We start from the raw sequence: 57671 nt of genomic DNA on the forward strand, positions 1-57671 counted from the left end.
GTAACTGTTTTTACAGCTTCTATGTTGAGGATAAACGACCGCTGAATACGAAAAAATAGTTGCTTATCAAGGATTTCTTCCATGGATTTGAGCGTAGCTTGTGTGGTATATGTTTTTTCGTAAACAACGATTTTTAGATAATCTCCCTGGGATTCAATATACAGGATTTCGTGTAATAATATTTTCACTAATCTTCCTTCTGATTTTATAAATATACGATCAGGTCTTGCTTCTTGTATCTTTGGAGTTTTACCGGCCAATACACTTTCTTTGGCTCTATTTACTGCTTTTAAAAAGCGATCGAATCGAACGGGCTTAACTAAGTAATCTGTTACCCCAGCATCAAAACTATCCAATGCGAAATCACGATGTGCGGTAATAAAAATAATAACAGGTGGATTGACCAAGGCATTTACCAACTCCATACCATTAATTTTCGGCATTTGGATATCGCTAAACATGATGTCAACAGCATTACTTTGTAAATACAGCAATGCTTCGACAGGATCTCCAAAAGAGCCGACAAGCGTAAGGAAGGGTATTTCTTTTACAAATGATTCTATAATTTCTCTACCAAGTGGTTCATCATCGGTGACGATACAGGTGAATTTATCCATGAGTTGCTAAATCTATTTTTAAGTTGACGATAAATTTATTTTGTAAATGCTCCATTTTGAGTTCGTGTTTATTGGGATATAACAATTGAAGTCTCTTTTGTAAATTAGATAGACCGATACCACCAAAGTTTTTTGTCGGGACAAAGTCTTCAACATCATTCTCAAGATGAAAGTAAAAATGATGATCCTTAACTTTTATCGTCAAATATATAAGCTGTTCTTTATTATTTTTGAGACCGTACTTAAAAGCATTTTCAATACATGTAAATGTTAAGAGAGGAGCGATGTATAAACCTAATAATGCACTTTCTTCAGGAAGATCAAATTGGATCTTTTTATCTACCGGGTATCGCATTTTTTCGAGTTCACCATAGTTTTTTATAAATTCCAATTCTTTCTGCAAGGATACTTTTTCCGTGTTAGACTCATAAAGTGTATAACTCATAATGTCCGAAAGACTTACAATCACCTCTGGCGTAGCGGGATCTTTCTTAATTGCAAGACCATAGAGATTATTTAAAGTATTGAATAGAAAATGTGGATTAAGCTGTGCTTTTAAAAAATTCTTTTCAATATTGATATTCTCAATTTCTAATGAAGCTTTTTCGTTTTGAATTTTTAAGGTTTTACTGTATAATTTTGAAATTTCAAATAGAATTTTGACAAAAAAGAAAGGCGATAGAATTGAAATGACAATGAATGCTTGTGAAATCATGCGTTTTACAGATACGGCTTGTATGAACGACTGATCGGCACTCATCTTAATAGCATTCTTTAGTTCTCCATTTTCTATTTCAAAGCCCAGCGCATGGTAGATTAGGGAGAAAAAATAGGTAGTAGCAATCCAGATAAATAACAATATCGGCAAACTAATGACTAGAAGTAAAATGATCTTATTCTTGCTACCGGATAAAATCTTGGGAAGTAACACATAAAAGAACAGATAGAAAACGAGCATATTAACGCTTGTCATCCTAATGGTTAGGATGGTAGCATTAAAAAAAGAGAGTTTATATGCAAGTATGTAGCTCAACAGCAATAAGATCGAAAAAGTGAACCACATGCAGACATGAAGTAAAATTCGACTGGTTTTGCTGTATAAACTATCAAAATCAAATTCAGCTATTTTACTTGTTAAATAACTAGATAAAATTCTCGTATCCTGCGACATGATGTTTGTTTAAATGATCAACCAAATATAGTTTTTTGAACGAGTTATAGGATTACTTTTCATATAAAAAGAGAATTGCTTATGGTGTTTACGATCGCTTATTAGCAGATTCATGATTCACCTATTGCCCTATTTCAGCATATGTTCCACTATAATATTCGTATCAGTGCATTCAATACATTGACCATATTGTGGCCTATTATGGGATAAATCAGATTACCTGTAAATTTCCTTAGCAAGCCAAGACTTAACGAAGATATCAGCGTGAGGTAGATGATGGTTATGATATCAAATTTGAGTTGATGATCTTCCGTTAACACAAGGCCATGTGCAACACTGAATAGCAGGGTCACGATAATAAATCCCCAGCCAAATGAGATGCCTTTGATATTCCATTGGGGAGTAAAAGCTTGATCAAGAAGCCAAAAGCAAATGCCTCTAAAAACTAATTCTTCGGTTAAGCCTGGCATTGTAGCCTGGAAAGCGAATGTCTCAAGATCAAAATGACCTCCTTTAGGGAATAAGATAAATTTGAAAATCAAATCAAAAAGTAAGAATCCAAGGAATATGGATATACCGAATTTCACCTGTTTCTTTGCATTACTTTTCAAGGTGAATCCGATCTGCTCACGATGGGTTTTGCTTACCGAGAAAATGATGGTCAGCGATAAGAATAAACTCAATATTTTACCGATCCATGAAAATTTAAGGCCGATCGAATCAAGGCTAAAATATTGTCTGCTAAAATGTTGGATATAACAATCCGCTAAAAAATAGACGATAAAAAGGATTAAAAATTTTGTATTTACTTTTTTCGTTTTGGCAAAAGCAATAGCCATTAACGGTAGCATCAAAGAGATCCAAATAAGCGGTGTGAATAGTGACATATCTTTTAATTTTTCTTAAAAATATGTGAATGCAGCATTCGATGAAATTTCTACCGATGAAAAGGTGGAATCAGCCGATGGAAGGTGTTTTTTGATCGATAAAGGAATTGCATACAACGCTGATCAATGGTTTAAAGCACGATCAAAAAAGTTAGTAATGGGTAAAATCACTTCATGTCGCATGAAGTGATTTTTAAAATAACCTAACTAGCTCTTCAAAAACTGAAAGTAAAATCCAAAGGGTATGCGTTTAAATGGATTGATCGATCCTTTAATTGCTGTCATTTTACTTGATGTAAGAAAGAATGGATAGGTGAAGTGATCATGTAAAGACTGTTTTTCAATCTTATACGATACGATTATCCAGGTAGGTGAGCTTAATGAATTTGCAATTCTGCTTTATACTCAAAAATTTCAATAATCTGTTGAGCCACATCCTGACCAAGGATATCTGTCACCATATATAAGGCTGCATCTATACCTGCTGTGATGCCTGCAGTAGTTAATAAGTCACCCTGATCAATATATCGAGGCCCTGTTACAACTTGACTGTCCGGATTTAGTTCTTGTAACAGATCTGTCATCATAAAATGACTGGTAATAGATTTTCCATCTAAAAGCTTAGTATTCGAAAGTAATAGCGCACCTGTACAAATACTGGCAATTACAGTATCACGTTGTGCCTGAGCTGTAATCCATGCTGTGAATCGGGATTCAAAATGCTCGTCTTTAAATAATTTGATAACTGTTTCAGGAAATGCTCCAGGTACGATAATCAGATCTGCTTGTGGACAATTATCAATTGTATATTTAGGAATAATTTGCATGGTATTGGATTCTGCAAATATAGGCGTAGTATCCAAGGCAACAGTATAACAATTAAAGCTGTTTGGTATTATTATATTTGCTTTTACAAATACATCTAAAGGTCCGTTTAGATCTAATACTTCTACTTGGTCAAAAACAAAAAATGCAATGTTTTTGATGGTTTTATCTTTGTTGATCTCCATTTTTGAAAAGGTATTTATGAATTAATGTTGAAATGTTTTTCGATACTGTATTGCACTAATTTTATAGTATTTATAAAACAGCTTGTTTAAGGAGCTGACCTGATCATAGCCGCATTGAACACTGATAATCGTTAAGGTGTCAGCAGTGTAAGCAAGTAGTTGTTTTGCTTTTTCTAAACGTATTTTTTCGATAAATTGTCCAGGCGGAAAAGAAGTTTCTTTTTTAAAAACCCGTGAAAAATTACGGGGACTCATGTTTACTGCGGATGCTAATTGTTCAAGATTTAATGTTTCTTCAATACGTGCATTAGCATAGTGATAAACTTTTTGAACAAGTTCACTCATATTTTCAACAGCAGGTAATTCTTCAGAAAAAAGTGATTGATCCGAGAGTCGATGTACTCCAAATACCAGATGTTTGGCCACCTGTATGGTTATGTCCCGCCCCACATCTTCTTCAACTAAATGTAATGCCAAGTTGATTCCAGAAGTGATCCCGCCAGAGCTATAGATATTGCCATCCTTTAAAAAAATAGATCGGGCGTCAACATGAATTTCAGGATACATACTTTTAAGCAGGCCTGCATATTTCCAGTGTGTGGTCACTGTTTTATTTTTCAGCAGACCGCTTTTGGCCATTAGAAATGTGCCGACGCAGATCGAAGCTAGGCGATTTACCTGCGGATATATTTGCTTGAGCCATGTATAGACCGTTTCATCAAGATTTTCAAATAAATTGGGGTGCGTGCCCGCAATGATCAAGGTATCTATAGGTGTTGTTATATTGAAAATACTTGCGTCGCATTGGAGCTTGATACCTGAATTTGATGTGACAGTTTCAGATTTTAATGCCGACAGGTAATGAAGCTGATAGGGTGCGCCATAACCTACTTTTTTTAAAATCTCATTGGCCGTATGAAAGACATCAGTAGGTCCTGCTACATCCAATAATTGTACATCTGGTAATATCAAAATGGCAATATTTTTCTTATCCATGTCTCAACGTAATTTGCATATTGATTAGGACAAAGGTACTCGATCGTAACAGGATCATCAATGACAATATGCTGTGTTATCATGCCATTTTTTTGATAATTTATTTAAAGCATCTGGATATACTTGAATGGTTACTTCATTATTTTGATCCGCTCAGGATGTAAATTTTTTAAAATAAAACCTGTTATCAGGTCAATTTTGATGAAAGGAGTATCTGCATGTTGAAGTCTGATGATAATAAAATAGCATGGTAGCATAAGTATGCACCATGCTATTTTATTCTTTCACTGATCTTCTCCACTTTATATATTTGTTGGAAAAGGATCTTCGAATAGGATGTTTTTATCAAACAGATAAAACTCATCTTCTTGGAGTAAGCATTTTTCCAGATCCAGCATTACTTTTTTTTCGTTTATGTCTTGTCCGATAAAGACAAGTTCATTTATCCTGTCGCCCCATTGTTTACTCCAGCGACTTTCAATATAGTCTTTGTTGGCCACATAACTTTCAAACTGTATGCGTTCAAAGTAAGACATGCTGCTCCACCACACGCCAGCTGTTTCTAGGCGTGAAGATCCGCCTGCCTGAGAAAAATTTAAAGCTTCATCCCGACGAGAAGCTAGCCAAAAAAGACCTTTGGCACGTATAATACCTGCGGGATAGTTATGGTTTAAGTAATGCCAAAACCGTTCAGGATGAAAAGGTCTTTGATTTCTGAATACGAACGAACTAATCCCGTATTCTTCAGTTTCAGGAACATGATGCTCCGACTCCAACTCCTTTTGCCATCCCGCCGAAGTCTGGGCTTCATCAAAATCAAACAGGTAGGTGTTTAATATTGCTTTTGGACTTACCTTTCCAAAAACAGAACTGATAATATTTGCTCCTGGATTTAATTTGTGTATCGCAGCCTTTAAAATACCAACTGTTCCAGCATCCACCAAATCTGTTTTATTCAGGATGATGACATTGGCAAATTCGATCTGATCGGTAAGCAGGTTGACAATGGTTCGGTCGTCCCCCTCCATATCCGTTAGATTTCGGTCCTGTAGCAGTTCATTTGTTCCAAAGTCCTTGAAAAAATTAAAGCAGTCCACGACGGTAACCATGGTGTCGATGTAGCTGAAACGAGACAAGTCTATACCATGTTCTTCATCAACATAGGAAAAAGTCTGCGCTACCGGAATAGGTTCACTGATACCCGTACTTTCAATCAATAAATAATCAAATCGTCCTTCATTCGCAAGTTTTTCAACCTCAACCATGAGATCTTCACGGAGCGTACAGCAAATGCAACCGTTGCTCATTTCTACTAATTTTTCTTCTGTACGCGATAGCGTGTTTTGATTTTCAACCAATCGTGCATCGACATTCACTTCGCTCATATCGTTGACGATAACTGCAACTTTTAAGCCCTCTTTGTTCTGCAAAATATGGTTAAGTAAGGTTGTTTTTCCAGCACCAAGGAAACCGCTTAATACGGTGACCGGAAGTTTCTTGCCGATGCTTACATCAGGATTTAATAAGGATGTTTCTGTCTGCATGTAGTTAATTCTTTAGCGTTTTAGATGAGCATTATGAGTAGAAGTATTCAATTGTATAGCCTTGTTAATTTTAACTTAAATCGAGCCTTCAACTATTTTTGTAAACCAGCCAATGATATTTTGATAATGTTGAAAACCATACAAGCGGATGAATTTTTTCGTTTCGGGTTTATCTAGATCATGATAAACAGCAAGTCTCCTGGTTGCAAATTCTTTGGTAAGACTGACCTTGCAATCATTTACCAAACAGGTTTTCCATTGTTCAAATGTTTGAGGTATCATATATAATCTGTTTTCTGAATTGTTATACAGAAACAAATGTAGGAAATAATTATATCAAATGCAATTAAGTTGCATTTGATATAATTATAAAAAGTGAAGAAATAAATCTGGTACAAACCCAATATTATTAAAAAAATGCATGTTGATTCAAATGATCTATTGTTTTAAGTAAGGGGGGCAAATATTGTCGATGGGGCGATACAGGCAAGGTATGTGATGTTTGTTGCTTGCTTGTTTTTATGCTGCTCTTAGAGATGACATGATTTGGTTATTTATAATTAATGCTCTGTTAATATGCGTTCTATTTCTTTGTAAGGAATAGTTAACCGTATTATTTTGAATTTATGCCTCTTATAAAACGCCACGACCTGAAAGAACACTGGAATAAATTTGTTATCGAAGAATGTGAAGAAGCGTTTTATCAGATTTACGAATACTATCACCATTACCTAAGCTATGTCGGCACCAAACGTGGTTTTGCTATTGATATTATTCAAGATGCCATTAACGATGTCTTTCTTTATTTATGGGAAAATAGGATAAAAAGCAGTGCGATACAGAATCAGCATAATTACATTATTACCATATTTTTGCGCCAGCTATTCCGTGGTGACGCAAAAAAATACGAAATGATACCTACCATGGCTACTTTATTAGAAAACTGTGAGGTACCTTCTGTTGAAGATGGATTTATACAGCGTTATACGGAAGATGAGGTCGGTCGCTTTGTAAAAGAAAAAGTAGATGAGCTTGGCGAGAAGCAACGCTTGTTGATTTATCAGAAATTTTACCTTGGATTATCCTATCATGAGATCGCTGTTGCAAATGGTATTTCGATCAATACGGTCTACAACACCATCTATAAATCTGTTGATAAATTACGAAATCTGTTGACTGAAGAACAAGAAACTTTCCTTAAAATAGCCATTGGCGCCCTTTCAACATTTTTTTTATTTTTTTTAGGAAATCAGTAGTGAAAAAAGCTTACTCCATGCTCTATTGATCAAATGAAGAAAAATAAAACATGGAAGAACTGAATCTGAAAGCATTATTAGCAGATGAGAGCTTCATTAACTATTGTAAAGGATACCCTGCTCATGATGTTGCCAAATGGGAGAATTGGCTTCAGGATCGTCCGCAGTATCGTAAAGAAGTTGAAGAACAGAAGCGTATCGTACAGGCGCTGGCTTATCATGCTACCGTTACGACTTCTGAAGATAATTATCTTCGACTTAAGGAGCGGATCGCTAAAAAAAATAAGAAACTGGATCCGGGTTTTCGAATTTCCTCATGGCTAAAGATCGCAGCTTCACTACTGCTCATCTGTTCCATCTCTTACTTGATTTTTCGTCAATCTTTCCTGTCTAAGCCTGATAACAATACGCAAAGTTTAGTGATACCGGGAGAAGATAAAGCCCTATTGACTCTGGCAGATGGTTCTACGATTTCATTAGATGAAGTTGCCGTCGGAACATTGGCCTTAGAAGGCGGTGTCCTTGTGGAGAAAACAAAAAGTGGTCAGCTTATTTACCGTGTTTCCGGATCGGAATCCAATAACAAGAGTGCATCTAATACGATTGCGACACCTAAAGGAGGGCATTACCGGCTCACATTGCCCGATGGTTCTAAGGCTTGGTTGAATGCCGCATCGTCTTTACATTATCCAATACATTTTGAAAATAATGAGCGGAGAGTAAAAATGACCGGTGAGGTGTATTTTGAAATTGCCAAGATGGAAAAGCGTCAGCATGGCCGGATGGAGAGCATCCCTTTTTATGTTGAAACAGCACATCAGGAGATACAGGTTTTGGGTACGCATTTTAATGTGAATTCATATCTCGATGAACCTGGAATAGTAACCACACTGCTTGAGGGAAGTGTGCGTGTAACTTCTTCTTTAAATGGTGAATCGATTCTATTGCGGCCCGGACAGCAGTCTTTCTTAGATAAACACTTTGTTGTGGGAGACGCAGATGTCGAGCAACAGGTATCGTGGACAGCTGGAGATTTTGTTTTTAAAAGTGAGTCGCTAGCAAGTATACTGCGTAAAGTTTCGCGTTGGTACGATGTCGATATCGTATGTCCACCACATTTAGGAAAACTCAAATTTGATGGAATTGTATCCCGTTCTCAACCTTTAACCGCCATTATGGATATGGTTGAAATAACAGGGAAAGCAAAATTGAAATTGACAGAAAGGAGGATTATTGTGACCGACTAATACCATTATAATACTTGATCTGCTTGAACAAAAAAAGGCCAAAGGTGCTCGTAACACCTCTGGCATGTATGTTAAGCTGATCGATAACGTTGTGCGAACAAAATCATCAATTAATATTAACGACAACAAATATATAAAATATTCATTTGGATTGGGTAAACACCCGTCATGAATATGCTATATAGTCTTGTTAAAGGACAATAAATACATATGAATTTTTATCAATGCATGCGTGTTATGAAAATCACCATGATGTTAATGACTTGCTTGTTGGTTCAGGTCAGTGCGTCTACTTTTGGACAACGCATTACACTGAATAAACAAAATAGCAACATACCATCCATTTTGCAGGAGTTCAGAAAACAAAGTCAGTATGACTTTTTTTATGACACTGAATTATTTAAAAAGACCAAACCAATTTCGATTAATCTGAAGGATGCTTCGATTGAACAGGCCTTAATGGCTTGTTTTTCTGAACTGCCTTTTCGCTATGTCATTAAAAATAAGTTAGTGGTTGTGACCGACGTTCCTGCCGATGGTGGAACCAAATCCAAGCCCGAGCAACAGCAATTTACCATCACCGGACGGGTCCAAGATGTGAATAATAAAGCTGCTCTTGCAGGTGTGACTATTCGGATAAAGGGTCTTCAATTGGGAGCGACCACCGATGCTTCAGGTAATTTTACTATTGTAGTTCCAAAAAGTGTACAGGTGTTTGTATTCACCTTATTGGGCTATCAATCTAAGGAGGTTTCTATTAATGTTGCTGAGCGTAACCTTATTGTTCAACTGCGTTCTGCCTCAACAGCATTAGATGAAGTTGAAGTACGGGTACAGGCAAGACGTAAGGCAAATACTGAAGTTGCTGTTTTGGAAGAGCGTAAACGCGCGTCCATTGTGCAAGATGCTATTTCAGCAGAATTAATAGAACGTACAGGAAGTATTACAACGACTCAAGCTTTGCAAAGGGTTACCGGAGTAACGGTTACAGACGATAAATATGTTGCGGTACGTGGTCTCGGTGACCGGTCGGTTATTGGACAGCTGAACGGAGTACGTTTGGCATCATCCGATCCAGATCGCAGTTCTATTCCTTTAGATTTAGTTCCTGCTTCTTTGCTGGATAATATCACCATCTATAAAACGGTGACACCTGATAAACCTGCAGATGCTGCTTCTGGAATTGTAGAATTGAAAACAAAGTCTGTACCTGATCGGATGACTTTTGAAGTGATTGCACAGACGGGTCTAAATGCTAATATCGGAATGGGAGGGAAGTACAATAGTTTATGGAATAGTGACATGGGCTTTTTGGGCACAAAGATTAATAATAAAAATCTGTCGACTGATTTCTTAAATCTGGCGAAAGAATATCCCGCAGGTTTATCATCGATCCATAATATGATTGCCAACAGTAATTACAGCAACGATGCTTATCAGGAGGTTGGAAGAATTAATGGGATCATGCAGGGCTTTGATCCTGTGATGACGAGTACTTATAAAAAAGCGCCATTGAACCAGCTGTATTCGGCAACATTTGGAAACAGTTATGACTTGTTCAATAAAAGGCATAAGCTGGGTGTTATTTTAGGGGGTAATTATTACAGAAGAACGACCGATATAAGCGGGGGGGACTTGACGCAATATAGTATCTATCAAGGGGTGGTGACCGGTAATCCGGACGTGTACAGTGTTCGTAATATTCCAAATTATATTACACCTAATAGTTTGTATATGGGTAAATATCAGACTTATAAGGAGAATACAGGTACGGAGACTCTGAATTATGGAACTCTGGCGGGTTTAACTTACCGATTCAATCCACAGCATGAAATTAGTATGCAATATCTCGGGAGTTGGGGTGGTGAAACCAAATCAACCCATCTTGCCGGCAGATATGAGTATACGGGTTTACCAGGAGAAGTGAAAAGCACAACTTATTCGCTAAAACAGACTTTCAGAAACTTGAATACTTTCAATTTACAAGGCGAGCATAAGTTCTTAAAAGGAGATCTTTCACCTCGTTTAAGTTACAATGTGGCGAGCTCAAAATCTAAACAGAATGATCCCGATTTTCGTTTCGCAAGTTTAGCTGATTATATACCACGTGATGGGGGCTATTATAGTAGACCGGTCGTTGGTGCAAATAATGGTGCAACAGAAGAGGTTTATAGTAAACATCTGTATGCGCTGACTTCGGGTTATGTGAATGGATTTGGTACATATGGTATTATGCAGGCGGAACCGAATGGTAGGAGATGGCGAAATCTGACAGAACAGAATTATAATTACAAAGCTGATATCAGCATTCCGTTCCGTTTATTAGGACAGAAGCAAGAGTTCAAAACAGGGGTAAACTATTTGTTCCGAGATCGGGATTTTACAGAAAACCAGCTGTTCTTACCAGGGTCGAATTTTACCGCTAATAAAGCAATACCGCTTTATGATGTTGAGGGTAATCTGAATCGTCTTGTCAGTAATGAGATCATTGGGGTGAAGATACCGACAGCAGGTCAGGGTGAAGGTATGATGCCTATCGGTGGATTTTTATATAACAGTCAAAAATCACCCAATAATTATACTGGTTATTTTGAAACGAATGCCTTATATGGTATGCTTGATCTGAAATTGACAGATAGGTTCCGTATGGCAGGGGGTGTTCGATTTGAAATGACCAATATTGGCTCTACAGTCGATACAGCTGGCGTTTTTTTGGACCCTTCATTAACAACAGGCGCCAATGGAGAAGCGCCTATTCCGCTTAATCCGATTGATCCTAATTCCGTCTATAAAACGGGTTATAAACCTTTTTATTCGTTGAATGCGACGTTTACATTAAACGATAACATGAATTTCAGAGGCGCTGTCAACACCACTTTGGCTAGACCAGAACTGCGTGAGATCACGAATGTTTTTGAATTTGACGCTTTTCAAATGGGGTTAGTCGTTGGAAATCCAAATCTGAAAAATCAATATACACAAAATGCAGATTTTAGATGGGAGTGGTTTCCTGCGAAAGGTGAGGTTATTGCCGTTTCGGCTTTTGGTAAGCGCATCGAAAATCAGTTGGTCAAGGTGTTTAATCTTGAAACCCAAGGATTGGCAGCAACTTATCCTGAATTTCCGACTATACAGTTCCAGAATGATGTCAATATTGGTAAAGTCTGGGGAGTCGAGTTTGAAGTGGTTAAAAACTTGGGAACTTTGATCGATCCTTTGCGTAATTTTTTCTTAGGCTCAAACCTAATGCTTGCTCAGAGTAAAATCCAGAAATCAGCAGCGCGCTATGAAGCAAATCGTTCGTTGGATCGGCATTCACCAAAAAATAGTCCGTTGTTTGAGCAAGCTCCCTATTCAATAAACGCTTGGTTAAATTATGATAATGATCAATCAGGAACAGATTTAACGATGACCTTTAATATGGTCGGAGAACGATTGGTCCAAATCAATTTAACAGGCGAGCCAGATCTTTATACACAGCCAGTTCCTTATTTGGACTTTGTATTTAGTCAACGGATTAACAAAAGAATTCTCTTTAAGGGCTATGCCAAAAATATCATGAACCCGGCCATTAAAACGGTGTATGCTAATCCGCAGACGGGAGGCAAATGGTACGGTAATGAGTACATCAACCGTAGTTATAAACGTGGTGCTGAAATCATGGTGGGCTTTACTTATAATTTATTGTAGTCATGCGATATCAACAAATAAACTTCAAGAAATACAGATGCTATAATGCGATGCCTGCTTACTGGTTTCGCTTAGTCGATAACTACCTTACTTATGTGGCAATTATAGTGCTGTCTTTCTTATTCACTTCCTGTAAAAAAGAAAAAATTGAAATGGGGGTGGACAATCGGGCGGTAACGGAAAACCGTGAACGATCAAATGTCCGTATTGTAAACATAGCAGGATATAATCAGGTTATTTCGGGAAAAGATAGTTTAACCAATTTTATCGTGCGTCGTCCAGACGCTCCAGATGCCGACCAATATCCCGGTACACCCTATTTTCCTGTAGACGGACGATTGGGTAAAAGTTGGGTAATTCCGCAAGATCTTTTTAACCAGCAGGATCAGGTAAAGCTTACGTTGGGCGCAAGAAGTTATCAGGGGAATTTATATCCAGATATTACTTTTCAGGCACCAAACGATTATAATAAACCCATGGATTATTTCCTGATGCCCACTATTTTTATGGATGGCCAACCGGATATCGTATCGGTACCACGCGCAGTTTCCTCTCCTTCAAAACCAGATCATTTTAAAATTCGGATTGTGAATCTTGGAGGAAATATTAAACATCACACCATGGGCTTGTTGGGTATGCAAGAAGATCTTACTGGCGCAGTATCTCTGGCTTACGCAGACGGTACTCTTGTTCATTCAAAAACGAATAATATAAACGTAAGTACGGTCAGTTCTCCTTACATTGAATTGCCTTATGGTACTTATCAGTTTAGGTTATTGCTACAAGACGGAAGACAAATTCCAGCTGTAGGAGCAGATACTTATGAATACACCGTCCTTCATCCGTCGACTTCAACAATTGCGATCAGCCATTCCAGCAACAGCAATCTGCATTATGCTCCCGTCGCAACCTATCAGCCAGGAGGTGTGTATACGATAGTTGTTGCTCCAAGAGAATTTAATTATCATGTAGACGAAGTCGACAACACGTCATCTTATTACCAGAATGCTTTTCAGGTGCTTAGCGATGTAACAGCTCCAGCCAACCGCACTTATTTTCGTATTCAAGCGGCTAATGCACTAGCTGGACAGTCCGTTCGTTTTCGAATTGATGGTAAAATTCTCGCAGATGCTTTGACTTTTGGTCAGGCGGGTAATTATCTAAATCTGATTCAAGGAACACATGTTATAGAAGCCCTGGATATGTCAGGCAAGGTATTGGCATCTGTAGAACAGGCGTTGCAACCTGCACAAAATTATACCATTTGGCTTTATCCCGGACAGGATGGTAAGGCAAAACTGCTACTTGTTGCGAATGATTTAAGTGGCTCTGTGTATACGGGAGCTCAGGATGATGCCAGTTTTGCCCATTTGCAATACCAATTTTATTTTCCCAAACGCTTTTTAAACTTATCTATTGGAAATCCATATGTGACTTTCACAGCAGGAAATGGACAGTCTCCCGCTATGGCATTAGATAATCGTGACGCGGTAGAAAATCTACAGCCTGGAATTCCGAAGATGGAAAGACCATATATCGGATATCGAACGATCTATAATCCTTTTGAATTTATGGTGTACCGTTCTACACCAGATGTCGTTCCTGGCACTTGGGCAAATGATATCGCCGTATTGACACATGAAGCTTTTATCGCCAATAAAAAACTCTATGAGAAACCAGGACAGCCTGCCCCTGTACAAGAAGCGGGCGTATATACAGTTGCTCTTATTGGCAAGAGTTCTAAAGATGTGACTCCGTCAGATAAAGCAAGAATGATTTTAGTTAAACATACTCGATAATGGGGAGGTACAGATTTTCTGGACTGATCATTATTTTAAATAATATTTACATGAAAAATCAACGATTAACGATTTACTTAGGGGTGTTGCTGCTGTGTGTTTCGCTATTTACAGGTTGTGCTAAGGTCGAATATACAGCCATCGCAGAACCTGCCTATCTACGGGTTTTCAATAACCTCAACTATATCCAGACTTTAGGGAGTAAAGATGATAAAGTTCCTTACTTCTGTATGTTGATCAATCCTAAGTTTAGTGCAAGCGGTGCAATAACCGGCGCCGAGATTGTAGGTGATTTTTTGGACAAGAGAGCAGCGTATGCTCCGCCTTATCCATCACATATCGGAAATAGCACAACAGTGGACAATCCTGAATATCCAGGAAAGGAAAATGTGTTGGTAGGTCCTATCTTAAATGGATTTGATTTAAGCAGCTGGGCTCAAGTTCCATCAGGAGAACTGCGCATCGTTTTCGCCTATAGACCAAAGAATACCATTCCATTTTTTGAATTAGAAAGCCATCTACAGACCGATATTTTAATCGATACGGTGATCAATCTTACAAGTAAAGAGGTGTATACCTTGCATTTGCTACAAAAAGATTTTGTAACCAAAGCGCATGGATTACTCTTGCGCCAAGAGAATTTTCATAAGTTACCGCTTTCTGATTCGTTGGTATATGTCAATTTCTATAACATGAGTGCCAAAGGTTTCGTAGATGCAGATCTGAGTTTGAAAGATGATGATTATGTATTGCGGAGTTTTAAAAATGGCATCAAAGACGAAATGAATATTTTTCTTTCGCTTTATGAGAGTCAGGATAATCCTATTCTTCAATCGCCTACAGTAACCGGTTATAAAGGTAAATTTTTAACACGATTGACCCGTAATAGTACCAGCGCTACAGTAAGTCCTTATATGAGTTTTCCGCTCTGGGCGAGCAGTAAAAGTAATGGTATTCAAACGGATATCTGGCAACGGTTTGATTTCTTTTCACCGGGTATGGATATCACCAATAATCCTTTTTTCTCTGGTGAGATCGCTACCGGAGGTAATTGGGCTTCGGTAAATTGTCTGAAGAACGGAAAAGTATTCTTGGGCGGATCTGACAATGGTACACAACTGCCGAATCTTTTGGTTAACGTACATTCCGGCACCCATAACCCACAGACATTTGCAACAGTAAACACGTTGGAAGTTGTAAATGGCCGGATTTATCTAACCACTATTCAACGAAAATACGCCCCACCAATTTACTAACAGTTAGATAGGAGATTTTAAATATGAACTATAAAATAATCGATAAGTGGTGGAATAAGGTACAGCAGTATGTGCTGTTTATACTTTCATTTTTCCTTTTCTCTTGTGAACATCCCGATTTAACAGTGGTTGTACCGAATGAGAACCTACGTCCTGCATCGGATTTTATCAAGAATAATTACGAAATGACCTTATTCAGTGCCGCACTCGAAAAAGTTGGTTTGACGGAAACGTTAAATGAAAAGGGACCTTATACTGTTTTGGTTCCTACTGATGACGCATTTAATGAATTGGGAATATTTAGACCTTCTGATTTTGATAAGATGGATCTAGACAGTTTAAAAAAGGTGATCCAATACCATATTCTTCCGCGCCGTATGTTGTTACGGGATATTCCCTCGAATGGAGTTGATGTACGCTATGCCACGCTAGCTGGAACGGAGCTATATGCTTCACTTGGTTCGGTAGGACCAAACGGGGGTACACCTGCCAATGAACTTTTTTTTAGCGGAGCAAAAGCAACCCGGAAGGATGTGATTTTATCCAATGGTGTGCTGTATGTTTTAGATAAAATGATGAAACCGCATTTTGATACACATATCCAAGGATGGTTGGCGGAACGTCCTGTTTACAGTGTATTTGTAAGTGGACTTAAAAAGTTTGGATTATGGGATCAATTGGCAACTGGTGGTCCCTTCACCCTATTTGCACCTACCAATGAAGCTTTAGCAGAAGTAGGGATTACATCGGAATCACTGCGGACATTAAGTCCAGACAATTACCGCGCTGATGTTCTTTTTGGTGCTTATATTCTTTATAATAAACACTTTTTTGTGTCCGATTCTAAAGTTTTATCTGTGATCAATTCCAGCGGTATGTATAAATATAACTTAAAAAATAATCCGCATGAGATGAGCTTTTCTGGAGCGGAAGCATATCCCAGTTTTGTATTGAGTTACTTCTTGCGCTTACGTGCAGATCATACCGTCATGGCCCCAGTTATTGCCGAAGTGTCCTATGGAATAAGAGCAAAGATGGATTATCTATGTCGTAATGGTGTGGTGCATGACCTTGATCGGGGTTTGGTAAAACCAGAGCAGGCTATTAAATAATATGACAAATTATGCTGATGAAAACGCAACAAATGAATACAATATATAAGCTGGCATCTATGGGCTTGCTCATCATGCTGCTATTTGCCGCCTGTAAAAAAACAGAGTTTATGCCTGCCGCTGAGGGCGAACAGGTACCCTATAAACCAGATGCGAACGAGACTGTTACGGAATTATTAGGGAAATCTACAGGTGCAACATTATTTTATACGGCTTGGAAAAAGAGCAGTATGGACGAGAAAATAAAGGAAAAAGGGCTGAATACAAACTATACCGTATTTGTTCCTAGCAACGCGGCGCTGGCTGCTGCTGGTCTTACTGAGGCAAAGCTGGCGCAGATGCCAAAGGCGGATGTAGATAGTCTGATGCTTTTTTATACGGTGTTGGGTTCCATATCGAAAGACCAACTTCGAGGAAACAGTTTACCTGTAAAAAGTATGCTAATGAATCCTGGTTTACGAGTTTCTTTTTACGAAGGTGGTGTTGGTATTGGACAGCGATATGATCTGTACTATTATAAACATTACTTGGCTATACGTGATGACCAGTTACTGATCAATGGAAAGAAAGTAGGTAAAATTAACTATCAACCAGCACGCAATGGTGCCGTTTATTTTTTGGAGCAAACGGTTTATAAACCTACAAAAACGGTTTTGGAAGCATTGGAGCAGGATGGTCGTTTTACCATGTTTCTCGAATTACAACGTCTTTCTGATGAAAGTTTTGCAGAAACGATGGTGACTCAAATGGAGCCTTTATTTGGCTATAAAATGTCACATGAAGAATATTGGCAGAATTTTCCTGATGCACGTGAGCCCTATACAAAAAAATGGTTAATTGGGCCAACACCTAATCCCGATTATGCTGATCCCAACATCATTATTTCGACTTGGTTTGCGCCTACAGACGCAGCATTTAGGAACGCTGGTTTTAAATCTGTAGCAGAAATGCTTCAATTCAATGAAATACGTGGCAATGTACATTTTGATGAGTGGACGTACCAACCTACAGGGGGGTACCCATTGGATAGTGTCATTAACTATCACCGTGATTGGGGACGCTTTTTTGCGATTAAGGATCCTGCATATGGGTTAGCATACGCTAATAGTACCGTGTTTTTTAGTAATGATTTAACGGAAGATTTTTTGCAAGACTATTATGTCAACATCGGTGGAACTGCGCAGGTTCAATATGCGTACAAAAATCCTTTTGCTTTTACGGCCTCCAAAGAACAGTTATTTATGACGATAAAAGAAAGTGGTCAACCTCCTGCACAGATCATCGATACAGATATCAATACCCTCAATGGGCCGATACATGTTGTGAACAATTTGCTGTTGCCTAAGGGATTTAAACTAAAGTAGACGCTTAAAATCGAATAGAACCTCAAATATAAGAGCATATCGATACGATTTTAGATGAACGCTGAATAATAAAATGAGCTTGCAAGCTCTGATTAATGATTGATAGATGAAACTACAGCTAAGATATTATAAGCAATTAGTGATACTGCTTTTTGCAACTTTTTTGATTACCTCCTGTAAAAAGGACGAGGTACTCAATAGTCATGACAATAATAGAGTCAATTTGGTCATAGCCGACAACTTTAATCTGTCCAGTTTTAGTGCTGTTTTACGTAAAAGCGGTATGGATAAGGTTGTACAGCATGGTGAAGGCCCCTATACTTTATTGGCCCCTTCAGATGCCGCCTTTTCAACAGCTGGCTATAACGGTCCGGTCGCAGTTTTGGCTGGGAATACGAAAATGATCAGCAGAATTGCCAATTATCATACATTGGACGGGAAATATGAGTTGAATAAACTTCCTTTTTTGTTTAATCAGGAATTGCGGACTCGGGGTGGAAAGATGTATGCAACGCATTGGATAAAAGGAAGAGATACGGTGTTGACCCTCAGCGGATCACGTGTATTGGCCCAAAACATTGCCGCGTCCAATGGATTGATTCAGGTTTTAGATCGTGTTCTGACACCTTATGTACACGATTTGATCGGGAGTGCTATAGCCGCCGATCCCAACATTACTTTATTTGCTCAAGCATTAAAGAGTTCGGGAGTTTTACAGACCATAAGCGGTGCTGGTCCTTATACGGTTTTTGCTCCAGATAATGCAGCGATGCAGGCTTTGGGATATAGTACGGTGCAGCAAATCCAGTTGTCAGATCCTGTTAAGCTTCGAAGTTTTTTGCTTTACCATATTGTGAAGGACAGACGTTTCGTATACGATTATATTCTCAGTACTGGCACTTCAAATATGGCACAACAGGGTATGATGGATGGTAACAGTATCACCATAAAGCTGGTGCCAAATCCAAATGCTCCAGCATCTTTCCAAGGGATTAGCTTACGTGGGATAGGGAATACTGTAGATATCAAATTACTGAAACAGGATATGTTAAGTGGAAACGGGGTATTACATGTGATCGATGGTGGTTTGCGGATTACTCAATAATCAAATTAGGATTAGCTAAAAGAAATTAAAAATGAATAGTTATATCAATATGAAGCCAAGATCTGGTCCGTTTTTAGGGAAAGATATGCTTTGGTGGATAAAAATAAAAGCAGCCTTATTGTGCTTCTTCTTTTTAATGGGTACATGTGTTTTCGGACAGGAAACATCAGGTGCTTTAACAGGGCGTGTTCAAAATATTGGTGGTCATGCTGTTGCTGGAGCTTCGATTTTGGCAGTGCATACGCCTTCGGGAACACGCTACTCACTTGCTACGGATAGAGATGGTCGCTACACGTTAAACAATCTCCGTATTGGAGGACCCTATACGGTGACGGTGAGTATGATCGGGATGCAAAGTGATACACGTTCGGATATTCAAGTCCGTCTTGGTGCCGCACAGGAACTCAATTTACAATTGCAGGAAGGCAATCAGGCATTAGCAGAAGTTGCTGTAACTGGTCGTCTACAGCGACAACGTGTTGATACGTATGGCGCAGGACGCAATATCAGTGCTGAGCAGGTTCGCAATATGCCTACAGTGAGTCGTTCGATTACAGATGTGACCCGCCTGACACCTCAGGGCAGTAGAGACAATAGTTTTGGAGGAACTAATTTTAGGTATAATAACGTCACTGTAGATGGGGCAGTCAATAACGATGCGATCGGTTTCTCTCCTTCTTTAGGTGGACAGACAGGGACTTCGGGCATGGCTGGAAGCAGTACGCGTACCAACCCGATTTCAATTGATGCCATTCAAGATATGCAGGTGTATTTGGCACCTTATGATGTAAAAATCGGTAATTTCACAGGAGGTTCGGTCAATGCCGTAACCCGAAGCGGTACCAATAAGATCGAGGGCTCAGTATATGGATATGGACGCAATGCTACGTTGACAGGAAAAGATCGGGTTGGTGGTTTAGGCAAGATGGATAATGATTTTTATGACTACCAGTCCGGATTTAGAATTGGTTTTCCAATTATAAAAGATAAACTTTTCTTCTTTAGTAATGAAGAGATAACCCGTCGTCAAGATCCTACACAACTGTATGCAGGTACTACCGAGACAGCCCATATTCTGAGTGAGGATGATGTGAAATCGATTGCTACAGCAGTGGGTAGCCGCTATGGAGATGTATTTGATGCAGGTACAGCAGGAAAGTACACAAACTGGTCAAAATCGACCAAGTTCTTTAACCGTATCGACTGGAATATTAATGATAGGCATCAATTGGCCATTCGTAATAATACTATTTTTAGTAGTGCTACCCATATGGACCGCGATCAACAGGATTTCCGCTTTTCAAGTATGGCGTTTAAGCAAACGAATAATCAGAGTAGTACAGTAGCAGAATTGAAAAGCCGCTTTAGTAATAATCTTTCTGGTAATGCGGTATTGGGTTTTACAGTAGTAAACGACAGACGAGATCCGTTGAGTGACCCTACGCTTCCTCAAGTACAGATTCAGGGGCGCACTCCAGGTACGACAATTTATCTCGGAACTGACCGTGAAGCGAGTATTTTTGATATGCAACAGCGGACATGGGAACTAACGGCAAACCTGAACTGGAACCTTGGCCGGCATAAACTCCTTTTTGGTACGCATAACGAGCTTTACCGTATTCGCTATGGTTTTGTTAATGCTTGGAATGGACGTGTAGATTATAATAGTATTGACGATTTTTTAAATAATAATCCTTATCGCGTACGTGGTAGTTACAACTACAAGAACAATACGCGGGATTATATTCTAGATAATCCAGCCGCAGATTTTGGAATCAATATGTACAGTCTGTATGTACAGGATGAGATCAGGGTAAGTGATCATTTTCGTGTTACACCGGGTTTACGTGCCGATTTTACGCAGTTGCCAGATATGCCTGTACTTAGTGATAAGGTTCGTCATATACAGTCCGATCCGTATTTTGGAACAACTTATAATTACACGCCTTTGTCTCGGATTTCAAATGATTTTCTTAATCGCGTACAGCTGTCACCCCGTGTGGGATTCCGTTGGGAAGTGCTGGAAGATCAAAGTTTAGTATTACGCGGTGGAGCAGGACTTTTTACAGGACGTATTCCCTTTGCATGGTTGGCATATGCTTATTATAATACAGGTGACAGTTATGGTGCTTTTGATCAGCGTGCAGATCAGAAACCTTTTGTTCCGGGCAGTGATGCGATTAAACCAAGCCCAAATGGATTGGCTGATTTTATAGCTGCAAATGGGGCTGTAGTAAATGATCCAAGGAGTGGGAAAACGCAAGTTGATCTGGTGGATAATGGTTTTACATTGCCACAGGTGTTGCGTGGTAGTTTGGGTATTGATTATGAAACAATGAACAACTGGAAGTTTACTGTGGAAGGTATGTACACGAAAAATATCAGTGATGTGCTCTTTCAACAGCTAAATGTACATGATAATCCACTTTATTATGGTTATGATGTTCATAAGCAACAGCCGGTATATAAGGGATCGGTTGACGATCGTTTTTCGAATATTTATTTGTTGAGCAATACCGATCAAGGATACCGCTATAGCATTACAGGAACGATCAGCAAACGAATGAAGAATTTTAATGGAACTGCGAGTTATACGTACGGAGAATCAAAGGATTTGAGTAATGGTGTCCGTAATTCAATGGAATCAAACTGGCAACTGAACCAATCGCTTATACCAAATAATCCAAAGTTGGCCTATAGTAATTTTGATATTCGCCATCGTATTGTTTCAAGTATCAGTTACGATCAATATTGGCGAAGTGCTGGAAAAACAAACATCACTTTGTTTGTCAGCGCACAGTCGGGCTCTCCATTTACTTACGGAATTGTCAACAACAGTATTCAAGGATTGCCACAACAGGTTAGTTTGGTATATCTACCGAATCCTGAGGAAGCAATCGGTTATTTTAAAGATATTCCTAGTGGAAATACTGCACTACAACAGGCTGAAGCATTTAACAGGTACATCGATGGCAATGCTTATCTGAGCAGTAGAAGGGGGAATTTTACGGAGCGTAATATGGGACGTACACCTTGGAATGTGCAAGCAGATCTTCGCATTGCACACGATTTGCCTGTAAACAGTAAAAAAGGTCAATTTATTACAATTTCTGCTGACGTAGTCAATGTGACAAATCTGCTGTATAAAAAGTGGGGGGTACAGTATTTTTCTCCTAATACGTTCAATTCGACAAGTAGTGTGGGTTTGACCCCGACATTGTTTCCGCCACAGCAAAATAATGGAAACTGGCCGGTATTTACGTTCAATGAGCCTGGGGAAACCTACAGTATTGATTATTTCAATTCAAGGGCACAGATGCAATTAGGGGTTCGGTATACATTTTAGGTTCTTGCAGTTTATGGGATTTTAACTCCTAATGACGGTAATGACCTGAACGGTGAGGAGGATAATAATGAAAAAAGATAGTATATGGATATTCCATATGATTAAATAAAAAATGAAAGTCATGAAAATATGGACAAAATATAGCCTCGGTATCATCCTTTTTATTTTGATACTTGCAGGTTTTGCAGGTTGTGAAAAGAAGGAAGGTATACTTCCTGAGACAGCAGTGAAAATAACGGAGTATTATCCGAATTCAGGAAAAGAGGGGACGCTTGTCACCATCGCAGGAGAGGGATTTGGTACAACACTTGAAGCGTATAAAGCAACAGTAAATGGTAAAGATGCCACTGTGATCAGTGCGACTGCAACAGCTATAGTGGTTCGTATGCCCACTGGTGGGAATACTGGTAAATTGGTGTTGAGCTATAATAACCAGATCATGGATGTGGGTACATATACCTATCAAGATTTAAGTGTTCGGCAAGTATTTCCTGCAAATGGTCCTGCTGGTTCTCAAATACGCATTGGAGGTACCGGATTTGGAAGTGTCAGTAATCCGGCGGAAGTCTTTATTAATGAAAAAAAGGCTTTGGTCGTCAGCATTAGTGATACGCTGATCGTAGCAGAAGTGCCCAATGAGGCTGGTTCTGGATCTGTAGTTGTTAAAGTGGATGGGATGAATGCAAAAGGACAAACCTTCACTTATCAGGCAATAAAGGGTATCAAACCTTTGACAGGAGGGAAAGATACACGTGTAGTGATCTCAGGAGAAGGTTTTGAGCAACTGACTACCAATAATATTGTTGAATTTAATGGTAAGAAAGCCGTTGTCGTTGAATCTGCCCCAGAGCGTTTGGTCGTAAAGGTTCCAGATGGAGTAACAACAGGTCCTTTATCGGTTAATATCAATAACCAAAAAACAATAGGTCCATCTTTTACCGTTGTGGATAAACCTGTTATTCAAACTGTAACACCGCTAAGTGGTCCAAAGGGGGCACAAATGACGATTAGTGGATCTTTATTTAGTAAAGAGCTAGATGAAAACCAAGTATATATCAATAATATATTGATACCGTTGACCTCAGCTAATGAAACGGAACTGAAACTAACAGTTCCAGGAGGTACCGGATCAGGCGTTATTCGCGTTGTGGTAAATGATCAAGTGAGTAATGGCCCGCAGTTTAAAGATCAAAATCTGGGGATTATTGCAATGACACCAGACAACGGTCTGACCGGTACGAGTGTGACGATTAAAGGTACGGGTTTTAGTACTACTGCATCTGAAAATAAAGTATATTTTAATGGCGTATTAGCGATGGTAAAAACAGCAACGGAGAATAGTTTAGTACTCGAAGCACCTTTGGGATTAAGTACCGGAAATGTTAAAGTTGTTGTCGGTGCACAGGAAGCGCTTGCCCCGCAATTGTTTAAAAGAGCGGGTGTGATGACTTTGGCTGGAGGACCAAGCAGTAATACCTTTGCTGGATATATGTCTGCTATTGCGACCGATCAGCAAGGTAATATTTATGTAACCGATACGAATAATAAACAAGTGAAAAAGATTACATCTTCCGGTACTGTTTCCATTTTGCAGGTTAACGGAGCAGATGCGGTTTTTGTTAAACCTTACGGTATCGTAATCGATAAGCAGAATACTATTTATGTGAGCGATCAAGGGACGGATCAGGTAATCAAGATTACATCGGCTGGTCAACGTTCAGTCCATACATCGGGCTTTGCGCCAGGACATATGAGTATTGACGATGCTGGAAATCTGTATGTCAATATCAATGGATTTGCCGCGGGGGTCAATAAGGTTAATCCAACCGGAAATTATACTAAAATTAATGGTCCAGGTTGGGTGACAACCAGAACAGTTGCGGATGCTCTAGGAAACTACTACTATCCAGATCAGAACGCAATAAGCGGTAATGGTTTGATGCGAAGAGGTGTTGATGGTATAATTATGAATGCATGGGTCGGATTTTCAGACGCAGGTTATGTTGATGGTATTGGAAGTGCAGCACGTTTTCAAGGAATAAGTAGCGTTGTCCTTTTTGAAGGTAAGACCATGTTTGCAACAGATAATTTTAATTATGGTTTAAGAGAGATTGATATGGCGACTAGAAGGGTATCTACAATTTTCAAAGCGAATAATCGTGGATATATAAATGGAACATTACTGGAGTCTCGCTTTGGTGCCATGGCCGATATGGCAATTGACAAGGATGGTAATATTTATATCTTGGATCCGGACAATAAGGCAATCCGTAAGATTTTCTTAAAATAGGAATAATAGTATAGTAAATAATAAAAAGATCCTACTAGCTGATTATCAGGTCAGCTAGTAGGATCTTTTTTGTTCAAGAGCTATTTGTTAAAATTCAGGTTTGTTTCTTTTTGGAATTTTTAAATAAATTTAGATGCTGTTTTAGATCCAATTAAATAATCTCAATTTTTAGTAAACACGAGTAATAGCTGTATAATCTCAATAATGCTAGATTATAGTGACATTGTTAAAAGGTTTTTTTGAAGAAAAATTGTGAAAGACATGCATTTAAATATTGAACTATGCATAGACTAATATTTCTGATGAATAGAAAATAGTGAGTATATTAAAAAATCATGCTTAAAATGCAGTATTATTGCAAATTACAAGCAGAAAGTATAAATTAATAATAATATTATCTATTAGCCCTTTAATAATAATGTCACAATAATGTTATAAATTTACTTAATCTTTTAATGGTAAAATGACAAAATATGCTTCAGCAACTTGGACGGATGAAACCCTAATTGATTTAATTCGGGTTAAGGAAGATCGTGTTGCTTTTTCTGAATTATATAACCGATACTGGGAGAAAATATTTCTTTTAGCGGCTAATGCGCTCAATTCTAAAGAAGAAGCAGAGGAGTGCGTTCAGGATATCTTTTGTAGTTTATGGAATCGTCGAGAAACGTTAAAATTAAAATATTCCTTATATACGTATCTCGCTGTGGCTGTTAAATATCGCGTAATAAATATTCTCGATAGTGCATTCCATAAGAGAAAACGTACTCAAAATGTGGATCTAATAGAAAATGATATTTATTCACCTTCTGCAGAAACACTTTTACTTGAAAAGGAGCTTTTTGCTAAGCTTGAAAACGCTATTGCAGAATTACCTGAAAAGTGTCGTTTGGTTTTTAAGATGAGCCGAGAAGATTTAAAAACACATAAAGAAATTGCTGCAGAACTAAATATATCTACAAAAACTGTCAATAACCATTTAACTAAGGCAATCAAAGACCTTGGAGACAAAATGAGTGCTTCATCTATTGCTTTTATAGTAGGCGGATGTATACATCGTCTTTTTTAACCTATCTACTCATCGTTTTTAAGGAAAACAAACTTTTTAATAAAAATTAGCTATTCTGGTTTTGATTCTGTAAGTGATTGTTTTTCAGTCTGATGGTAGTTTTTATTTATTTTTATTATTTTTTTTTAAAAGGACTAGGTATATAATCAGTTTTTACTGACTATTAGTATAAACCTAAAGTCAGAATCCAATGAATAAAAAGCAGCTAAGAAAACGTATTGAGGAGCTCGCTAGTAAAATTAAAAAGGGTAATATAAATACTTTAGAGCAACAGGAGTTCGATGATTGGTATCGTCTACAAGCGGAAAAAGACTTTTATATTCCTGAAGATTTTGCAAATAACAATGCCGAATTAAAAAATCGTATTTATCATCGTATTGAAGATAAGCTAGAATTTGATAAGAAAACGAGGTATCATTGGATTTTTAATCGCAATAATTTAGGCGCAGCTGCAGCTGTTTTAATCATGCTTAGTTTTGGAGTTTATTTTTTATTAAAAACAGACCGAACTGCTAATATCGTTACTATTAGTAATCAAATCCCCGATTTAGCCCCAGGAAAGAACAGAGCGATATTAACACTATCCGATGGAGAAGAGATAGACCTAGAAGCATCTCCTAAGGGGCAGATTGCCGCAGAAGGAAATTCATTTATTCATATCAATGCTGAAAATGAAGTGATCTATAAGGATCGCAACGTAAATCAGGTTAAATCTCCTTATAGGACAAATACCATGCGTACGCCTCGAGGTGCAACATATAGATTAAAATTAGCAGATGGTACTAAAGTATGGTTAAATGCCGCATCATCGATTACTTATCCAACATCATTTTCTGATAAAACCCGTGAAGTATCCATCAGCGGTGAAGTTTATTTTGAGGTTGCACATGATGCTTCTAAGCCTTTCAAAGTAAAAACCGGGGATCAGCTGATTCAAGTTTTAGGAACACACTTTAATGTGAATAGCTATAATAATGAGGATGTAATACGGACAACGTTGGTCGAGGGATCAGTAGCGATTTCAATGGGCGAATTTAACCATGTTCTTAGACCTGGAGATCAAGCTCGCGTTAGTAATAATGGAATCAAAGTTGGAAAAGTAGATACGGATGAAATTAGCGCTTGGAAGAATGGTTATTTTCAGTTTGTGGATGCGGACATATATACGATTATGAAACAGATTTCACGTTGGTATGACGTAGATGTTGAGTTTGTCGGACCAATGAGTAAAGAATCTTTTACCGGTCGTATTTCGCGCGATCGAAATCTAAATCAAGTACTTCAAATTGTACAGAATTCAAAATCAGTTCACTTAACTTTTGAAGGGAGGAGGATTATGGTTAGACAATAACATAAAGCAGCTATCGCAGTGATCTAAAAAAATGGCCAGTGTGCTGTAACACATCTGGCCGGACTGGATCAAGGCAAAAAATTATGATCAATTCACTTATAAACCAGTAATCAAATGTATAAAATTTATACTCAAAAGATGGGCATACTATGGAGGTATGTCTGTAAAATGTTATTAATTATGAAGTTAGCTACTTTTCTATTAGTTGCTAGTATAATGCAACTTCACGCAGCTTCATTTGCGCAAAAAATTTCACTATCTGTTAAAAACGAACCTTTGTCAAAAGTATTTATTCAGGTTAGTAAACAAAGTGGATATGATTTTTTGGTGTCTGGAAGCACTTTAAAAAAAACAAATCCAGTAACGATTGATGTTAAAAATGTGCCTTTGGAAGATGTACTGATATCCATTTTTAAAAATCAACCTATAACTTATGCTATAGAAACCAATACAATAGTCATTAAAGAGCGACCTAAAAATATGGTTTCAAACGCTAAGTCCGAATTAAGTACAGCTATAAATCAGGTGATGGAGGTCAGCGGAACGATTTTAGATGAAACAGGAAAAGGGGTTCCTGGTGCCAGTATTAAAGTAAAAGGCAAGGAACTGGGGACTTCAACTGATGAATCCGGAAATTTTAAATTAGCAGGTGTGACCGATGGGGCTATTTTGGTTATTTCTTATATAGGTTATCAAACTACAGAAGTAAGAGCCTCAGCTAACGTAAGAATTACTTTAGCTCCTTTAGTGAATACCTTAGAGGACGTGGTCGTGGTGGCGTATGGTACGCAAAAGAAAGTGAATCTTTCTGGAGCTGTGAATACTGTGAATACCAAAACCATCATTAATAGACCCGTAACTTCGTTAACAAATGCACTACAAGGTACTGTACCAGGGGTAGCTATTAAGTCGTCTCCTGGCGATTTAGGAAATGACTTGGGAAGCATCAATGTTAGAGGACGTGCAAATTTAGGTTCATCATCTCCTTTATTTGTGGTTGATGGTGTGGTTGTAACCCAAAATGATTTTGCACGCATCAATCCAAATGATGTTGCTGGTATTTCTATATTGAAAGATGCTTCGTCCTCATCGATTTACGGTGCCAGAGCTGCAAATGGCGTTATTTTGGTGACAACTAAAAAAGGTAATGGTACACCGACTATAAGTTACAATGCTTATTTCGGAAGCCAATCGGCAACATACTTACCAGATTATACGAATGGTTATGATTATGCTATTTTACGTAATGAAGCAGAGACTAATTTAGGTAGAACACCGCTTTATGATGCGACAGCTCTAGAGGCAATAAAGAGTCAATCCAATCCAGATCTATATCCTAACACCGACTGGTACTCTTTAATTTTACGTAAACGCGCACCGATGATGGAACATCAGTTGAGTGTGTCTGGGGGTGAAAAAACGAAGTATTATTTAAGTGGCGCCTATTTTGGACAGAATTCTCTGATTCCTGGTAAAGATTTGAAACGTTATTCGTTGAGATCCAATACCGAAACTCAAGTGAGCGATAAGTTTAAAGTGGGGAGTAATTTATCCTATATAAGAGATGGGTATAACAATGATAATATGGAGATCGGTTTTACTGGTGTTGGTAGATCAATTCCATTATCGGTAGCACAGCAAAGTAATGGCGAATGGGGTAGTGTGACTGCTGGAAAAGAAAACGCAACAATAGCTGGTCAAAACCCATTACGTTTACTAAAAGAAGGGGGGAGAACAAATTATAATACCAATCGTTTTATCGGGAATTTGAACGGAACATATACACCAGTTGAAGGATTGGATATTTCCGGGTTATTTTCATACAATGCATATAATTACTTCAATAGTTCTTTTATCAATACGATAGATCCTGTTATAGGCTTCATCACGAATAAACCATTAACTAGTACTGCTGTATTAACAAATCAATTGACTGAAGCATGGCAAAGTACGTCAAATTTATTAGCTCAGACTACAGCCAGCTATGAAAAAAATATGGACCAGCATTACTTTAAAGTATTGGCGGGTGCCTCATATGAAAAGCTTCAAAAAAGGACAGTAAGGGTGGTTCGTAAAGGTTTTCCAAATAATGATCTTAACGCTATCAATGCAGGTTCTACACTTCCAGCAAATACTACCGTTACCAGTGATTTAAACGATGGTGTGGCAGGTGTTGGAGAAAGTGCGTTGGCTTCTGTATTTGCGCGTTTAAACTATTCTTACGCTGACAAATATCTACTTGAAGCGAGTGCAAGAAATGATGCTTCTTCTAGATTTGCTCCTGGTCACCGTTCAGCATGGTATCCTTCAGCATCGGTAGCATGGCGCTTGTCGCAGGAAGATTTTATGAAAGATCTTGGTGCTGTCAATGAATTGAAGTTACGTTTGTCGGCCGGTAAATTAGGAAATATTAACAATGTAGGGGATTACGATTTTTATGATGGATTAAATGCAGGTAGTACAGTAATTTTAGATCAATCAAAACAAGATGGTGTAACACCAGGTAAGCTCGCTAATCCCTTATTAAGTTGGGAAAAATTAACCACTTATAATGCTGGTTTAGACGCGACATTGTTTCGATCACTTACTTTACAATTAGATGTTTTTAGTCGCATAACGAAAGATATTTTATTGGACGATCCAAATATTACAGCAGAGTCTGGGCTAGGGGACGGAGAATCGCCATCTGTAAATCTGGGAGCTGTTAAAAATAATGGATTTGAACTTTCCTTAAATTACAATGGGAAAATAAGTGATTTTAATTATTCAATAGGCGGAAATGTCAGTAAAATATGGAATAAAGTAACGGATTTGGGTGGTGCAAATGAAACTGCTCCAAACGGTTATTATATCAACCGAATTGGTCAACCAGTTGGTTCGTTTTACATGTGGCAAGCTGAAGGACTATTCGTTGATCAGGCCGATATTGATGGACATGCAAAACAAGCTAATAATCCAAAACCAGGCGATATTAAGTACAAAGATCAAGATGGAAATAAGGTGATAGATGGTGACGACCGCGTTATCAATGGTAATGATGTTCCTTATTTTACTTATGGCTTAAATCTTTCGTCAAGTTATAAAGGTTTTGATCTGAGTGTGTTGGCTCAAGGAGTAAATAATGTAAAAGTTTATTTAGAGCAAGAGGCTTCGCAGGCCTTTTTTAATGGTGCGGGCGTTAAAAATTACGTTTTGGACAGATGGACTGTGGATAATCCCAATCCAAATGCTTCTTATCCAAGACTAACTAACGATACCCAAAACTTTGGAATGTCTAATTTCTGGTTATTTGATGCCTCATATTTAAGAATAAAGGCAATCACTTTGGGTTATACGATTCCTAAGCATATATTGGACAAAGCTAAGATTAAAGGTTTAAGAGTTTATGTATCGAGCAATAATCCTTTTACTATTCGCGGTGATAAAAGATTGAAAGATTTTGATCCTGAAGCTCCGTCACAGAGATCAGCTTATCCATCTTTAAAAACAATTTCTGCAGGTCTAAACTTAACACTGTAATCATCATGAAAAAAATTATATATATATCACTTGTCGCGTTTACAGTTTTGGGTAGCTGTAAAAAGTCGATCGATTTTGTTCCACAGGATAAACTTTCTGCGGGTACTTTCTGGAAATCGCAAAATGACGTACAGCTCGCTTTAAACGGCTGTTATAGTTCTTTGGCAAATGCTTTTAATTATGCATACGATGATGGAGCAGCTGATAATGCTTATTGCCAATATCCCTGGGAAAGCACTGCAAGTCGCGTATCTGCTGGAAACATAGATGCTACACTAGATGTGGGCTATAATAGCCGTTATATTTTTATACGCCGCTATAATTATTTTTTAGATAATATTGGCAAAGCAACCATGGATGAAACCCTGCGCAAACGTTTTATTGCAGAGGTCAGAGTTTTAAGAGCATTTACTTATTACGAACTGGCACATCTCTTTGGGGCTGTACCATTGTTGAAGAATGCTTACACAGATCCTGAGGAAACTGCCGTAGCAACAGCTCCTGTTACGGAAGTAATTCAATTTGCAATTGATGAGATCAAAGCCGTTGAAACAGATTTGCCAGCTAGTTATAATGGCGGTGCTCCAAATCAGACTGGCCGTATTACAAATGGTGCCGCCTGGGCAATTTTGACACGTATTCAACTGGAATACGGTAAATATCCAGATGCTGTAGCAAGTGCTCAAAAAGTGATGGGAGCGGGCTATCAGCTCTTTAGGAAGACCGCTTTAACAGCTAACGATACCAAGGATGATTACAGTACTTTGGTAACTTTCGCCGATGATGACGCTAAACAGAAATTTTATAAGGGTCTGGCTAGTTATCAGCAACAATTTTGGACAGCTAACGAAGGTAATAAGGAAGCTATTCTAGTCTCTCAGAATATTCAGGAAAATCAAAGTTATGCACCATTTGGTAATGGTTTGAGAACGTTATTGGCTCCTCCAAATATTGGAGGTTGGGGTTCTATAACACCTATTCAAAGTTTAGTTGATGCATATTGGAAAAGTGATGGTACTAGTTTTACTCCTCCATCACCAGAGCAAAGGGCTATTGATTTTAATATTAATAAAACTCCTTCTGCGAACTACATCAACGAATTTAAAAACAGGGATACGCGTCTTTATGCCAGTGTATTATTTCCAGGAGCAACCTGGAATGAATATAAAGACGGTTATACCTATACTTGGGCCGGACCAGGTGGCGGAGAAAGCTTCACTGGTTATAATTTTAAGAAATATTTGGATCCAATTTCATTAGTTAGTGGTTTAGAATACGATGCGCCACAGGATTATAGCATTATTAGATATGCCGAAATCCTTCTGGCTTATGCAGAAGCTAAAAATGAAGTAAGTGGACCGGATGCTACTATTTTTGCGGCATTAGATGACATCCGGGATCGTGCCGGTATGCCTCCAGTAAATCAGGTAGTCAATAATACAAAAGAAAAACTGAGAGAAGTTATCCGTAATGAGCGTCGAATAGAATTGGCAGGGGAGGGACAGCGTTATTTTGATATCAGACGTTGGAACATCGCGGCCAATGTTATGAAAACTACAAAAGATATTGCTAACGTAATCGTTCAGGAGCGTATATGGGATCCAAAATTTATGTTGATGCCTTTTCCGCAAACTGCCTTAGATAGGAATACTAATTTAAAAGCTGCACAAACTGCAAAAGGTTACTAAATAATAGATTATAAATGCATTGATTACTTATTGCAAATAATTATAGGTGATCAATCATTAATTTTATTCCATCTTTCTATTGTAGTTGTCAATAGAGTAAATTAAAAAAAGCTAATCGCAAGATTAGCTTTTTTTATGCCTAAACAATATATTTTGTTCTTTGATTTTGACTAGTCTATTCCATCACTCACCACTAATAAAAGTAATTCACCACATAAATTAATCAATATCTGTAGATTGGATTACTTTTATGAAAAGAACAATTATGAAAAAAAGAATCCGTACTATCTTACAATATTGGCTGGTACACTGCGCAGCAGTATGGGTCGTCATCAATATGTTTACCGTAATACCTTATCTGGTTATTGTTAATACGAGTGGCGACTATCTATTTTATGAGGACAAAACTCCAGTAAGTATTTGGGACTATTTTAGTCAAAACAATTTTAGTTACGATATGCTTATGGTCTTATTTTTTCTATTATTAGTAGAAATCAATTATAACTTTTTTTTTACTAGAGTTCGCTGGTACTTATTTCTAGAAATTAGCTTATTAATCAGTGTAATTCCGTTCACAATGCTCCAGTTACATCATGAGAACGCACGTCGGATAATTGAAAATATGTCGGTATTAAGACCGATACTTTTAATGACTGTGTATGCGTTTCTGTATGCTTTGATTCGAGATTATTTTTATCAGTTAAAGTATAAAAAAGAGATGCAGCAGCAACAAGCGGAATTTGAGCTAAATACCCTCAAATCACAATTAAATCCTCACTTTTTGTTTAACAGTCTCAATTATCTCTACGGTACTGCTTTAAAAGAAGGAGCGCCACAAACTGCAAATGGTATTGATCAGTTATCGGATCTTTTGAGGTATACAATAACAGGAATTCATAGCGATTTTGTTCCACTCGAAGAAGAGATCGTGTTTATAAATAATTATTTGTCTTTGCAAAAAGAGCGGTTGCCGGTAAAAGAGCATATCGTGATCGATGTACAGCTAAATGTTAACGAAAAGGGTTGGAAAATTGCACCTTTACTATTGCTGACTTTTATAGAGAATGCTTTTAAATATGGTATCAGTATGAGCGAATCCAGTGCCATAAAGATTGATTTAGAAGTTATCAACGGACGTTTAAATCTAAAAGTGGTCAATACCATCATCAGTGGTCATCATCAGATAGAGGGAAATAATACTGGAATTAAAAGTACTTTAAGAAGGATCAAGCTTTTATATCCCGAGAAGCATAAATTTGAAAATTTTACTGATGGCACTGTTTATAAAATCTCACTACAACTTCTACTGAATAAATAATATTGAAATTATGAAAAAATACATGTTTTCCCTACTAGCTATTGTGTCATTTTTGGTCTCTTATGCTCAAAATATGGAACATAAAAACTTTAAACTCACTATTAAAACAAATGTAAACGGTAATCATCCTCGTCTGTATTTAGCTTATCAAATAAATGGACAAAATTTAATTGATTCAGCTGAATACGAGTATGATAAAAAAGGATATGTATTTGAAGGAAATGTTGTTAAACCATTGCTAGCAACATTGGTGAGTGACCCTGACGAAATCGGTCTGTCGGCCTTGATACAAAAAACAAGAACTGGAGATAAAATTGATTTGCTGAGGCTTTATCTTCATCCAGGAAATATACTACTGAGTACGTCTGGTTTGCTGGAGATTGGTAAGTTTACAGGTTCAAAGATTAATGTAGATGAACAAAATCTTCAACGGTTATTAAAACCGATATTCGAAAAGCAAATGGAAACGAGTCTCATGTTAAGATCAAATCCGGATAGCCTTACCGCTACAAGTTTGGGAGCGAGGTTAGATAGCTTGAAAGATTCTAGAAAACCAGTCTTAAAATCTTTCATTACTAGTAATTTAGATAGTTATGTTTCATTGGTAAGTTTGTCAGAATATGCAGGTCCCTTTCCAGAGGTTGATGATACTTATGCGCTATTTAATAAACTTAGTCCTCACATTAGAAATACATTATTGGGTCAAGAGTACAATAAATTTTTAAAGGATCTTCAAGACTTGAATATTGGTACCGTAGCGCCAGAATTTATTCAAAATGATACTACAGGAAATCCAATTAGTTTCTCATCTTTTAGAGGTAAATATGTATTGTTGGACTTTTGGGCATCATGGTGCGGTCCTTGTCGCGAAGAGAGTGCTCATATGAGACAATTATATCAGGATTTTAGCAATAGGAATTTTACTATCTTGGGTATATCTTTAGATGCAGCAGATGATAAAGAAGCATGGATAAAAGCAATTAAAGATGATGGTTTAGTGTGGACACAAGTATCCGATTTAAAACATTGGGACAATAGTATTGTGAAGCTTTATAGTATTAAGGCAATACCACAAACCTTTTTGATAGACCCAAATGGCATTATTATAGCAAGGGGACTTAATTATGAGGAATTAAAAGATAAACTCAATACAATACTGCCAAAAAAATGATCAGAGCAATTGCAATAGATGACGAGCCCGTAGCACTCGATATAATAAGTATGCATGCACAAAAGATAAATTTTCTAAAACTGGATAATTTGTTTTCGAGTGGAGGTGAGGCTATGGACTTTTTGGAGTCTGCGACGATAGATTTAGTCTTTCTGGATATCAATATGCCCGATATTTCGGGTTTAGAGCTAGCAAAACTAATCAAGTATAAAACGCAGGTAATATTTACTACGGCTTATGTTGAACATGCCTTGAAAGGTTTCGATTTAGCGGCTACCGACTACTTACTGAAACCGATTAATTTTAACAGATTTTTGCAAGCCTGTCAGCTTGCAAATAGCAGAAAACAGCAAATGCCTGTCCTAAATAATACAGCTGAAACTGCACTTTTTGTTAAAGATGGACATAATTGGGTGTCGATCATCTTAGCAAATATACTTTATATTCAGGGACAGGATAATTATATATCTATTGTCGAACAGGATAAAAAGACGCTTACACGTATGACACTTAATGAAGTGCAGAACAGATTGCCAGATGATCAGTTTATGAGGATACATAAATCATACATTACATCCTTGTTTCAAATATCTAAAATCGAAAACCACCAGGTTGTCATAAAAGATATAAAAGTTCCTCTTTCAAGAGCTTATCGTGAAGAGTTGTTGAAAAAAATAAATACTTTTTGAAAATTGATTTAGATAACATCCTTTTAAAGGATGTTATTACCCATTTTGAATATCTCTAGATCGAATCCGGTCGACGCTTCTTTCGAATCTCCATGTCTTTAAATAAGAAAAGCCAATCTTTCGATTAGCTTTTCTTTTGTGATCCCGCTGGGATTCGAACCCAGGACCCATACATTAAAAGTGTATTGCTCTACCAGCTGAGCTACGGAATCTTACTCTTTTTTTTGAAGTTTCCTTCGTTGTTTGGAGTGATGCAAAGGTAGAAAAATACCTGATATATGCCAAGTATATCTAATGAATATTCCTTAAATCCTTTATTTTGAGGGAGAATATTTTTTTTATCTAGGATTTTTGTTGCTTTCTGGAAGCATATTTCATTAAAATATGCTTCTGATTATCCATATTAATATTTGTTAAACACACATAAAATTGTTTTTTTTCTAAAAAAGTATATCCCAAATACCTGCGGATTGTTCCAATATAACGAGAGCATGGGCATTATTAAACAGTATTTCATAATAATTTTGCTGAACTTCAATATAGGTTCTCTGTGCATGGAGTACTTCAAGTAAACTAGAATCACCTCGTTTGTAGCTGTAGAGTTTCCCCGTTAAGATAGCTTTAGCATCGTCAAGAATGCCACTGTTGAATTGCTGAAGTTGCTTTTGAGTCGCTTCATAGTTATAAAATGCTTGCTTAACTTCTGTTTGCACCTGTAGTTCAATCTCTTGATGTTGTAATCCAGCTTGTTGGGCAGTATAAAATGCCTCCTTAAGTTCTCCTTTCCGATGATTTGAAAATTTCAAAGGAATACTTATTCCAAAATTTGCTGATGTGAAAGCTGGACTGGGAGCTAAATCATTGCGGGCTTCTGCATTGCGCGTAACACCTGTCGTTATTCCTAAATCTAGTACCCGATTTACTTTTGTAAGACGGATCATTTTTTCTGACACATCTTTATTTTGTAATGCATACAGTAGATCTGAACGGTTTGATAGTGCATGGACTATAAGGTCATCGAGATAAAAAGACCGGTCAAATGTAGAAAAATTTACCAATGCCATTTGTGTAAGTTCAGCATGTTTACTCCCCATCAGTAAATTGAGGCTACTCAACGATCCTTTCCAATTTCCGATGGACTGAATTGCTTCATTCCATATGGATTTAGCCTCAAGTTTACTTTGTTTGGCATCAATAGCAGTAATTGTACCTAATTTGGCGCGTAAACTGTCCGATTTTGCAAGTTCATCCATCGTTTCATAGGAATTGAATTGTAATTTCATCAGTTGCTCATGATGGATTGCGGTTAAATATTGTACAGTAGCATCGGCTCTGAGATTCCTGAAGTAATCCTGCAATATATATTTGCTAAGTTCAGATTCACTTTTTGCCAGATCAACGCGTGCTTTCCGTTTTCCGCCAAGTTCGAGGGTCCAATCCAGTCCGATATTGTATCCGTACCCCATCTTCATTTTATGCTGGTCGTTATTAAATACACCAGCGGTAAATTCTGGGTCAGGAATTATTTTGGATTTTTCAATATTTGCTTCAGCAATATTGATATTTAACTTTTCTGCCGCATAAGCTATGTTATTTTGAGCAACAGCTTTTATAAAATCGGGATAAGTAATCTCTTTTTGAATATTTGCGTTAATCTGAGCTTGAGTAATTACACTTAAGACTAAAGTAAAATATAATAGTAGAAAGTGTTTTTTACGGATGTTTTTAAGACGTAACATGTGATGGTATTTTTGAGATGAAAACTAATTATGTTTTTTGTCTGCATTTATTTTCTCTAATAGATAATATAATGATGGCAATGCATAGAGGGTTATCACGGTAGCGAAGAATAATCCGTAAACAATGACAGTTGCTAATGGTCTTTGAACATCAGATCCAATACCTGTGGCCAATGAAGCAGGAAGAAGCCCCAAGATGGCTACAGTGGCAGTCATGATTACTGGTCTGAAACGATGTTTGGCGCCTTCTATTACGGCTTCTTTTAAAGCATACCCTTTTTTTCTTAATGCATTGAACTGTGTGATCATCAGTACACCATTTTGAATTGCAACACCAAAGAGTGCTATAAATCCGACTACTGAAGATACATTGAGGGTCATAGCGCGAATATTTAATGCAAGCATACCTCCAAATATGGCAAGCGGTACAACACTCATCAACAATCCGGCTTGTGAGAAGCTTCCAAAAGCGCCGTATAGTAGTATAAACATTAATGCTAGTGCCATAGGAACAATAATAGCCAAATGCTGATATGCGCGATTTTGATTTTCAAATTGACCGCCCCATTTTATTTTTATGTCGTTGTGGTCATATTTGATATCTTTTTCAATTTTAGCTTGTGCTTCTTTGAGAAAGGAAGTAAGATCATTTCCGCGTAGATTTAACCGCACTGTCAAATGTCTCTTATTCATCTCACGAGCGATCGTGCTTTCTCCGGTATTGAGTTTTATTGTCGCTACTTGTGATAGGGGAATTTTTGCTCCGGATTCATTTGTCAACATTAAATTTCCTATTTTTTCAGGTGTATTGCGACTTGCTTCATGATAACGGCAGATAATATCGTAAACTTTTCCTTCTTGAAATATTTGGGAAACCGCTTTTCCACCGATAGCTGTTTCAATAAGGTCGGAGACATCGGCGACATTTAAACCATATTGTGCTATTTTATAACGGTCTGCTTTTATCTGTAGTTGCGGCAATGGAGGTTCTTGATCGATCGCTAAATCTACAGCACCTTTTACTTTTCGCAACGTAATCAAGACCTCATATGCTATTCTTCGGATTTCCTTAAAGTCTTCTCCATATATCTTAACGACGAGCTCACTATGCGCCCCCGCAATTTTATCCATCACTCCATCAATCATTGGTTGTGAAAATGCAACGTCATATCCGGGCATCTGTTTGTATTCAGCAGCCAATTCCTCAATTAGATCAGCTTTGGTTTTCCCATTTTTCCACTGTTTGTAAGGAAGTAAGCCAACACTGCATTCAAAATGAGAGGGAGTCCATGCATCTGTACCATCATCATTACGACCTGCTTGGACCATCACATATGTAACCTCATCATATTGAAGTGTTCGCGCACGTAGTGAATCACTCATTTCCTTTGATTTTTCAACTGTGATTCCGGGAGGTAGTGATACTTGCAACCAGATGGATCCTTCATCTAAGGGAGGCAGAAAATCTTTACCAACAGTACATGTTAATATGATTGCACCTGCAAAAATGATGATTAAAGGCGTGAATACTCTCTTTGGACGGTTTAATAAATGCTGGATTTGTCTGTGATATCCTACAGTTAATTTTTCTAACCATTTGTTGTGATATACTTTTTGAGGCTTCCGATAAACAACATAAGCGAGTCCAGGTATTAGGAATAGAGCAACTAATAACGCACCCAACAATGCATAACCTACTGTAAAAGCCATAGGAGTAAATAACTTTTTTTCTACACGTTCAAATGCAAATAGGGGAATATAAGCCGTGATTATAATGATTGTTGCAAAAAATATGGGTTTAGCCATTTGCTTTACAATAGAAGCAATACCTAATTCGGTGAGTTGTTCATCTTCATTCTCTTCTCTTTTTTTCAAGATAGCTTCCATCATGACAATGGCCCCATCGACTATAATACCAAAATCGATGGCACCCAATGACAACAAGTTAGCCGGAACATGCGTAAAGTGCATCAGGATAAAAGCTGTCAACAGAGCGATAGGTATGGTAATAGCAACTAACAGCGCTCCACGCCAGCTACCAAGGAATATGATGAGTACAATAATAACCAAACCCATTCCCTCTAATAAGGTGTGGGAAACTGTAGTTAAGGTTGTTTCTACAAGTTGAGTACGATCCATGAACGGATGAATCTGTACTCCCGCAGGTAATATGGTATTGTTTAATTCATCAATAGCTTGATTGACGCCCTCTAAAACGACAGAAGGGTTTTGGCCTTTAAGTAATAGCACAATTCCCTCAATATTGTCGGAATAGTTTGCTCCACGTTTATCAGAATAGCCTAAAGCACCTTTTCTTTCAAGATTTCCGTATTTGATCTGACCGATATCTTTCATGAAAATAGCTGTTCCTTGCTGGGATTTAACAACTATATTTCCGATGTCTTCCAATGTCCTGAGAAGTCCGATTCCTCTAATGACGTAAGATTGGTCCCCTCTATTCATAACACTTCCACCTGCATTGGTGTTGTTTGTTTCAATTTTGTTCACTACCTCGCTTAAGGCTAGACCATATTGTTCCAGTTTAATGGGATCAATCTCAACTTGAAATTGTGTCGTAATACCTCCAAAATTTGTAACATCAACTACTCCAGACACTTGTTTGATACGGGGTATAATGACAAATGTCTGCAGATCGGTGAGTTCGCGTAGATCATGTGATTTACTTTCGATGATGTACCGAAATATTTCTCCTGTTGGAGAAGTTAAAGGGTCAAGATTTGCTGTTGCGTTATAAGGCAGCTCCAGATCCGTCAACCGTTCTTGAATACGGGTGCGTGCGAAATAATCATCTGTTCCATCTTGAAAAACAATTGTAACCATAGACAGTCCAAAAGTACTTTTACTCCGCATCACGTGCATACCTGGTAAACCATTGATAGCTCTTTCTATCGGAATAGTAATTTGCTGCTCTACTTCTTCTGCAGCAAGTCCAGGTACTTGTGTCACAATCTGAGAACTTACATCGCCTATATCAGGATACGCTTCAATGGAAAGCTGTGTCCAAGAATAATATCCAAAAAAGGTTAATAGAATAAAAAGAGCCAAGACCAACCAACGTTTGGCTATAGTATTGTTAAATATATTTTTCATTAAAATAGAGTTGATTAAAGTTGCGATGCACCAATCAGGAAGTCATTAATTTATATTAGCTTTTCAGCGATGTTTTATAGGTATACTTATTTCAATAGATCCCCAAATGCAATTCACAGCGTAATTGGTTTCATTGGAATGATATACTTGAGAATGTACAGCAGTTTTTATGTGAATAAACTTTCTTCGAAATACTATTTATTTTGCATTTAATAGATAAAATGCACCCTCACTGATAATATTGTCTCCTGCTTGCAGACCTGATAAAATTTGTACCTGATCTTTATCTGTGATACCTGTTTCGACGTAGCGTCTGAGATATTTATCTTTCCCAATTGTTAAGAATACATAGCTTTGATCATTAAATTGTAGTAATGATTTTGCAGGAATGAACACAGCATCAGAAGCTTTTTTAGTAAAGTTGACATTCACATACATGCCTGGTTTTAATAAACGATCGGGATTGCGGCATTCAATAAGAATTTGGACACTTCGGGTATCTTCATTTACAATTTCATCGATGTGGTAAATGGTTCCCTTTATCTTATCATCAGGAAAGGCTATTGTCGCAATTTCGGCTAAATCTAATTTATTTATAAGGTTTAGATTTTGTTCTTTAACCATTCCAACTACCCAGACAGTGTTCAGTTCGGCTACTTTAGCAAGGGGTAAATCATCCGATTTAATGTATTGTCCCAGAACAATGTCATTGCTAATAACTTCACCACTAATAGGCGATCGGATAATAAGTGGCTGTCCTAAAACTAGTTTTTCAGTATCTACATTGAAGAATCTAAGCGAAGCAGACGTATTTTGATATTCTTTCTCTGTAATTTCGTACTGGGCCCTGGCCTCTTCGACATCTTTATCAGTTCCTACACCATGTTGTTTAAGATCTTGTTGTCGCTTTAGAATCAATCTAGCATTTTGATAAGCTGTTTTTGCCTGAAAGTATAGCTTTTGAGTTTCAATAAATTCCGGAGATATCAGTTCATAAAGAGGAGTTCCAGGTTTTGTTTTCATTCCTAATTTGAGATGTACTGCTGAAACACGTCCTGAAAATGGAGAACCGATTTCAGCATAGAGATTTGGAATAGCTTTCACTGTCCCGGCTGTAATGAGCTCCAGTTGATGAGCTTGTTTGAGAACAGTACATGTCTTTAATTGTGATTTTACCTTTCCTTGGACTTGAATGGTATCAGCGTTTTGTGTGAAATTTTCAGTGATTTCTTCATCAACTTTTGTATGACATCCCATTAGATTAAGAGAAAGTACAGAAATCATGAGAATCTGTATTAAGTGACTATGTTTTTTTGTAATTGTGGTTTTCATCGCCAAGAATTTTAAATTAACATTTATTTGTGCCTAAGTGATATTTCTCCATGAGGAGCATCTTTATCGCTGTTTTTGAACATTGCAAAGGTGCTTAGGTTGTAGGAGTATAGCAGTTAGAAGACGAATAGAAAATTATTAGAAAATTATTAGAATGATTTACGAGATGCTCAGCTTAGCAGAGCAGATTTTGATCAATTTGTTTTAATATTTGAGTTTGATGGTGCTCAAGATAGGGTTAAGCTGATTGAAGTGTTGTATGGCTATAATTTATAGAGAAATTAAAGCATAGCATTTTTTGGATTACGACTGGGCTGTAATAATTTGTTTGGCAGTTAGGTCTGTTTAAGTGGTCGAACTGCGTTAAATCATTAGCAATGTGGTAAGGTTAAGATGAAAGTTGTTCCTTCATTCTCTTTTGAAATGACCGAGATGTTGCCATTATGCAGTGCAATAATTTTTTGTGTCAATGCAAGTCCAATGCCGTGTCCATAAGTATAGTCTTTGTTTTTACCACGATAAAATGGACTAAAAATCTGTGGTAGATCTTCTGTTGCAATTCCAATTCCTAAATCAACAAATTTTAGCACTATATTTTGGCTGTCAAATAGAACAGAAACAGTACAACGAGGTGGGATAGAGAATTTACAACCATTTTCGAAAAGATTGCTACAGGCCACTTTTAACAAGTATTCATTACCATTTATGGAGATTTGATTGTCGTTTTCAAAATCGTCATCAAAGTGTATGTCAATTTTATATTCGGGATTGGTTTTTTTAACCTGTTGTCTGGCATCTAACAAAAGCTCGTCCACTCGTATGGGTTTAAATGCAATTTCGGCAGGATCGTAACTAGCTTTTGCTAGATCAAGGAGGCTATTGCACAAACGGGCCAATTTGTTTGAGTCATTTAATGCATGATTAATTGCGTTCTTATAATCGTCTATCCCTCGATCCTTACTCATTGATAATTCCAGTTCAGTAATAATAGCCGCAAGTGGTGTGCGTAATTCATGAGAGATGTTCGATACAAAATGTTTCTGTGCGTCAAATGAGTTTTCTAAGCGATCCAACATATCGTTGAAGGTATCGGCAAGCTCAGATAGTTCATCTTTATTGTCATTATTTGATAAACGTAGATCAAGATTGGTAGCAGAAATATTTCGTGCTTTTTCACTCATGGCACGAACAGGTTCAAATGCTTTCTTAGAGAAAAAAATACCTGCTACGAGAATAAACAAAATTGAAATAATAAAAACAATAATGCTATTATTTAATAAATTATGGAGTTTACTATAACCATATTGGTCATAAGCAGCCGCAGTAACAATATATCTTTTACCTTGATAAACATACTGAAGACCTATAACTTGCCAGTCCTGCTGATAAAATTTGATTTCACCTTTTTGGTAAATTTCATCAAACATAGGTTTTGTTTCTTTGACAAAATCGATATCCACAGCGTCATGATAGATTAAATCAAATTTGGTATCATAAATAGCAACCTCAACCTCATTCAATATTTTTCTATTATTATGGTAGATATCTTGCAAAATCTTTTTGTCTACATGAGCATTTAGAAAAAGATTGGCTTTGGTGATCGCTTCTTTTTGGAGTAGATTGTAAAATTCTATCTGTCTGTTTTCCTTTGCAGATAGATAGATTACAGTAGCAAACAAACTAAGAATAATTGCTGTAATGAGGGTAAATAGAAAAACTAGACGTGTTCTTATTTTCATAGTTCTTTTTTCAGAATGAAACCCATTCCCGATTTTGTATGAATCAGTTTCTTGTCAAAATTACGGTCTATTTTTTTTCTGAGGTAGTTGATGTATACATCGATGAAGTTCGTGCCGGTATCAAAATGAGTTTCCCAAACTTTATCTGCAATTTCTACCCGAGACAATACTCTGTTGGGATTTTGCATTAGGTATTCCAGCAGTTTAAACTCTTTAGGTGTTAAATTAATCTCTTGCTGACTACGTTTTACAATTTTGGTATGTAGATTCATTTCGAGATCTTCAAAGTGTAAAACAAAATTGAGATTACCAGTTGTTTTTTGACGACGCTTTAATAATGCTCTAATACGGACTAAAAGTTCGCGCATTTCAAATGGCTTTACTAAATAATCGTCAGCTCCGGCATCGAACCCTTCTATTTTATCATCTGTAGTTCCTAGTGCTGTCAGCATAATGATTGGAAGATCTGGATTTATTTGTCTGATTTGCTTACAAAGGTCTAAACCATCCAGCTTGGGTAAGATGATATCCGTAATGATTAAGTCAAAATGATCTTGGGAAAAAAGCTTTTTACCTGATAATCCATCATAAGCTAATACGGTTTCAAAATCCTGTTCATCCAGTCCTCTCTTTATGAGTTCTGCTACGCGCTGATCATCTTCTATAATTAATATTTTCATGGAGCATACGTTATTTATCAGTTGAAACCATCATCGATATTTAATTCATAAACTGTTTTTTACTATGGCGCGATAAACACATGATGGTTTAATAAATACAAACTTACCATTTAAGATGTTATTATCGTAAAATACCATAAGCAGGTAACCTTGGTCTCTTATCTATATGGAGAATTAGTTCATGTATATTCTAAATCCGTGTTGAATTGAAAAGTTGTTTTGGACTAGATTTTAATAAAATTATTATTTGTAAGAAATGGCTTTGTAATATATGAATGGCTTTAGTTAACTTTTGCGATTTTTAATTACTTCTTTCAAAAATATTGAGTATGTTTTTACTAACTTTGTTTAGTTAAATAGCATAATTAAAAGTTTTAGAGAATATTTATGCTAAACATGTTTGAGCATATCCACCAAAAAATTGATTTGAAAAAGGCAGTGAGCATACTAAAATAACTTTTAAAAAAAGTACGTAACATTAACCGATCGATCGCATTCGAAATTAACCGCTACCGCAGTTTTTAATGATTTAGATTTCAATAAAATAGTGCAGCTTTAATATTTTTGTTTATAGTGAACAGCTTTTGATTATATTGATTATTTTTGAATCTTAATCGAATAATTAACTGTCCATGGCACTAATATTTAAAGAGGGACGTCCTGTGGTCAGGTTAAGAGCGTTTCGTGCGATCGATGATCCTAAGACTTGCGAGCGTTTTATAGAGGGACATGCGCATGTCTTAACGGCGATAGGTGTAAAAAAAGTTACATCATCTAAAAATGATTGGATGTATAACCCCGCAGCTTTCGTTTTGATTGTAGAATCTCTGGATGGAGAAAATGTATACGGAGGTGCAAGGATACATGTTTCAGGAGGATCCCAACCTCTTCCTATAGAGGAGGCCACAGGAAACATGGACGCTAAAATCTTTGATTTGGTATGGGATTATGCACAAGAAGGTACGGGAGAGGGGTGTGGATTATGGAATTCTAGGGAAATTGCTGGTTATGGTATTGGTAGTATTTTTTTAACTAGAGCTGCGATTGCAATTGCACCACAAATAGGTATAAAATCATTATTTGCTTTATGCGCCCCATACACCATTAATTTAACAAAATGTGTGGGCTATCGTTTGGAAAGTGGTGTAGGAAATAACGGAACATTTTATTATCCTAAACTGGATCTTCTCGCAACAACGATGATTTTAGATGACGTTAATAATCTTGAATTAGCTTCTGAAGAAGATAGAAAGGCTATTTTAGAATTACGTAACCGTGGTAATGTGGTTAGAATAGAGGAATTGCGCTCTAAAGAGATTGAGATACATTATATGTTGCAACTGGATAACATGGATAAATGGAATTTGACTGAGGTCATCAAACAGATGACTAAACAGAATACTAATGCTGAATTTTTTGACGAGAATAATCTCAATATACTTTGATAATATAATATGATTGATACGTTGGATGTGCCATACAGCCCATTATATTTTAGATTGGCTAATACTCATGATAGAAAATCTTTAGAAGAGCTTAGGCGAAAAGGTGATATTGTTTTTGAATATAATGAGATTGAAAGACAGCTTAATGAGTTGGGACGTTGTCGCTACCCTGCTGATTGGGAATCAGAATTAAAGCATCAGTCATTTATACAAGATTTCCTACAAGGAAAGAGTTTGGAAGAATATGGTGTTTGGGTATATTATCCATGGCGAAAAACGCTTGTTCACTTATTGGATGAGAAGGAGTTTATTGAGGTAAGAACGAATCGAAATCAGCTTAAAATTACAACAGAGGAAAGAGATGTTTTAGCTCAAAAGATAGTTGGTATTGTTGGACTATCTGTCGGACAGTCAATAGCTTTGACGATGGCGATGGAGCGTACTTGTGGGACATTGAGACTTGCAGATTTTGATGAACTGGATTTAAGTAATTTAAATAGATTACGCACAGCTGTTTTTAATCTTGCTGTACCAAAAGTAATTATTGCAGCACGAGAAATAGCGGAAATAGATCCATTTTTAAAAGTCGAAATTTTTCCAGAGGGATTAAATACTGAAAATTACAATTCTTTTTTAGGAGAAACAGATAAGATCGATTTGTTAGTAGAGGTTTGTGATAGTTTTGAAGTTAAATTGGAAAGCAGATTTAATGCGCGCGCCTTAAAGATTCCGGTGGTAATGGATACTAATGACAGGGGGATGTTAGATATCGAACGATTTGATCAGGAACCCGACCGCCCAATTTTTCATGGCTTAATAGGTGATTTAACTATGGTTGAACTGAATACCCTATCGGAAGGCGAAAGATTACAATATCTAATGAAAATCGTCAATGCGGATCAATTATCCATTAGAATGAAGAAATCCATTCCACAAATCAAGAAAACATTACTTTCTTGGCCTCAACTTGCTTCAGAAGTTGTCTTGGGGGGAGCTATGACAACAAATGTCTGTCGGAGAATATTGTTGGGTGAGCGAGTATCTTCAGGACGATATTATTTGGATATGGACAGTCATATCGGTTCAGATTTCAATTGATTTATAGGATATTATGAATCAAAAAAAACTATTATTGACTTTACTGCTTTTCATTTCATTTTTGTGCACCAATGCATTTGAGGGTATTCGCTTTGTTAAAGATCAATCAAACTCATATATTGGTAAGAGTGTCTCTGTTCTAAAAGATCAAACAAAGCAACTCACCTTTGAAGATGTACGTCGTCAGCCCAATTTATTTAAAGCAAGTAAAGATGAAGTACTTAACTTAGGTATTGAAGATGTTAATAATTGGATTCAATTTGAAATAAGAAATCTTTCTGATAAGGAGAAGCTTGTTGTAAATTTGTCTCATGCTAATATTGATGAGGTCGTTTTTTATACTTTAAGAAATGGTGTTGTAGACAGTACAAGTTTAAAATATGGTGGTAATGTAAAAGATCGTGCTTATCCACATCAGTTTTTCTTATTTGAAATTCCGCTAAAAAAGGGTGAAAAAGTAACGTGTTTTTTTAAATTAAGGAGTAATACTCAATTGATGGCCCCAATCTCGATTCATACAGAGAGGGGGGTGATGGAAACTTTATTAGAGACGGATATTTTCTCGGCAATTTATATAGGGTTGATGCTTGCTATGATCTTGTATAATATCTTTTTATTCTTTTCGACTCGAGAATCACATTACTATGTTTATGTCAATTACATTTTCTGGGTTACAATTGCACAGTGTATAATACTAGGGATTTTTGAACCATTTTTTTCTATTCATAGTGTTTGGCTATCAAGTCGTTTACTTACTTTTTCGGGAGCAATGTCAGGTATTGCAGCGATTTTCTTTGTAAAATCATTTTTGCAGACGGCAAAGGATGCTCCAAAACTTGATAAGCTCCTTAATATTTTTTTGATTAGTTATTTTATTATTATTGGATTTTTAGCTGCCGGGATTTTAATTCCAGCATATAAAATGGTAAATATAGTAGCTGGCGGTGGTTCTATAATTGTTTTGATTGTAGCATTTAAATTATCTGGACAGAAGTATAAACAAACAAAATACTTCCTTTTTGCCTGGTGTGTGTTTTTAGTGAGTGTTGTTGTATATGTTTTTAAAGATTATAATATCTTAAAGTATAATTTTTTTACAGTACGTTCTGTACAGATTGGTTCAGTAATTGAAGCAATATTACTTTCATTCGCATTGGGAGATAAAATTAATATTTATCGTAAAGAGAAGGAGGAATCGCAGACTAGAGAATTGGCTACTTTATTGGAGAATGAACGTCTTATTCGTGAGCAGAATGTGGTTTTAGAACAAAAAGTGGAAGAAAGAACGAGCGAATTAATGGAGACGAATGAGTCGCTGCAAGCGACTTTGAAACATTTAAAAGAGACGCAATCACAACTGGTAGAGGCCGAGAAAATGGCTTCTTTAGGGCAATTGACTGCTGGTGTAGCACATGAAATCAATAATCCGATTAATTTCGTCACCTCAAGTGTTGCGCCTTTGAAACGGGATATTAATATGATTTGGGAAACTTTAGATGAAGTGGAAAGTGTTGCCCTTGATGATGAACTGACCTTAAGTGAAAAACAATCTCGTATTATAGCTTATAAAGAAGAAATTGATCTGGAATACCTCAGAACTGAAGTAGATTTCTTATTGAAAGGAATGAGTGAGGGAGCCAATCGAACCGCTGAGATCGTTAAGAGTCTTCGAATCTTTTCACGTGTCGATGAGGACACACTTAAATTTGCTGATATTAATGAGGGTTTGGAATCTACGATGGTTATTCTAAACAGTTTAATACAGCAGGGGATTGAAGTTGATAAAAATTACGGTGAATTACCAGCGATAGAATGTTATGCAGGAAAACTTAATCAAGTTTTTTTAAATATATTGACTAATGCGATCTATGCGATCAATAAGAAATTTCAAAATAATCCGGGTGGAATTTTAAAATTAAAAACAGGATTAACTGAAGATGATTCATTTATGTACATTAGTATTGCTGATAATGGCATTGGGATTCCTTCAGAAATTAGAGAGAAAATTTTTGAACCATTCTTTACCACTAAAGATGTTGGTGAGGGCACAGGTTTAGGTATGTCAATTGCTTATAATACTATAGCCAAGCATAATGGAAAGATTGTGGTTGATTCTATAGTCGGAGAAGGGACCGTTTTTAAATTAATTATTCCGATTCGACAAATTATTTAAATGGAACCTTATCTTTAAAGTAAGGGATATTCTTATTTTTGTAGGTGCGGCATTTACTGCTATATGATTAGATTATGATAAAAGATATAGAAATACTATATATTGATGATGAATTAAATAACTTATTTGGTTTTAAAGCCAATTTTAGATATAGCTATGTTATACATACCGCTTCTTCAACAGTTGAAGCTCAAGAAATATTGATTAAAAATCCTAAAATCAGAATCATATTCTGTGATCAACGCATGCCAAATGAGTTAGGAATTGATTTCTTTGATCGTATAAAAAAGGATTTTCCAAGACCTATCCGTATCTTATTGACTGCTTATGCAGATATGGAAACTGTAATTGATGCTGTTAATAAAGGAAATATATTCCGTTTTGTCCGTAAACCATGGATAGAGGAGGAAATGATTTCCTGTATCGAAGAGGCTGATAAGTTTTATACAGCCAATTCTATGCTCGATATAAAAAATGAGGAACTAGAAAAAGCTTATCATGAGCTTGATAAATTTGCTTATAGTGTAAGTCATGATCTTCGCGATCCACTTACTGGAGTTCTATCAGCTGTTAAACTTGGGTTGAAATTTGATCAGGTCGATCAAATTCATGAGTTATTAGGATTAATGGATGGTTCGTTGACAAGACTGGATTTATATATCGATAGCTTACGTGATTATTATTTATTGAGGCGTGGTGAATTAATGCTATCTACAATTAATTTCAGTGAACTTTTTAATGATATTCAAGCATTCTATAATATGTCTGTTCGGAATAATGATGTAGAATTTATAATCAGTGTTGATCAAAAAGAAGAATTTATTTGCGATAAAACTGTCTTGGAATTAATCTTACATAATCTGCTTTCTAATTCTTTTAAATATCAAAGAAAGGATTGTGAAAATAAATTTGTTAAATTATCTGTCGAAGTTTCTGATGGAAATGCAACGCTGAAAGTAAGTGATTGCGGGATAGGAATCTCTTCAGACTATATCAATGATATTTTCAAATTGTTTTTTAGAGCAAGTGACCAAGCTGAGGGTATGGGATTTGGTCTTTATAACGTGAAAAGTGCGCTACTTAAATTACAGGGTACAGTTGATGTTGAATCTGAAGTTGGAGTTGGAACAACTTTTAAAATTGTTGTTCCAAGCAAAAAAACTTATTGAATTTAGGTTTTGGTATAACCTATGAAAGCAATTTTTGACGCAGTAAAAATTCTAATTGTTCATTTGATACTTCCAATTTCGAATATGTTTCTAATAGATTTTTTCGTTCAGAATAGATATCATAGGCCCGATTTATTGTTTCGTCTAATTCTTCCTCACTCCAAGGTTTATTTAGATAATGGAAAATTTTCCCTTTGTTTACAGCATCTATAACTGCGGCCATATCGGTATAACCGGTAAGTAAAATGCGCATAGGTTCTGGATTAATCTTGATGATTTCTTCTAAAAATTGTACACCCGTCATGCCTGGCATCCGTTGATCTGTAACTATAATGTCGACGTGATTCTTTTTTACAATTTCGATAGCTTCAGAACCACTAATGGCAGTAAGTACTTTATACTTGAAACGGAAAGTTGCTTTGAAAGAAACGAGATTGTTTTCCTCGTCGTCAACATATAATACAGTAATTTTGTTTTTTTTATTTTCCATGTTATTTGTTGTAAAAAGTTAGAAAACCTAGTAAAAGTGTCGCGCAACGAATGGATGTTGTTTTTCTTAGTAACAACATTTGCATCAATTGGTTTGTGTTCAAATGTTTTAATATATAAATTAACAACTTACACATTAAAAAGGTAGATTTTCTATCGAAACAAACATGACTTACCCTAGAATTCAAATAGGGGGTTTTCATTACGTACAAAGTTAAGAATTATTTGAATCTAATTTCAATACAAAGAAGAATCATATAGAACATAAGATTACAAATAGATAGCAATTAAATGAAGACGTATCTTTTGAAAAAAATAAATGATAAAAGGTCGCAAAATCACTTTCGGAGTAATGTACCTTTGCAATAAATTAAATGCTTACCGGCAAATCTTTTAAATGAGAAATGGACAAATAATTATCGGTTATGAAAATAGCCATTTTATAGATTTCGTAATTGACAGTAAATACCGCTGGATACGGCATGTTTTGTTAATAGCAGCAATCATAGGAATTCATTTTTTACCAAATAATGCGCCTGCAGAAGTTGATGAAAAAATGAAGGTGTGGAATCTACTGGTAAAATGTATTTCAATTATTATTCTCTTGGCTTTATTTTATATTAATCACTATGTTTTGATACCTGTGTTTATGTTGAGAAGTAAGTTTTTAGCTTATGGAGGTACTTTGTTCGCATTTTATACCATCATTTTCTTAAGTATGTTGATCTTAGAGAGTCAGGAATTGCGGTTTATTAAGAAGCCAGATCAATCTTTATTAGATGGAAAAGATTTTGTGATATTAATCATACTTTTTACAATTTTTATTGCGGCTGTAAGTAGTGTTAAGCTGTTTAAAATATGGATTATCAATTTAATACGATTTAAGGAATTTGAAAATAATACCTTACTAAGTCAATTGGAACAATTGAAAAGTCAGATTAATCCCCATTATTTATTTAACACACTTAATAATATCAATTTTCTCATTTATGAAAATCCTAAATTGGCATCAAAAGTATTATTGAAGCTTAGTGATATTCTTAGAAATCAGCTTTATTTATCAAAAGGGGATACGATAGAACTGGGAAAAGAAATTGAGGTACTTCAAAATATTATCTTTTTAGAGGAAATTCGAAGAGATAAATTTAGTGTGAATTTTGACGTGGATGCAGGTATGGAGGCGATTAATATTCCACCATTTCTATTTATTCCATTTATTGAAAATGTTGTGAAGCATGGTGCGCATCAGGCTATGGACGGAGATTTGCATGTCAAAATTAATTTTACTGTAGCCAATGAGCAGATTTGTTTTACATGTGTAAATGCGAAAAAAAAGAAAGTATCTGTCAAAGAATACGGAGGTTTAGGATTGAGTAATATTCGAAAGCGGTTAGATATTTTATATCCGAATAGTTATAATTTGGCAATAGATGATAGAGAAGATATTTTTAAAGTATTTTTAAGTATTCCAATAGATGGATCGAATGAATATAGAACAGTTAAGCATTAAGTATATTGTTATTGAGGATGAGCCTTTTGCAAGAAGGGGATTGGTGCAATTACTAAAAAATTATAACTTCTTAGATTGTATGGGTATGTATAGTAATACTGACGATGCCCGCATGATTATGGAAACGCAAGATCTTGATTTGATTTTTTTAGATATTCATTTAGCAGAGGAGAGTGGATTGGAGTTTGCAAAGCAAATTCCACCGTCAATTCAAGTCATATTTACAACAGCCTATCCTAATTATGCTTTAGAAAGCTATGATCTGAATGCCTTAGATTATTTATTAAAACCTATTGCTGAAGATCGGTTAAAAAAAGCTTTGGATAAGGCTATCAGCTATTTTCAAAATAAAGCTTATGATAAACAGGCTTTACAACCAACCGATCATATTTTTGTTAAGTCTGACCGAAAATTATTTCGTCTTGCACTAGACGAGATCCAGTACATCGAGGCAATGAAAGATTATGTTATGATACATAGTAAAGACAAAAAATTAATGGTTGCTATGAATATAAAAACAATCTTAAATAAGTTGCCAAGTATGGATTTTGTACGTGTGAATAAATCATTTGTAGTAAATCTTAAGAAGATTGAAAGTGTCGATAATCATTGGGTAACTGTTGCTGGGTTCGAAATGCCTTTGGGTGCTAGTTTTAAAGAGAACCTATTAATGCGTATTGACAAGCAGACAATTAATAGGTGATGGATAAAAGGTTATTAACAGGATGAAATAATGCAAAGGAACCACATGTTTTCAACGATATGGTTCCTTTGTAATGATGGAGTTGACATTAATTAACAACTATACTTTTGCTTGATATAGTTTGGGCGCTGAAGTAGCCAAATACTCTTGGACTTATATTAGTTGGTGGGTTACTGGGGGCAATGCCACCTCCTGAAGACTGTTGCATGAGGCTATACCAGTAATTATAGATCGATTTATCAATGCAAAGCATTTCAACACGAATTTGATCTCCTGGATATATCTCCTCATCATCACTTGGTCTTAATGTGATACTAACCGGATTACCGTTGTTAAAATCGTCATTTAGGGCATATACATCTTTAATCTGTTTATTGTTAACAAATAGAATAAAACGATATTGGTTAGCGTCATCTTTAGGATCGCGGTAAAATACTTTTATATTGCGGGTATCTTTGTCTCCAAGTTTTGGCTTTTCAGCTATAATAGAATCTAGCAGAACCACTTGAGGCATTTTAGATTTTGCAGTAAATTTACTCTCATTTACTTGAATATCCATGCTGTAGCTTCTTCCGGATTGTCCAGTAAAATCTTTTGCTACATAAGTTCCCGGTATAGTTTCTTGAAATACATATTCTTTTTCTTCATCATCATAGACGATTACTTTAGCGCCTTTTACTGAAGGGTAATCATTGCCTGCGGAAAAAGATACGTTGCGACTCAGCTTTATTTCTTGCTGTGAACTTGTATTGTTAATACTTGCTTCAATAACAAGCTTTCCTATTTCGTCATTTACTTGAATATCAATTACTTTTTCGCATGACTGTGCTAAGATAAATAGCACTAGCAATAGGATGTAAAATATAGTTTTTTTCATGTTTTGTGATTTTCAGATTAAAATTTAAAATTCCAGGTAATGGAAGGAATCGGTACTCCAAATATGCTGGTTTGAACTGCTTCAGTTGCATTAGGAATTTTTTTACTATCTCTAAACGCTATTCGATATGGATCTTTATTAGCGTACACATTATAAATACCAAAGGTCCAGCTGGACTGAAAATATTTACCAGGTGCTCCCTCGAAAGTCGCTGCTAAATCTAAACGATGAGTGGCTGGCTGGCGATAAGCATTTCTTTGTGAATAAGAGAAAGTTGTGTTACCTCCAATATTATATTTGCCAGTAGGATAGGTTACAGCTTTACCTGTTCCATAAACGAAATTGCTCGAAAATGTCCATTTTTCGTTGTATTTGTAAATAGCAACTAGAGATAAATCGTGTGTGCGGTCGTGTGTTGCTGGGTAATATTTTCCGTCATTTATCCCTTCAAATTTACGTTCCGTTTTAGATAGGGTATAGCCAAGCCATCCGTTAAATTTTCCATATCTTTTCTTGAGGAATAACTCAGTACCATAGGCCCTGCCAACACCGTAAAGGAGTTGTGATTCAACATCCTGATTGACTAGTAATTGTGCTGCATCTTTGTAATCGATCTGATTTTGTAAATTTTTATAATATAGCTCAACTGATAATTCGTATGTATTGTCTTTGAAATTTCTAAAATATCCAGTAGAAATCTGATCTGCGATTTCTGGTTTGATATTTTTGCTGCTCATGACATATAAATCTGTAGGACTAGCGCTCGTTGAGTTTGTTAAAAGGTGAATGTTTTGTGTATTTCTATTATATGAGGCCTTGATTGATTGCTGATCGTCTAACATATAGCTTACGCTAAATCGAGGTTCTAAATTTAAATAATTTTGAACAACTTCGCCTGTCTTATACTTTTCTGATATTAACGTATTGCCTAACATATCATATTTGCTGAATGTTCCAGGACCGACGAGTAGCATTGAACTTAGACGTAGACCGTATATCATGCTTAATTTGTCGTTAACCTTCCACTCATCGCTTAGGTACGCTGCCATTTCATAACCATACCGATGTTCAACATGCTTGTCATTAAAACTTGAACTCGCTGTGGTAGTAATATCTCCAGGCGAGATATCGTGTCTTGTTGCTTGGATTCCAAATCTTAACGTATGATTGTAACTTGCATAATAATTGAAATCTTGTTTAAAATTTAAGTCGGTAATTTTTGAAGTCGCTTTAAAGCCATCAGCTCGATCGAGTCCTTCAATGACATAGTTGTATTTGCTGTAGATGAATGAAGTGTTTGAAAATAATTTACTATTGAAAACGTGATTAAATCTTACTGCACCTGTTGCATTTCCCCAATTAGTGCCAAAAATGTCCTGAAGACCCAATACATCCTTGCCAAAATAGCCTGAAAGGTAAATTGCGTTATTATCGTTGAATCTGTAGTTTGCTTTTGCGTTAACGTCATAAAAAAATAAAGTACTTTTATTTATTGTGGTATCTGATGAAGCTTTCAGGAACAGGTCCGCATAAGTACGACGGGCAGAAATCATAAACGAACCTTTATCCTTCACGATAGGTCCTTCAACTTTAATGCGGGAGGCAATCATCCCTATACCGCCTTGAACAGTTATTTTTTTATTATTCCCTTCATTCATTTTTATGTCTAAGACAGACGATAATCTTCCGCCATATTCAGCAGGCATACCACCTTTGTAGATACTCACATCTTTGATCGCATCTGAATTGAATGTTGAAAAGAAACCTAATAGATGAGAGGCGTTGTAAACAGTAGCTTCATCTAATAGAATTAAATTTTGATCCGAACCTCCACCCCGTACATAAAAACCAGTATTTCCTTCTCCGGAACTTTTTATTCCCGGCATGAGTGTGATGCTTTTTAACACATCTTGTTCACCTAGAACGACAGGTAGTTGATTAATTTGCTTCATATTGAGCTTTTCAATACCCATTTGCGGAGAAGAAATATTTTTGTTGTTTTTTCTGCTTGTAGATATGACTACCTCTTCAAGCATTGCTTGTGATTGCAATGCGATATTTATAACAAAATTTTTATCCACGGTGATGGTATCTGTGTAGGTCTTATAGCCAATGTAAGAACTTATCAGTACATAACGTCCTTCCGTCACACCAATTGAGTAAAAACCATATGAATTACTTAAACTCCCAGACTGTGGTAATTCCTGAAGTTTAACCGAAGCACCAATTAGTGTTTCGCCGGTTGATATATCTTTTATAGTTCCTGATATGTTGTATCGCTTTTGAGCAATACCTATATGGGCGATTGATACTAAAATTAATAGAAAAGATAGTGGTTTTAACATATTTCAAATTTTCTACGAAAGTAGAGGTTTGGGACAATGAAATATTTACTATTATAGGAACGCTGGTAGATATTATAGGAACATGCGATTTTGAGTGCTTTTTTAGAATATCGTATTGATATGATCGGTGTCTTGATCCCGCTGGGATTAATACATCGGATAATCATCTAGCGCATGTACGCAATGAAAAGCAGCAACCATCCCAACGCTTCTATTCGGATCCAGGAAAAATAAAAAAAGCCTCACATTTGTGAAACTTTTTTGTGATCCCGCTGGGATTCGAACCCAGGACCCATACATTAAAAGTGTATTGCTCTACCAGCTGAGCTACGGAATCCTTTCTTAATTGGAAGTGTATCCCTTTTTGAAAGTGATGCAAAGATAGAGTTTCTAGTACTATACTCCAAATAAAATTTATACTTTACTTCTAAGTCCCTAGTACACCGATATATTTATTTATATAATGCTCTTTTTCTCGTGATTTATATTGTTGGATGTAGCGTGGGTGATCTAGAATCGTTAAATTCTCGAACAAATGTTCCTCTTTATTTATTTTTTCAATAAATGTTGCATTCTTTTTTCCCAATACAAATACGTTAGTTGTTTCAAGGCCTAAGCTTATGTGTTTTTTTAGAGATTCGATCATAAATGGCTTAACCATTGCAAACAAGTTTCTATCATCATAATAGTTTGCATTGATCCATTTGTTTTCCTTTGTTCTGCGGACAATGGCTAATGGGAATGGTGAATTGATGTAAAATTGTCGATAAAAAGTTTGTGTACCACCAAATTCCTTAATCATGTCATAAAGAAAAACGGAAGATATTTCATGAGTATGTGCAGATTTCATGGGGATACCACAGATGTGTTCTAACCTTTTGGTGTCTGTAAATGGTACGCCTGTGACCCCTGCACCGTGACGGCTAGGATTGATTCCTATAATGAATTTTCTAGGAGCAGTGTCGTCGTAATACTTGTTGTAAAACTTTTCCATAACGATTAAGGTCTCCGGGTTTTCAAAGTAAGGATTTAATACCCGAAAGTCATCTGGAAGATTTCCTGAGTAATGTAATTGTTTATTAAACTCAATTATTTGTGTTGCTATAGTCTTGGCGTTGTCCATACCTTGATTTTAATATTCTATTTATTTACAAATTAATTATTTTCTGAGATATAACGTATACAAATACTGCCTATCACTATTTAATAACAACAAAAGCCAATCGAAAGATTGGCTTTTGTGTTTTCTGGTAAATGCAATTATGTAAAATGTCTACTGCTCTAATTACATTTGAACATTATTTAAGTAGATATGATCTATTTAAATATCGTTAGTACATGCAGTTTGCTTTAAAAATTGATTTTCGATCCTACAGCAAGTTTGTTATTTTTTGCAAATACGCCACATAAATGAAATAGAAGTCTAGCACCTACGTTACCATCCCAGTCGTCTTCTCCGGGAGCAACTTCAACTAAATCAATACCAATAATGTTTTTATCGCTATTAGCCAATCGACTTAACAAGTAAGTTGCTTGTTCATAAGACAGTCCCCCAGGTACCGGAGTTCCGGTGTTTGGACAGTACCAACGCTGTAAAGCATCAATATCAAAACTGACCGCTACATTTTCCGGTAATTGTGCTAGAATTTCATCACATTGATCTTTCCAGATTTTTCCTTCAAAGCTATTTGCTTTTAGATCTGTGTCAGTAAATACTTTTACTTTGTTTGAAGTTTGGACTGCTTCCAATTCTCCTTCACTAAAAT

Annotated in this window: 40 protein-coding genes and 2 tRNA genes (2 of these 42 cut by a window edge); 23 read left to right on the forward strand and 19 right to left on the reverse strand. The window is 36.5% G+C overall.

Annotated features, from left to right (window positions below; translation table 11 throughout):
* From EDF66_RS12975 to EDF66_RS13005, 7 genes are all read right to left on the reverse strand, one after another.
* On the reverse strand, positions 1-617 hold the 5' portion of the coding sequence (locus EDF66_RS12975) for a LytR/AlgR family response regulator transcription factor (RefSeq protein ID WP_132843123.1). Its footprint begins 91 nt before the window's first position; only the first 617 of its 708 coding nucleotides appear in the window; its start codon is at positions 615-617; the stop codon falls past the left edge of the window.
* Positions 610-1788, reverse strand: a complete 1179-nt coding sequence (locus EDF66_RS12980) for a sensor histidine kinase (RefSeq protein ID WP_183915409.1) — start codon at positions 1786-1788, stop codon at positions 610-612. Before EDF66_RS12980 ends, EDF66_RS12975 begins: the two co-directional genes overlap by 8 nt.
* A 149-nt stretch (positions 1789-1937) precedes the next feature.
* A complete protein-coding gene (locus tag EDF66_RS12985) occupies positions 1938-2675 on the reverse strand; it encodes a type II CAAX prenyl endopeptidase Rce1 family protein (protein WP_132843124.1) in 738 nt (245 codons plus the stop codon).
* A 377-nt stretch (positions 2676-3052) separates the two neighbouring features.
* Positions 3053-3685 (reverse strand): DJ-1/PfpI family protein, encoded by a 633-nt coding sequence (locus tag EDF66_RS12990; protein ID WP_132843125.1) that lies wholly within the window; start codon positions 3683-3685, stop codon positions 3053-3055.
* Between the two features lie 21 nt (positions 3686-3706).
* A complete protein-coding gene (locus tag EDF66_RS12995; RefSeq protein WP_132843126.1) occupies positions 3707-4681 on the reverse strand; it encodes a GlxA family transcriptional regulator in 975 nt (324 codons plus the stop codon).
* Positions 4682-4983: 302 nt separating this feature from the next.
* Entirely contained in the window at positions 4984-6225 is a 1242-nt protein-coding gene (locus tag EDF66_RS13000; RefSeq protein ID WP_132843128.1) for a GTP-binding protein, read from the reverse strand.
* Positions 6226-6300: 75 nt separating this feature from the next.
* Positions 6301-6507, reverse strand: a complete 207-nt coding sequence (locus EDF66_RS13005) for a hypothetical protein (protein WP_132843129.1) — start codon at positions 6505-6507, stop codon at positions 6301-6303.
* A gap of 344 nt (positions 6508-6851) precedes the next feature.
* On the opposite strand from EDF66_RS13005, the gene EDF66_RS13010 reads away from it, so the two are divergent.
* From EDF66_RS13010 to EDF66_RS13090, 17 genes are all read left to right on the forward strand, one after another.
* Positions 6852-7481 carry an RNA polymerase sigma factor gene (locus tag EDF66_RS13010; protein WP_132843131.1) on the forward strand — a complete coding sequence of 210 codons (630 nt, stop codon included), beginning with the start codon at positions 6852-6854 and terminating at the stop codon, positions 7479-7481.
* A gap of 50 nt (positions 7482-7531) precedes the next feature.
* A complete protein-coding gene (locus EDF66_RS13015) occupies positions 7532-8728 on the forward strand; it encodes a FecR family protein (protein WP_132843133.1) in 1197 nt (398 codons plus the stop codon).
* A gap of 210 nt (positions 8729-8938) precedes the next feature.
* Entirely contained in the window at positions 8939-12418 is a 3480-nt protein-coding gene (locus tag EDF66_RS13020; RefSeq protein ID WP_243656044.1) for a TonB-dependent receptor, read from the forward strand.
* 2 nt (positions 12419-12420) lie between these two features.
* On the forward strand, positions 12421-14217 hold the full coding sequence (locus EDF66_RS13025; protein ID WP_132843135.1) for a DUF4397 domain-containing protein: 1797 nt from the start codon (positions 12421-12423) through the stop codon (positions 14215-14217).
* Between the two features lie 50 nt (positions 14218-14267).
* Positions 14268-15473: a hypothetical protein gene (locus EDF66_RS13030; protein WP_132843137.1), complete on the forward strand. Its 1206-nt coding sequence runs from the start codon at positions 14268-14270 to the stop codon at positions 15471-15473.
* Positions 15474-15496: 23 nt separating this feature from the next.
* Positions 15497-16585, forward strand: a complete 1089-nt coding sequence (locus EDF66_RS13035) for a fasciclin domain-containing protein (RefSeq protein ID WP_132843138.1) — start codon at positions 15497-15499, stop codon at positions 16583-16585.
* Positions 16586-16617: 32 nt separating this feature from the next.
* The gene (locus tag EDF66_RS13040) at positions 16618-17949 is read left to right on the forward strand and encodes a fasciclin domain-containing protein (protein ID WP_165902438.1); all 1332 of its coding nucleotides are present in this window, start codon (positions 16618-16620) and stop codon (positions 17947-17949) included.
* 106 nt (positions 17950-18055) lie between these two features.
* Positions 18056-19054 (forward strand): fasciclin domain-containing protein, encoded by a 999-nt coding sequence (locus tag EDF66_RS13045; RefSeq protein ID WP_132843142.1) that lies wholly within the window; start codon positions 18056-18058, stop codon positions 19052-19054.
* Between the two features lie 31 nt (positions 19055-19085).
* Entirely contained in the window at positions 19086-22400 is a 3315-nt protein-coding gene (locus EDF66_RS13050) for a carboxypeptidase regulatory-like domain-containing protein (RefSeq protein WP_243656045.1), read from the forward strand.
* Positions 22401-22521: 121 nt separating this feature from the next.
* On the forward strand, positions 22522-24690 hold the full coding sequence (locus EDF66_RS13055; RefSeq protein ID WP_165902439.1) for an IPT/TIG domain-containing protein: 2169 nt from the start codon (positions 22522-22524) through the stop codon (positions 24688-24690).
* Positions 24691-25153: 463 nt separating this feature from the next.
* Entirely contained in the window at positions 25154-25759 is a 606-nt protein-coding gene (locus EDF66_RS13060; protein ID WP_132843145.1) for an RNA polymerase sigma-70 factor, read from the forward strand.
* A gap of 190 nt (positions 25760-25949) precedes the next feature.
* Entirely contained in the window at positions 25950-27110 is a 1161-nt protein-coding gene (locus tag EDF66_RS13065) for a FecR family protein (protein ID WP_132843147.1), read from the forward strand.
* Positions 27111-27290: 180 nt separating this feature from the next.
* Positions 27291-30629 carry a TonB-dependent receptor gene (locus EDF66_RS13070; protein ID WP_165902440.1) on the forward strand — a complete coding sequence of 1113 codons (3339 nt, stop codon included), beginning with the start codon at positions 27291-27293 and terminating at the stop codon, positions 30627-30629.
* Between the two features lie 5 nt (positions 30630-30634).
* Positions 30635-32317 carry a RagB/SusD family nutrient uptake outer membrane protein gene (locus EDF66_RS13075; protein WP_132843150.1) on the forward strand — a complete coding sequence of 561 codons (1683 nt, stop codon included), beginning with the start codon at positions 30635-30637 and terminating at the stop codon, positions 32315-32317.
* 265 nt (positions 32318-32582) lie between these two features.
* On the forward strand, positions 32583-33635 hold the full coding sequence (locus EDF66_RS13080) for a sensor histidine kinase (RefSeq protein WP_165902441.1): 1053 nt from the start codon (positions 32583-32585) through the stop codon (positions 33633-33635).
* 10 nt (positions 33636-33645) lie between these two features.
* On the forward strand, positions 33646-34806 hold the full coding sequence (locus EDF66_RS13085; protein WP_132843154.1) for a TlpA disulfide reductase family protein: 1161 nt from the start codon (positions 33646-33648) through the stop codon (positions 34804-34806).
* Positions 34803-35495 carry a LytR/AlgR family response regulator transcription factor gene (locus EDF66_RS13090; protein WP_132843155.1) on the forward strand — a complete coding sequence of 231 codons (693 nt, stop codon included), beginning with the start codon at positions 34803-34805 and terminating at the stop codon, positions 35493-35495. Before EDF66_RS13085 ends, EDF66_RS13090 begins: the two co-directional genes overlap by 4 nt.
* 139 nt (positions 35496-35634) lie before the next feature.
* On the opposite strand, the gene EDF66_RS13095 is transcribed toward EDF66_RS13090, so the two are convergent.
* From EDF66_RS13095 to EDF66_RS13120, 6 genes are all read right to left on the reverse strand, one after another.
* Positions 35635-35707 (reverse strand) — tRNA-Lys (locus EDF66_RS13095).
* Positions 35708-35935: 228 nt separating this feature from the next.
* Complete coding sequence (locus tag EDF66_RS13100; protein ID WP_132843157.1) at positions 35936-37234, reverse strand: TolC family protein; 1299 nt, start codon at positions 37232-37234, stop codon at positions 35936-35938.
* Positions 37235-37258: 24 nt separating this feature from the next.
* Complete coding sequence (locus EDF66_RS13105; protein WP_132843159.1) at positions 37259-40345, reverse strand: efflux RND transporter permease subunit; 3087 nt, start codon at positions 40343-40345, stop codon at positions 37259-37261.
* 198 nt (positions 40346-40543) lie between these two features.
* Positions 40544-41677: an efflux RND transporter periplasmic adaptor subunit gene (locus EDF66_RS13110; RefSeq protein ID WP_132843161.1), complete on the reverse strand. Its 1134-nt coding sequence runs from the start codon at positions 41675-41677 to the stop codon at positions 40544-40546.
* Between the two features lie 371 nt (positions 41678-42048).
* The gene (locus EDF66_RS13115; protein ID WP_132843163.1) at positions 42049-43416 is read right to left on the reverse strand and encodes a sensor histidine kinase; all 1368 of its coding nucleotides are present in this window, start codon (positions 43414-43416) and stop codon (positions 42049-42051) included.
* Positions 43413-44096 (reverse strand): response regulator transcription factor, encoded by a 684-nt coding sequence (locus EDF66_RS13120; RefSeq protein WP_021189661.1) that lies wholly within the window; start codon positions 44094-44096, stop codon positions 43413-43415. Before EDF66_RS13120 ends, EDF66_RS13115 begins: the two co-directional genes overlap by 4 nt.
* A gap of 632 nt (positions 44097-44728) precedes the next feature.
* Between EDF66_RS13120 and EDF66_RS13125 the strand changes: the two genes are divergently transcribed.
* From EDF66_RS13125 to EDF66_RS13140, 4 genes are all read left to right on the forward strand, one after another.
* Positions 44729-45541 (forward strand): hypothetical protein, encoded by an 813-nt coding sequence (locus EDF66_RS13125; RefSeq protein ID WP_132771840.1) that lies wholly within the window; start codon positions 44729-44731, stop codon positions 45539-45541.
* 9 nt (positions 45542-45550) lie between these two features.
* Positions 45551-46639 (forward strand): ThiF family adenylyltransferase, encoded by a 1089-nt coding sequence (locus tag EDF66_RS13130; RefSeq protein ID WP_132843164.1) that lies wholly within the window; start codon positions 45551-45553, stop codon positions 46637-46639.
* A 13-nt stretch (positions 46640-46652) separates the two neighbouring features.
* The gene (locus tag EDF66_RS13135; RefSeq protein WP_132843166.1) at positions 46653-48812 is read left to right on the forward strand and encodes a 7TM diverse intracellular signaling domain-containing protein; all 2160 of its coding nucleotides are present in this window, start codon (positions 46653-46655) and stop codon (positions 48810-48812) included.
* Positions 48813-48886: 74 nt separating this feature from the next.
* Complete coding sequence (locus EDF66_RS13140) at positions 48887-49981, forward strand: sensor histidine kinase (protein WP_132843168.1); 1095 nt, start codon at positions 48887-48889, stop codon at positions 49979-49981.
* A 19-nt stretch (positions 49982-50000) separates the two neighbouring features.
* Here the strand turns inward: EDF66_RS13140 and EDF66_RS13145 are convergent, their stop codons facing one another.
* The gene (locus tag EDF66_RS13145; RefSeq protein WP_021189665.1) at positions 50001-50471 is read right to left on the reverse strand and encodes a response regulator; all 471 of its coding nucleotides are present in this window, start codon (positions 50469-50471) and stop codon (positions 50001-50003) included.
* A 396-nt stretch (positions 50472-50867) separates the two neighbouring features.
* On the opposite strand from EDF66_RS13145, the gene EDF66_RS13150 reads away from it, so the two are divergent.
* A complete protein-coding gene (locus EDF66_RS13150; protein ID WP_132771838.1) occupies positions 50868-51980 on the forward strand; it encodes a sensor histidine kinase in 1113 nt (370 codons plus the stop codon).
* Positions 51955-52683, forward strand: a complete 729-nt coding sequence (locus tag EDF66_RS13155) for a LytR/AlgR family response regulator transcription factor (RefSeq protein WP_165902442.1) — start codon at positions 51955-51957, stop codon at positions 52681-52683. Before EDF66_RS13150 ends, EDF66_RS13155 begins: the two co-directional genes overlap by 26 nt.
* Positions 52684-52771: 88 nt before the next feature.
* Here EDF66_RS13155 and EDF66_RS13160 read toward each other — a convergent pair whose 3' ends face one another.
* The 5 genes from EDF66_RS13160 to EDF66_RS13180 form a co-directional block, all read right to left on the reverse strand.
* The gene (locus tag EDF66_RS13160) at positions 52772-53560 is read right to left on the reverse strand and encodes a DUF4249 domain-containing protein (RefSeq protein WP_132843170.1); all 789 of its coding nucleotides are present in this window, start codon (positions 53558-53560) and stop codon (positions 52772-52774) included.
* A 17-nt stretch (positions 53561-53577) separates the two neighbouring features.
* A complete protein-coding gene (locus tag EDF66_RS13165; RefSeq protein WP_132843172.1) occupies positions 53578-55905 on the reverse strand; it encodes a TonB-dependent receptor in 2328 nt (775 codons plus the stop codon).
* Positions 55906-56169: 264 nt separating this feature from the next.
* Positions 56170-56242: transfer RNA gene (locus EDF66_RS13170), tRNA-Lys, on the reverse strand.
* A gap of 90 nt (positions 56243-56332) precedes the next feature.
* Positions 56333-57028 (reverse strand): SMUG2 DNA glycosylase family protein, encoded by a 696-nt coding sequence (locus EDF66_RS13175; protein WP_132843173.1) that lies wholly within the window; start codon positions 57026-57028, stop codon positions 56333-56335.
* Between the two features lie 227 nt (positions 57029-57255).
* On the reverse strand, positions 57256-57671 hold the final stretch of the coding sequence (locus EDF66_RS13180; RefSeq protein ID WP_132843175.1) for an agmatinase family protein. The gene runs 661 nt beyond the window's last position; only the last 416 of its 1077 coding nucleotides appear in the window; the start codon falls outside the window, past its right edge; its stop codon occupies positions 57256-57258.

The organism is Sphingobacterium sp. JUb20 (genome assembly GCF_004342035.1).
Lineage (GTDB): Bacteria > Bacteroidota > Bacteroidia > Sphingobacteriales > Sphingobacteriaceae > Sphingobacterium > Sphingobacterium anhuiense.

Excerpts from the sequence above, each read along its gene's own strand:
- EDF66_RS13055 (WP_165902439.1), top strand. The coding sequence starts at position 22,522 with ATGAAAATATGGACAAAATATAGCCTCGGTATCATCCTTTTTATTTTG.
- EDF66_RS13085 (WP_132843154.1), top strand. The coding sequence starts at position 33,646 with ATGAAAAAATACATGTTTTCCCTACTAGCTATTGTGTCATTTTTGGTC.
- EDF66_RS12985 (WP_132843124.1), bottom strand. The coding sequence starts at position 2,675 with ATGTCACTATTCACACCGCTTATTTGGATCTCTTTGATGCTACCGTTA.
- EDF66_RS13045 (WP_132843142.1), top strand. The coding sequence starts at position 18,056 with ATGAAACTACAGCTAAGATATTATAAGCAATTAGTGATACTGCTTTTT.
- EDF66_RS13165 (WP_132843172.1), bottom strand. The coding sequence starts at position 55,905 with ATGTTAAAACCACTATCTTTTCTATTAATTTTAGTATCAATCGCCCAT.
- EDF66_RS13065 (WP_132843147.1), top strand. The coding sequence starts at position 25,950 with ATGAATAAAAAGCAGCTAAGAAAACGTATTGAGGAGCTCGCTAGTAAA.
- EDF66_RS13080 (WP_165902441.1), top strand. The coding sequence starts at position 32,583 with ATGAAAAAAAGAATCCGTACTATCTTACAATATTGGCTGGTACACTGC.
- EDF66_RS13115 (WP_132843163.1), bottom strand. The coding sequence starts at position 43,416 with ATGAAAATAAGAACACGTCTAGTTTTTCTATTTACCCTCATTACAGCA.
- EDF66_RS13015 (WP_132843133.1), top strand. The coding sequence starts at position 7,532 with ATGGAAGAACTGAATCTGAAAGCATTATTAGCAGATGAGAGCTTCATT.
- EDF66_RS13040 (WP_165902438.1), top strand. The coding sequence starts at position 16,618 with ATGAATACAATATATAAGCTGGCATCTATGGGCTTGCTCATCATGCTG.
- EDF66_RS13120 (WP_021189661.1), bottom strand. The coding sequence starts at position 44,096 with ATGAAAATATTAATTATAGAAGATGATCAGCGCGTAGCAGAACTCATA.
- EDF66_RS13050 (WP_243656045.1), top strand. The coding sequence starts at position 19,086 with ATGAATAGTTATATCAATATGAAGCCAAGATCTGGTCCGTTTTTAGGG.
- EDF66_RS13175 (WP_132843173.1), bottom strand. The coding sequence starts at position 57,028 with ATGGACAACGCCAAGACTATAGCAACACAAATAATTGAGTTTAATAAA.
- EDF66_RS13070 (WP_165902440.1), top strand. The coding sequence starts at position 27,291 with ATGAAGTTAGCTACTTTTCTATTAGTTGCTAGTATAATGCAACTTCAC.
- EDF66_RS13145 (WP_021189665.1), bottom strand. The coding sequence starts at position 50,471 with ATGGAAAATAAAAAAAACAAAATTACTGTATTATATGTTGACGACGAG.
- EDF66_RS13155 (WP_165902442.1), top strand. The coding sequence starts at position 51,955 with ATGAATATAGAACAGTTAAGCATTAAGTATATTGTTATTGAGGATGAG.
- EDF66_RS13035 (WP_132843138.1), top strand. The coding sequence starts at position 15,497 with ATGAACTATAAAATAATCGATAAGTGGTGGAATAAGGTACAGCAGTAT.
- EDF66_RS13075 (WP_132843150.1), top strand. The coding sequence starts at position 30,635 with ATGAAAAAAATTATATATATATCACTTGTCGCGTTTACAGTTTTGGGT.
- EDF66_RS13025 (WP_132843135.1), top strand. The coding sequence starts at position 12,421 with ATGCGATATCAACAAATAAACTTCAAGAAATACAGATGCTATAATGCG.
- EDF66_RS13090 (WP_132843155.1), top strand. The coding sequence starts at position 34,803 with ATGATCAGAGCAATTGCAATAGATGACGAGCCCGTAGCACTCGATATA.
- EDF66_RS13005 (WP_132843129.1), bottom strand. The coding sequence starts at position 6,507 with ATGATACCTCAAACATTTGAACAATGGAAAACCTGTTTGGTAAATGAT.
- EDF66_RS13130 (WP_132843164.1), top strand. The coding sequence starts at position 45,551 with ATGATTGATACGTTGGATGTGCCATACAGCCCATTATATTTTAGATTG.
- EDF66_RS13160 (WP_132843170.1), bottom strand. The coding sequence starts at position 53,560 with ATGAAAAAAACTATATTTTACATCCTATTGCTAGTGCTATTTATCTTA.
- EDF66_RS13000 (WP_132843128.1), bottom strand. The coding sequence starts at position 6,225 with ATGCAGACAGAAACATCCTTATTAAATCCTGATGTAAGCATCGGCAAG.
- EDF66_RS13100 (WP_132843157.1), bottom strand. The coding sequence starts at position 37,234 with ATGTTACGTCTTAAAAACATCCGTAAAAAACACTTTCTACTATTATAT.
- EDF66_RS13135 (WP_132843166.1), top strand. The coding sequence starts at position 46,653 with ATGAATCAAAAAAAACTATTATTGACTTTACTGCTTTTCATTTCATTT.
- EDF66_RS12980 (WP_183915409.1), bottom strand. The coding sequence starts at position 1,788 with ATGTCGCAGGATACGAGAATTTTATCTAGTTATTTAACAAGTAAAATA.
- EDF66_RS13010 (WP_132843131.1), top strand. The coding sequence starts at position 6,852 with ATGCCTCTTATAAAACGCCACGACCTGAAAGAACACTGGAATAAATTT.
- EDF66_RS13125 (WP_132771840.1), top strand. The coding sequence starts at position 44,729 with ATGGCACTAATATTTAAAGAGGGACGTCCTGTGGTCAGGTTAAGAGCG.
- EDF66_RS13060 (WP_132843145.1), top strand. The coding sequence starts at position 25,154 with ATGACAAAATATGCTTCAGCAACTTGGACGGATGAAACCCTAATTGAT.
- EDF66_RS13020 (WP_243656044.1), top strand. The coding sequence starts at position 8,939 with ATGAATTTTTATCAATGCATGCGTGTTATGAAAATCACCATGATGTTA.
- EDF66_RS13105 (WP_132843159.1), bottom strand. The coding sequence starts at position 40,345 with ATGAAAAATATATTTAACAATACTATAGCCAAACGTTGGTTGGTCTTG.
- EDF66_RS13030 (WP_132843137.1), top strand. The coding sequence starts at position 14,268 with ATGAAAAATCAACGATTAACGATTTACTTAGGGGTGTTGCTGCTGTGT.
- EDF66_RS12990 (WP_132843125.1), bottom strand. The coding sequence starts at position 3,685 with ATGGAGATCAACAAAGATAAAACCATCAAAAACATTGCATTTTTTGTT.
- EDF66_RS13140 (WP_132843168.1), top strand. The coding sequence starts at position 48,887 with ATGATAAAAGATATAGAAATACTATATATTGATGATGAATTAAATAAC.
- EDF66_RS13150 (WP_132771838.1), top strand. The coding sequence starts at position 50,868 with ATGAGAAATGGACAAATAATTATCGGTTATGAAAATAGCCATTTTATA.
- EDF66_RS12995 (WP_132843126.1), bottom strand. The coding sequence starts at position 4,681 with ATGGATAAGAAAAATATTGCCATTTTGATATTACCAGATGTACAATTA.
- EDF66_RS13110 (WP_132843161.1), bottom strand. The coding sequence starts at position 41,677 with ATGAAAACCACAATTACAAAAAAACATAGTCACTTAATACAGATTCTC.